This window comes from Lactiplantibacillus plantarum (assembly GCF_014131735.1).
Taxonomy (GTDB): Bacteria; Bacillota; Bacilli; order Lactobacillales; family Lactobacillaceae; genus Lactiplantibacillus; species Lactiplantibacillus plantarum.
The window spans coordinates 2,595,216-2,652,886 of sequence record NZ_CP039121.1 but is presented as its reverse complement, the minus strand read 5'-3'; the positions used below and the strand labels follow the sequence as shown (position 1 = coordinate 2,652,886).

Annotated in this window: 50 protein-coding genes (1 of these 50 only partly in view); 44 read left to right on the top strand and 6 right to left on the bottom strand. The window is 44.2% G+C overall.

The features are described 5' to 3' along the window. Positions 1–136: 136 nt before the first annotated feature. Together E5260_RS12490 and E5260_RS12485 are read left to right on the top strand one after the other, a co-directional pair. On the top strand, positions 137–1,234 hold the full coding sequence (locus E5260_RS12490; protein ID WP_003640988.1) for a glycosyltransferase family 4 protein: 1,098 nt from the start codon (positions 137–139) through the stop codon (positions 1,232–1,234). Positions 1,235–1,558: 324 nt separating this feature from the next. Further along, a complete protein-coding gene (locus E5260_RS12485) occupies positions 1,559–2,461 on the top strand; it encodes a phosphate ABC transporter substrate-binding protein (protein WP_003640990.1) in 903 nt (300 codons plus the stop codon). Positions 2,462–2,651: 190 nt separating this feature from the next. Here the strand turns inward: E5260_RS12485 and E5260_RS12480 are convergent, their stop codons facing one another. Beyond that, positions 2,652–3,299, bottom strand: a complete 648-nt coding sequence (locus E5260_RS12480; RefSeq protein WP_003640991.1) for a YigZ family protein — start codon at positions 3,297–3,299, stop codon at positions 2,652–2,654. Between the two features lie 66 nt (positions 3,300–3,365). Here E5260_RS12480 and E5260_RS12475 point away from each other — a divergent pair, with 66 nt between their 5' ends. The 20 genes from E5260_RS12475 (at position 3,366) to galU (ending at position 23,574) form a co-directional block, all read left to right on the top strand. Further along, complete coding sequence (locus E5260_RS12475) at positions 3,366–4,718, top strand: DEAD/DEAH box helicase (protein ID WP_024971450.1); 1,353 nt, start codon at positions 3,366–3,368, stop codon at positions 4,716–4,718. Further along, a complete protein-coding gene (locus E5260_RS12470) occupies positions 4,678–5,352 on the top strand; it encodes a ComF family protein (protein WP_021355936.1) in 675 nt (224 codons plus the stop codon). The genes E5260_RS12475 and E5260_RS12470 overlap by 41 nt, the downstream gene beginning before the upstream one ends. Positions 5,353–5,485: 133 nt before the next feature. Next, the gene (hpf, locus tag E5260_RS12465) at positions 5,486–6,052 is read left to right on the top strand and encodes a ribosome hibernation-promoting factor, HPF/YfiA family (RefSeq protein WP_003637821.1); all 567 of its coding nucleotides are present in this window, start codon (positions 5,486–5,488) and stop codon (positions 6,050–6,052) included. A 386-nt stretch (positions 6,053–6,438) separates the two neighbouring features. Next, entirely contained in the window at positions 6,439–8,802 is a 2,364-nt protein-coding gene (gene secA, locus E5260_RS12460; protein WP_003640994.1) for a preprotein translocase subunit SecA, read from the top strand. A 105-nt stretch (positions 8,803–8,907) separates the two neighbouring features. Next, positions 8,908–10,024 (top strand): peptide chain release factor 2 gene (gene prfB / locus E5260_RS12455; RefSeq protein WP_096641376.1). Its coding sequence is split into 2 segments (ribosomal slippage): positions 8,908–8,979 and positions 8,981–10,024, totalling 1,116 coding nucleotides; the frame shifts between segments, so codons are not numbered across the junction. A gap of 182 nt (positions 10,025–10,206) precedes the next feature. Continuing rightward, on the top strand, positions 10,207–11,382 hold the full coding sequence (locus E5260_RS12450) for a membrane protein (RefSeq protein ID WP_003640996.1): 1,176 nt from the start codon (positions 10,207–10,209) through the stop codon (positions 11,380–11,382). Next, positions 11,382–12,110, top strand: coding sequence for a response regulator transcription factor (locus E5260_RS12445; RefSeq protein WP_003640997.1), 729 nt, complete (start codon positions 11,382–11,384; stop codon positions 12,108–12,110). The genes E5260_RS12450 and E5260_RS12445 overlap by 1 nt, the downstream gene beginning before the upstream one ends. Next, a complete protein-coding gene (gene pnpS / locus E5260_RS12440) occupies positions 12,103–13,506 on the top strand; it encodes a two-component system histidine kinase PnpS (RefSeq protein ID WP_003640998.1) in 1,404 nt (467 codons plus the stop codon). The genes E5260_RS12445 and pnpS overlap by 8 nt, the downstream gene beginning before the upstream one ends. A 344-nt stretch (positions 13,507–13,850) precedes the next feature. Further along, a complete protein-coding gene (locus E5260_RS12435) occupies positions 13,851–14,726 on the top strand; it encodes a phosphate ABC transporter substrate-binding protein PstS family protein (protein ID WP_011101150.1) in 876 nt (291 codons plus the stop codon). A gap of 10 nt (positions 14,727–14,736) precedes the next feature. Further along, entirely contained in the window at positions 14,737–15,666 is a 930-nt protein-coding gene (pstC, locus tag E5260_RS12430; protein ID WP_003641000.1) for a phosphate ABC transporter permease subunit PstC, read from the top strand. Next, positions 15,656–16,540 carry a phosphate ABC transporter permease PstA gene (pstA, locus tag E5260_RS12425; protein ID WP_003641001.1) on the top strand — a complete coding sequence of 295 codons (885 nt, stop codon included), beginning with the start codon at positions 15,656–15,658 and terminating at the stop codon, positions 16,538–16,540. Before pstC ends, pstA begins: the two co-directional genes overlap by 11 nt. A 14-nt stretch (positions 16,541–16,554) precedes the next feature. Beyond that, positions 16,555–17,364, top strand: coding sequence for a phosphate ABC transporter ATP-binding protein PstB (gene pstB / locus E5260_RS12420; RefSeq protein ID WP_003641002.1), 810 nt, complete (start codon positions 16,555–16,557; stop codon positions 17,362–17,364). A gap of 11 nt (positions 17,365–17,375) precedes the next feature. Then, a complete protein-coding gene (gene pstB, locus E5260_RS12415) occupies positions 17,376–18,131 on the top strand; it encodes a phosphate ABC transporter ATP-binding protein PstB (RefSeq protein WP_003641003.1) in 756 nt (251 codons plus the stop codon). A 12-nt stretch (positions 18,132–18,143) separates the two neighbouring features. Next, positions 18,144–18,818 carry a phosphate signaling complex protein PhoU gene (gene phoU, locus E5260_RS12410; protein WP_003641004.1) on the top strand — a complete coding sequence of 225 codons (675 nt, stop codon included), beginning with the start codon at positions 18,144–18,146 and terminating at the stop codon, positions 18,816–18,818. Between the two features lie 99 nt (positions 18,819–18,917). Next, positions 18,918–19,229: a PspC domain-containing protein gene (locus E5260_RS12405; protein WP_003641005.1), complete on the top strand. Its 312-nt coding sequence runs from the start codon at positions 18,918–18,920 to the stop codon at positions 19,227–19,229. A gap of 21 nt (positions 19,230–19,250) precedes the next feature. Then, the gene (locus tag E5260_RS12400; RefSeq protein WP_003641006.1) at positions 19,251–19,616 is read left to right on the top strand and encodes a phage holin family protein; all 366 of its coding nucleotides are present in this window, start codon (positions 19,251–19,253) and stop codon (positions 19,614–19,616) included. A gap of 145 nt (positions 19,617–19,761) precedes the next feature. Further along, complete coding sequence (hprK, locus tag E5260_RS12395) at positions 19,762–20,709, top strand: HPr(Ser) kinase/phosphatase (RefSeq protein WP_003643956.1); 948 nt, start codon at positions 19,762–19,764, stop codon at positions 20,707–20,709. An 18-nt stretch (positions 20,710–20,727) separates the two neighbouring features. Further along, on the top strand, positions 20,728–21,576 hold the full coding sequence (gene lgt, locus E5260_RS12390; RefSeq protein ID WP_003641008.1) for a prolipoprotein diacylglyceryl transferase: 849 nt from the start codon (positions 20,728–20,730) through the stop codon (positions 21,574–21,576). A 17-nt stretch (positions 21,577–21,593) separates the two neighbouring features. Beyond that, complete coding sequence (locus E5260_RS12385; RefSeq protein WP_003641009.1) at positions 21,594–22,610, top strand: NAD(P)H-dependent glycerol-3-phosphate dehydrogenase; 1,017 nt, start codon at positions 21,594–21,596, stop codon at positions 22,608–22,610. Positions 22,611–22,653: 43 nt separating this feature from the next. Beyond that, a complete protein-coding gene (gene galU, locus E5260_RS12380; protein WP_003641010.1) occupies positions 22,654–23,574 on the top strand; it encodes a UTP--glucose-1-phosphate uridylyltransferase GalU in 921 nt (306 codons plus the stop codon). Positions 23,575–23,671: 97 nt separating this feature from the next. On the opposite strand, the gene E5260_RS12375 is transcribed toward galU, so the two are convergent. Continuing rightward, the gene (locus tag E5260_RS12375) at positions 23,672–24,352 is read right to left on the bottom strand and encodes an EAL domain-containing protein (RefSeq protein ID WP_003641011.1); all 681 of its coding nucleotides are present in this window, start codon (positions 24,350–24,352) and stop codon (positions 23,672–23,674) included. Positions 24,353–24,744: 392 nt separating this feature from the next. On the opposite strand from E5260_RS12375, the gene E5260_RS12370 reads away from it, so the two are divergent. The 8 genes from E5260_RS12370 (at position 24,745) to trxB (ending at position 35,638) form a co-directional block, all read left to right on the top strand. Further along, a complete protein-coding gene (locus E5260_RS12370) occupies positions 24,745–26,157 on the top strand; it encodes an FAD-dependent oxidoreductase (protein WP_003641013.1) in 1,413 nt (470 codons plus the stop codon). After that, entirely contained in the window at positions 26,138–27,301 is a 1,164-nt protein-coding gene (locus E5260_RS12365) for a glycosyl hydrolase family 8 (RefSeq protein WP_003641014.1), read from the top strand. The genes E5260_RS12370 and E5260_RS12365 overlap by 20 nt, the downstream gene beginning before the upstream one ends. Before the next feature lie 17 nt (positions 27,302–27,318). Continuing rightward, entirely contained in the window at positions 27,319–28,815 is a 1,497-nt protein-coding gene (gene wsfD, locus E5260_RS12360) for a glycan biosynthesis hexose transferase WsfD (protein WP_003641015.1), read from the top strand. Then, positions 28,808–30,382: a hypothetical protein gene (locus tag E5260_RS12355; protein WP_003641016.1), complete on the top strand. Its 1,575-nt coding sequence runs from the start codon at positions 28,808–28,810 to the stop codon at positions 30,380–30,382. The genes wsfD and E5260_RS12355 overlap by 8 nt, the downstream gene beginning before the upstream one ends. 38 nt (positions 30,383–30,420) lie before the next feature. Beyond that, entirely contained in the window at positions 30,421–31,674 is a 1,254-nt protein-coding gene (locus tag E5260_RS12350) for a glycosyltransferase family 2 protein (protein WP_044429357.1), read from the top strand. After that, on the top strand, positions 31,613–33,757 hold the full coding sequence (locus E5260_RS12345; RefSeq protein ID WP_080004356.1) for a cellulose biosynthesis cyclic di-GMP-binding regulatory protein BcsB: 2,145 nt from the start codon (positions 31,613–31,615) through the stop codon (positions 33,755–33,757). The genes E5260_RS12350 and E5260_RS12345 overlap by 62 nt, the downstream gene beginning before the upstream one ends. Then, positions 33,750–34,607 carry a hypothetical protein gene (locus tag E5260_RS12340; protein WP_003641019.1) on the top strand — a complete coding sequence of 286 codons (858 nt, stop codon included), beginning with the start codon at positions 33,750–33,752 and terminating at the stop codon, positions 34,605–34,607. The genes E5260_RS12345 and E5260_RS12340 overlap by 8 nt, the downstream gene beginning before the upstream one ends. A 92-nt stretch (positions 34,608–34,699) precedes the next feature. Then, entirely contained in the window at positions 34,700–35,638 is a 939-nt protein-coding gene (trxB, locus tag E5260_RS12335) for a thioredoxin-disulfide reductase (protein ID WP_003641020.1), read from the top strand. A 105-nt stretch (positions 35,639–35,743) separates the two neighbouring features. Here trxB and E5260_RS12330 read toward each other — a convergent pair whose 3' ends face one another. Both E5260_RS12330 and E5260_RS12325 read right to left on the bottom strand, forming a co-directional pair. Next, positions 35,744–36,376, bottom strand: a complete 633-nt coding sequence (locus E5260_RS12330) for a DUF421 domain-containing protein (RefSeq protein WP_003641021.1) — start codon at positions 36,374–36,376, stop codon at positions 35,744–35,746. Beyond that, on the bottom strand, positions 36,377–36,829 hold the full coding sequence (locus E5260_RS12325) for a DUF3290 domain-containing protein (protein WP_003646084.1): 453 nt from the start codon (positions 36,827–36,829) through the stop codon (positions 36,377–36,379). A 218-nt stretch (positions 36,830–37,047) separates the two neighbouring features. On the opposite strand from E5260_RS12325, the gene E5260_RS12320 reads away from it, so the two are divergent. Then, entirely contained in the window at positions 37,048–38,775 is a 1,728-nt protein-coding gene (locus E5260_RS12320; protein ID WP_003646085.1) for a phospho-sugar mutase, read from the top strand. Between the two features lie 123 nt (positions 38,776–38,898). Here the strand turns inward: E5260_RS12320 and E5260_RS12315 are convergent, their stop codons facing one another. Next, positions 38,899–39,609 (bottom strand): EAL domain-containing protein, encoded by a 711-nt coding sequence (locus E5260_RS12315; protein WP_003643965.1) that lies wholly within the window; start codon positions 39,607–39,609, stop codon positions 38,899–38,901. 153 nt (positions 39,610–39,762) lie between these two features. On the opposite strand from E5260_RS12315, the gene E5260_RS12310 reads away from it, so the two are divergent. Continuing rightward, on the top strand, positions 39,763–41,121 hold the full coding sequence (locus tag E5260_RS12310; protein WP_003646086.1) for an FAD-dependent oxidoreductase: 1,359 nt from the start codon (positions 39,763–39,765) through the stop codon (positions 41,119–41,121). A gap of 445 nt (positions 41,122–41,566) precedes the next feature. Here the strand turns inward: E5260_RS12310 and E5260_RS12305 are convergent, their stop codons facing one another. Continuing rightward, a complete protein-coding gene (locus E5260_RS12305; protein ID WP_003641026.1) occupies positions 41,567–42,124 on the bottom strand; it encodes a M15 family metallopeptidase in 558 nt (185 codons plus the stop codon). 169 nt (positions 42,125–42,293) lie between these two features. Here E5260_RS12305 and E5260_RS12300 point away from each other — a divergent pair, with 169 nt between their 5' ends. The 12 genes from E5260_RS12300 to E5260_RS12245 all read left to right on the top strand — a co-directional run. Next, positions 42,294–43,490 (top strand): MFS transporter, encoded by a 1,197-nt coding sequence (locus E5260_RS12300; protein ID WP_003641027.1) that lies wholly within the window; start codon positions 42,294–42,296, stop codon positions 43,488–43,490. Positions 43,491–43,595: 105 nt separating this feature from the next. After that, complete coding sequence (locus tag E5260_RS12295; protein ID WP_003641028.1) at positions 43,596–44,243, top strand: HD domain-containing protein; 648 nt, start codon at positions 43,596–43,598, stop codon at positions 44,241–44,243. 148 nt (positions 44,244–44,391) lie between these two features. Beyond that, positions 44,392–46,395 carry an excinuclease ABC subunit UvrB gene (gene uvrB / locus E5260_RS12290; protein WP_003641029.1) on the top strand — a complete coding sequence of 668 codons (2,004 nt, stop codon included), beginning with the start codon at positions 44,392–44,394 and terminating at the stop codon, positions 46,393–46,395. A gap of 34 nt (positions 46,396–46,429) precedes the next feature. After that, positions 46,430–49,285, top strand: a complete 2,856-nt coding sequence (gene uvrA / locus E5260_RS12285; protein ID WP_003641030.1) for an excinuclease ABC subunit UvrA — start codon at positions 46,430–46,432, stop codon at positions 49,283–49,285. 60 nt (positions 49,286–49,345) lie between these two features. Continuing rightward, positions 49,346–49,822, top strand: coding sequence for an S-ribosylhomocysteine lyase (locus E5260_RS12280; RefSeq protein WP_003641031.1), 477 nt, complete (start codon positions 49,346–49,348; stop codon positions 49,820–49,822). Between the two features lie 336 nt (positions 49,823–50,158). Beyond that, on the top strand, positions 50,159–51,394 hold the full coding sequence (locus E5260_RS12275; RefSeq protein WP_003641033.1) for an argininosuccinate synthase: 1,236 nt from the start codon (positions 50,159–50,161) through the stop codon (positions 51,392–51,394). Then, the gene (gene argH, locus E5260_RS12270; protein WP_003641034.1) at positions 51,394–52,797 is read left to right on the top strand and encodes an argininosuccinate lyase; all 1,404 of its coding nucleotides are present in this window, start codon (positions 51,394–51,396) and stop codon (positions 52,795–52,797) included. Before E5260_RS12275 ends, argH begins: the two co-directional genes overlap by 1 nt. Before the next feature lie 201 nt (positions 52,798–52,998). Beyond that, positions 52,999–53,535: an HdeD family acid-resistance protein gene (locus tag E5260_RS12265; RefSeq protein WP_003641035.1), complete on the top strand. Its 537-nt coding sequence runs from the start codon at positions 52,999–53,001 to the stop codon at positions 53,533–53,535. A 198-nt stretch (positions 53,536–53,733) separates the two neighbouring features. Further along, positions 53,734–54,618 (top strand): RNase adapter RapZ, encoded by an 885-nt coding sequence (gene rapZ, locus E5260_RS12260; RefSeq protein WP_003641036.1) that lies wholly within the window; start codon positions 53,734–53,736, stop codon positions 54,616–54,618. After that, entirely contained in the window at positions 54,615–55,616 is a 1,002-nt protein-coding gene (locus E5260_RS12255; RefSeq protein WP_003641037.1) for a gluconeogenesis factor YvcK family protein, read from the top strand. Before rapZ ends, E5260_RS12255 begins: the two co-directional genes overlap by 4 nt. A gap of 12 nt (positions 55,617–55,628) precedes the next feature. Further along, the gene (gene whiA / locus E5260_RS12250) at positions 55,629–56,561 is read left to right on the top strand and encodes a DNA-binding protein WhiA (RefSeq protein WP_003641038.1); all 933 of its coding nucleotides are present in this window, start codon (positions 55,629–55,631) and stop codon (positions 56,559–56,561) included. 424 nt (positions 56,562–56,985) lie between these two features. Then, on the top strand, positions 56,986–57,671 hold the beginning of the coding sequence (locus tag E5260_RS12245; protein WP_003641039.1) for a peptide ABC transporter substrate-binding protein. 967 nt of this gene lie beyond the right edge of the window; the window shows 686 of its 1,653 coding nt (coding positions 1–686); it begins with the start codon at positions 56,986–56,988; its stop codon lies beyond the right edge, outside the window.

Here is a 57,671-nt window from a genome sequence, read left to right as displayed (position 1 = left end):
GATACTTAATCAGCCCAGTGACCGGCAAATGTGAACGAATTGTGTTGCCTTTACTAAGTTTTAGTGAAGCGAGTTGTCAAGCGTCACTGGGATTTGTATAATTATCGTAATAGAGTGAGAAGGGAGTTACGCACAAATGATCAGATTTGAAATCCTAGTAAGCCTAGTGGCGACCATGATACTTTCTGCGATCTTGACGCCGTTTGTGCGGAAACTTGCATTTAAAATTGGTGCCGTGGATAAACCAAATGTACGACGGGTCAATAAAATTCCAATGCCGACAATGGGAGGCTTGGCTATTTTTATCTCTTACACCGTTGGGACGACTGTGTTGTATCTCATGCACCAGTTTCCCAGTCGCATTTTTTTCGCACTACTCGGTGGTGAGCTGATCATTATTGCGACTGGTGTTATCGATGATATTTATGAGCTAAAACCACGGCAAAAAATGTTAGGGATTACGTTAGCCGCTTTGGAGGTCTACTTTATTGGTGGTATCCGAATGACGACCTTCACGTTCCCGTTGCTGGGGCTGATTCACTTTCAGTGGCTGAGTTTACCGGTGACTTTACTGTGGATACTGGCTATCACGAACGCGGTGAACTTAATTGATGGACTGGATGGGCTAGCTACCGGTGTTTCGATTATTTCGTTGAGTACCATGGGAATCATCGGGTTGTTCTTCTTGAATGCTAATATGTTCGTTTCGTTGTTGATTTTTACTTTAGTTGCGGCGATGATTGGCTTTCTTCCGTATAATTTCTTTCCAGCTAGAATTTATCTCGGTGATACCGGTTCGTTGTTTATCGGCTTTATGACGGCTGTGTTCTCATTATTTGGATTGAAAAATGTCACCTTAATCTCAGTTGGTATTCCGGTTATGATCCTGGGAGTGCCAATTACGGATACGGTGTATGCGATGATTCGACGGATCCTGAATAAGAAGCCCATTTCGCAAGCGGATAAGCATCATTTGCACCACCGCTTGATGCAATTAGGATTGACCCATCGACAGACTGTGATGGTAATTTATGGGATTGCACTTATTTTCTCATTTATTTCATTGCTCTATCCGATCTCATCTATTTGGGGTTCTGTGTTATTGACGATTGGTTTATTATTTGGGCTAGAGTTATTCGTTGAAGCAATCGGATTAGCTGGTGACAATCGGCAACCGCTACTGGATTGGATCAAACGGACCGTCGCGCGTTTGACCTCCAAGAGTAATCATTAAAAACCAAATAAATCATTGAAAATTATTAAAGTGTTACAGGCATCTACCGTGTGATTAGCGGTGATGCCTGTTTTTAGTTGGTCATCAGTTGGTTCATCAATCTTAACTTTACCAAAACTATACAAGCAATTTACACAATCGTCATTCACAATTTACAAACGATTAGTAATATTAAGCATGTTCCGAAGCAATCAATTACGTGTAACCGTCGGACGGTGATGTTGCTCCATCACTAGTCGTAGCACTCCTACCCAGTTTTGCTATGATGGTTGCCGGGTTGGTTGCTTAATTTTGATAGTCAATTGAAGAAGGGGAGTTTCAATTATGAAAAAAGCACTGACACTCGGCGCATTGGCAGTAACGATGACCATTTTACTAGCTGGTTGCGGCAGTAGCTCAGCCACAAGTACGAAGAGTACTAGTAGCAGTAGTGGTAGTTCCAAGACTACTAAGATCGTTGCAACTGGTTCAACCGCTTTACAACCATTAGTGGAACAGGCTGGACAGGCTTACCAGAACGAACATGCTAACGTGACCATTAACGTTCAGGGTGGTGGTTCAGGAGCAGGCTTAAGTCAGGTGGCGAAGGGTTCAGTCAATATTGGGAACTCTGATTTATTTGCACAGGAACAAAAGGGGTTAGACGCCAAAGGGTTAGTTGACCATAAAGTGGCTGTTGTGGGGATGGCACCCGTTATTAATAAGGATGCCGATGTCACTAATATTTCAAAAGAACAACTTATCAAGATTTTCCAAGGCAAGATCACTAACTGGAAAGATGTTGGCGGTAAGGACGAAAAGATTACCGTCGTTAACCGTGCTCAAGGTAGTGGGACCCGGGCGACGTTTGAAAAATGGGGATTAGACAACGCGAAGGTCGCAACTAGCCAAGAACAAGATTCGAATGGGACCGTTCAAAAAATTGTTAGCACCACGCCTGGTGCCATCAGTTACTTAGCATTCTCATACGTTAAGAGTGACGTTCAGGCGCTTTCTATTGATAACGTCAAACCAACCGAAGCTAACGTAGCGACGAACAAGTGGAAGATTTGGGCTTATGAACACATGTATACTAAGGGGCAACCAACTGGGGAGTTGAAGAACTTCTTAACTTACATGACTTCTAAAGCCGTTCAAGGTAGTTTAGTTGAGAAATTAGGATATATTCCATTGACTTCGATGAAGGTTGATCGTGGCCAATCTGGTGCAATCACTAATTTAAAATAAATAACAGACAAAAAGTCGAGCGATAGCTCGACTTTTTTTATGGGCCGCAATTAGTGCAACGCGGACTTTAACAATGAAAAAACAAATCATCGGCTCAAGTGCTGGGTGTTATTGTTAAGACGAGTTGGCTGTTTCGATTTTGACTGCCAATCAAAGTTTGTGAGGCTCCCAATTATATATAACCAGCAATCTAGTTGCCAGGCGTAGTGACCGGAATTTCTGTAAATTGTTCACCTTGCTCCGAAAAGGTAACTTGACCGCTCAAGAGGTTAGTGATGTCCTGCTGAATCGTTGCAATTTCGGATTGAGTGACTGCGATGATTTGTGTGACTTGAACACCGTAGTCGGTATTCAGGGTCGTTAGCTTATTTTGTTGTAAATAGTAGGTTAAAGCATCGACGTTACGATAGTCGAGCGTGATGGCGATGCGGGTTTGTAAGATTCGCTGAACCTTACCACTGACTTCAATTGCTTGCGCGGGGGTGCCATTATAAGCTCGGATCAGTCCACCGGCGCCAAGCTTGATACCACCAAAATAACGGGTCACGACCGCAAGCACGTCGTGTAGCTCGTTGGTCTTGAGCACTTCTAAGATTGGTGAGCCCGCAGTTCCGACTGGTTCACCGTCATCACTCATCCGCTGAATATGATCATCATCACCAAGCATGTAGGCGAAACAGTTGTGGTTGGCCTTAGGATTATCTGCTCGAACAGCGGCAATCTTAGCTTGAGCATCTACTTCGTCACTGATGCGGTATAGATGAGCGATGAAGCGAGACTTTTTGATGGTTTGTTCAAATACCGTGTCTTGGGTGATGGTGTAGTAGGGTTTAGTCAAATTAATCGGTTCCTTTCGTGAATAAATCGTTAAATGGCGTACTTGATAACTAAGGAGGTGCGCACAATGGAAGCACAAGTCTTATACGGTCGTCAGCTCGCATTATCTGCAAATGAGGCTGCCGCAGTACCTGCTGGCACGCAGATACTGCCAGCCATGCAGGTTGATGAACATCAAATTATCTGTCAGCGTTGCGGCAGTCACTTGGACCGACTGCGAGCCCAATTACCCAATCAGCAATATTACTGTTATCAATGTTTAAATTTAGGTCGAGTGAGTACACTAGTTAAACTCTATCATATGCCAGAACCGAATGCTTTTGCAACGGTCCCGGTTTGCACGTGGCAAGGAACCCTAACGCCCCAGCAAGCGGACTGCGCGCAATCAATCAAAGCTAACTTCATGGCGCATAAACGGCAATTATTATGGGCGGTGACGGGAGCTGGAAAAACTGAAATGCTGTTTCCAGGTATTGCGTGGGCGTTAGCGCATCAGTGGCGGGTCGCCATTGCTTCACCACGAGTCGATGTTTGCTTAGAGTTAGCACCCCGGCTCCAGGCGGCCTTTGCTGATGTTCAAATTGCTGTGCTATATGGCCGCAATCCCGCTCCCTATCAGTATACGCAGCTGACGATTTGTACGACGCATCAATTGCTACGTTTTCGTCAGGCGTTTGACGTATTGATCATTGATGAAGTTGACGCGTTTCCGTTTGCTGCCAATCCCCGTTTGGCGTTTGCAGTGAATCAGGCAGCTAAGGTGGAGGGGGCCATTCTTTATTTGACCGCGACGCCCAGCCAAAGTTTGTTGTCCCAAGTTCATCGTGGTGAGCTTGCAATCAGTTATTTACCATTGCGGTTTCACCAACATTTATTACCGGCAATTAAGGTTAAGCTACAGCCAAATTGGGCTCGGCTCTTGCAACAAGGAAAATTACCACGAGACCTTATCCGGCAACTCCAACAGTATCAACAACAGCACCAGCGCTTTTTACTATTTGTTCCGCGCATCCAACAATTAGCGCCAGTGTTTGCGGTACTCCAACACTATTTTCCCCATATGACCGGAGAGACGGTGTACTCAGCCGATCCTGAGCGACTGACTAAGGTTCAACAAATGCGGAACCAGCAGTTTCAATACTTAGTTACGACGACGATATTGGAACGAGGGGTGACGTTTCCGGGAATCGATGTGATTGTGCTTGGTGCGGACGACGAAGTGTTTTCTACGGCTGCCCTCGTCCAGATTGCAGGACGGGTCGGACGCAGCAGTGAGCGTCCGACTGGCCTCGTCTGGTTTATTTGTCACAGTCATAGCCGCAATATCAAACGCGCTCAGCGCCAGATTCGGGTGATCAATCGAAAGGGGCGACAATTACGTGCTAGCATGCCTACTGTGTCACAACATTATCACGACTAAGTTTACGTTGCCCTGGATTCTTAGCTGGCAGCCGGTTATGCGGCCGGTCGTCTGCTCGGTTTGTTGGCGGCAATTTGTACGCATCGATCGGGCAACGGCATGTTCCAAATGTGGACGTGCTCAAAAGCGACCGCAACCGTGTACAGATTGTCAGTGGTGGCCTGAAATCGGTCCCTTTCATAACGAGGCGTTGTTCGAATATAATGATGCGATGCATGATTATTTTCAACGCTATAAATTTCAGGGTGATTATCAATTACGCCAAGTCTTTGCGAAGATCATGCAACAAGCAGTGGTACAACGGTGTGCTGAGATATGCTTAGTGGTACCTGTCACGCCCACAACATTGCAAACACGGGGCTTTAATCAAGTTGCCGGCTGGTTAGCCGCACCCCTCGCGCCCGGGTTAATGACCCAGGCAACAGCGAAGTCAGTGCCACAATCTAAGAAAGACCGGCAAGCGCGGTTGAGAACACCACAACCATTCAAGATGGCTCCTAATACGATTTTGGCCGGCCGGCGGGTATTATTAGTAGATGACATCTATACTACCGGCCGAACGATGCGCCACGCGGCAACGCTACTTTTGGAAAACGGTGCCAAGAGCGTGACGGGGCTAACGCTAGCACGTTAATTTCGAGGGAAAGTGGTATTTGGATTGTTTATTATAGCGCTTTCTATTATAATGAATTTAAGCAAAGTAATTAAAGAGTGGTCCTTTAATTACTTTGGGTACACAGCAATGTGTGTGAAGGGAGAGAAGATCTATGCTAAATTTTAATATTCGCGGTGAAAATATCGAAGTGACCCAAGCAATTCGGGACTACGTTCAAAAACGGGTGGGTAAGTTACAGAAGTACTTTGACAATAATGTTGACTCAATTGCCCATGTCAACTTAAAAGTTCACCCAGACAAGACGGCTAAAGTCGAAGTCACCATTCCACTTCCCTATTTAGTTCTCCGGGCAGAAGAAACTTCTCCTGATATGTATGCTAGTGTTGATTTGGTTACTGACAAGTTGGAACGCCAAATCCGCAAGTATAAAACTAAGGTTAACCGCAAATCCCGTGAAAAGGGTTATAAAGCGATTGATTTTGCAGCGACTGATGAAACAGTTGCCGCTGCCGACAATGATCAGGACGATAAGTTAGACGTTGTACGTACGAAGCGAGTGGCTTTAAAGCCAATGGATAATGAAGAAGCGATTCTGCAAATGGATATGCTCGGCCATGACTTCTTTATCTACGAAGACGCGGAAACGGACGCAATTAACATCGTCTATCGGCGTAACGATGGTCGTTACGGTTTGATTGAAACCGACGACAATCACTAATTTTAAAAGCGCAACTTATGAGGACTGGTCAGTTGACCAGTTCTTTATTTTTATCCCGGAACGCCCGTATAACATATTGTGATCATGAGAGTGACTTAGCCCGCGTTAGTAAGCTGAAGTTCGACTCACGGCACGTTTTTGCCAGCGACTCAAGACAGTTAAGCAAATATTGATAGAATTAAAGAACACGGGTCAGTGATTGTTGGGCTGTGGTTAAAGACTAATATTTAGTTAAGGATGTAAATAAAACGGTCGACGGTATCGGTTACATAGGGGCCTGTGGTTTTCATTGCTAGTAAATAATGGTAAAATGACAGATGGTATTTTATTTTGAAATGGACAATTGAAATTAAAATTAAGATTAATTATTTGGAGAGGATACGTAAATGGCCAACATTTTAAAACGCTGGGTTGAAAGCGACAAGCGGACTATTCGGCGTCTGGATAAGATTGCTAATAAAGTTGAAGCTTATGCCGACGAATACGGCAAGTTAAGTGATGCTGACTTGCAAGCGAAGACCCCAGAATTTCGTGAACGGTACAAGGAGGGCGAATCGCTCGACGATTTGCTGCCCGAAGCATTTGCAACGGCGCGTGAAGGTGCGAAGCGGGTACTTGGTTTATACCCATTCCACGTTCAAATCCTCGGTGGAATTGTTTTGCATCAAGGTGACATTGCTGAAATGAAGACTGGTGAAGGGAAGACCTTAACGGCCACTATGCCAGTTTATTTGAATGCCATCTCTGGTAAGGGTGTTCACGTTGTAACAGTTAATGAATACTTATCAGCGCGTGATGCGACTGAAATGGGTGAACTGTATAACTGGTTAGGGATGAGCGTCGGAATCAACGGGGCTGAAAAGTCGCCTGAAGAAAAACGTGCCGCTTATAACGCCGATATTACTTATTCGACGAACGGTGAAATTGGGTTCGATTACTTACGTGATAACATGGTGGTCTACCGTGAAGACATGGTGCAACGACCACTTAATTTTGCCATCATTGATGAAGTTGACTCAATCTTAATTGATGAAGCCCGGACACCGTTGATCATTTCTGGTCAATCAGAAGGTACAACGGGAATGTATAAGCGGGCTGACCGTTTTGCTAAGACGTTGACGAAGGATGAAGATTACAAGGTTGACTTGGAATCTAAGACGGTCGCATTATTAGACGAAGGGATTCGGAAGGCTGAAAAATACTTTGGCTTGGAAAACCTTTACGATACTGATAATACGGCGTTGAACCATTACTTGGATGAAGCTTTGCGTGCGAACTACATCATGTTGAAAGATAAAGACTACGTGATTTCAGACGGTCAGGCGTTGATCGTTGATTCCTTTACGGGGCGGATCATGGATGGTCGGCGCTTCTCAGACGGGTTACACCAAGCAATTGAAGCTAAGGAACACGTTGAGATTCAAGAAGAAACCAAGACGATGGCGAATATCACGTACCAAAACTTATTCCGGATGTACAAAAAGTTATCTGGGATGACTGGGACGGCCAAGACGGAACAAGAAGAATTCCGCGAAATCTATAACATGGAAGTTATTACGATTCCAACAAACCGCCCGATGATTCGTGATGACCGTTCAGATTTGCTTTACCCAACGTTACAAAGCAAATTCAACGCGGTCGTTAAAGAAATCAAACAACTCCATGAAAAGGGCCAACCAATGTTAATTGGGACCGTTGCCGTGGAAACGTCAGAATACTTGTCGCATCGCTTGGATGAGGAAAACATTCCGCACGTGGTCTTGAACGCCAAGAACCATGCGAAGGAAGCTGACATTGTTGCAAACGCCGGTCAACGTGGTGCGGTTACCATTGCCACCAACATGGCTGGTCGGGGGACCGATATCAAGTTGGGACCTGGTGTCAAAGAAGTCGGGGGGCTCGCCGTTATTGGGACTGAACGTCATGAGTCCCGCCGGATTGATAACCAATTGCGGGGCCGTGCTGGTCGACAAGGTGATCCTGGTATGTCACAATTCTACCTCTCACTTGAAGACGATTTGATGCTACGGTTCGGTTCAGAACGAATCAAGAACTTCCTGCAACGGATGAATGTTGAAGATGATGATGCGGTTATTCAATCACGGATGATTACTCGACAGGTTGAGTCCGCTCAAAAACGGGTTGAAGGGAACAACTATGACTCCCGGAAGAACGTTTTACAATATGATGATGTTATGCGGGCTCAACGTGAAGTGATTTATGGCGAGCGGCAACAAGTCATTATGGAAGAAAAATCTTTGAAGCCCGTTATCATGCCAATGATCAAGCGGACCGTTGAACGGACCGTTCAGTTACACATGCAAGGCGATGCCAAGGACTGGGATTTAGATGCAGTTGTTGACTTTGCCCAAGCTGCTATAGTGAAGGAAGATTCAATTAGTGTGGCTGACTTGAAAGGTAAGTCGCCAGCAGAGGTTGAAGCTTACTTGATGGACCGGGTCGATAAGATTTATGCGGACAAGGCTAAACAGCTTTACGATGCGGGTCAGATGCTAGAATTTGAAAAAGTCGTTATTCTGCGAGTGGTCGATTCTCATTGGACGGATCACATTGATGCGATGGATCAATTACGGCAATCGATCGGTTTACGGGGCTATGGTCAATTGAATCCGTTAGTTGAATATCAACGAGACGGTTACCAGATGTTTGAAGAAATGGTTGCGGATATTGATTATGATACGACGCGACTCTTCATGAAGTCTGAAATTCGCCAAAATATTCAACGTTAAAATTTAACGTTAGTGCTAGCGAGTCTAAGACTAAGGTCTTAGGCTCGTTTTACAGTTAAACCAGATATTAAATAATTAATAAATAAGTTGAAAGAAGGGTCCTTTGTGGAATTAAGTGAATATAAACACCTGATTGAAGAAATGCAAAGTGCTGTCGACGACTTTAGGGGGTCGCTTTGACTTAGATGCTTTGAACGAAAGCATTCAAGAAAATGAAGCTCGAATGGCCGAACCCGGTTTTTGGGACGACCAGGCTGCCGCCCAGAAAGTCATCGATGAGAATAACGTGTTGAAAGGAAAGTATGATACGTTTAAGCAATTAGCTGATGAAGTCGGTGACTTGGCAGTCGCTTATGAGTTACTGAGTGAGGAACCCGATGCTGAGATGCAGGCTGAGTTTGAAACGGACTTTCAGCACGCTGAACATGATTTACAACAGTACCGGCTCAACTTACTTTTGGACGGTCCGTACGACCGCAATAACGCTATTTTAGAAATCCATCCTGGAGCTGGTGGGACCGAATCCCAAGATTGGGGTGCGATGCTACTAAGAATGTACACGCGCTGGGCTGCGAGTCACAATTTCAAAGTCGAGACTGTTGACTACCAAGCTGGTGATGAGGCAGGCATTAAGAGTGTGACTTTATTAATTAGCGGCCACAATGCTTACGGTTATTTGCGGTCAGAAAAAGGGGTTCATCGTCTTGTTCGGATTTCGCCGTTCGATGCGGCTGGTCGGCGCCACACATCTTTTGCGAGTGTTGATGTGATGCCTGAGTTAGATGATACCGTGGATGTTGATATTCGACCTGAAGATTTGAAGATTGACGTTTATCGAGCCAGTGGGGCCGGTGGACAACATGTCAACAAGACTTCTTCAGCGGTTCGGATTACCCACGTGCCAACGGGAATTGTCGTTGCCAGTCAAGCGCAACGGTCACAATTACAGAACCGACAAACAGCATTGAACATGTTACGAGCGAAGTTGTACGAACGTGAAGAAGAGAAGAAGGCTAAGGAACGGGCGGCCATCCAAGGTGAGCAAATGGACATTGGGTGGGGCTCACAAATTCGCTCCTACGTTTTTCATCCGTATACGATGGTCAAGGATCACCGGACTAATTATGAATCACATGATGGGCAGGCTGTCATGGATGGTGATCTTGATCCGTTTATGGATGCTTACTTACAATGGAAATTAGCCCAGCGTAATCCGCAATAGATTGCACAAATACTAAGGTGACCTATCATTGCGCAGGTCGTCTTAGTATTTTTTGGCTACTAGTCTTATAATATAGAGATATTAAAGCGGTAATAGCAGGACTGACGGAATTGAAACGGCGTTGGTCTCCTTGGGCAAAAATGCTATACTAACTTCAGAGTTTAACGTTAGGGGTCACGCACATGCAGGTATTAAAGATTTTTGAATTGTTTCTTTTACAACCGCTAGTTTGGTTAGGATTGCTGCGTAGTTATTTAACCGCTAAACGGCGGGTGAAGAGTGAACGGCAGCATTTTCAGAGTGCTATCAACCCACAATTAGTTGAAGTCCACCACTTTTTAGTGGATGGCTGTTTACTAGGAGTTCTAATGACAATTATTAGCTTGGCATTGGGATTAGTGGTGGCCCCCATCTGGGTGGTTATATACGAAGTAGTGGCGGCCATTAGCTTGATCATTATTCCTGGTGCACTGGTACCAGTGACCGCTTTTGGCCTCAGCTGGTTAGTTTATTGGATTATGAGCCCGGAATTAACGACGGTGGGGGGCGCTTTACAACGGCACGGTGTTGCCATGACCAGTATGAGTGGCAATTTGGTGGTGAACGGACTATTGTTATTAGCCATCGTGCTGGCGGCTACGGCGGTCTTGTTACGACACTATGATTATGAGGGCCGTTCACCGCAACTACAGCCCGACCAACGTGGAAAGCGACTTGTTCGTTACCAGTGGCAACAATTGTTGGTCTTACCAGTTGGGGTACTGGTCCCCGGTGATTGGTTACACGCAACTATCAGTTGGTGGCCTGTGTTTATGGTTGGCGAGCGATCCTTCAGCATTTTATTGTTGCCTTTATTAGTTGGGACGAGTGTTCGCGTTTATAAGCAGCTGCCACAAATTGCATGGCGGCAGTTAGCGGCCCGCTATGGTTGGGTAACACTCGCGAGTGTTTTAGTTGCAATCATTGCCCGTTTTGCAGTGCTCAGCCCGCAGTGGTTGCTAGCATTGATGGGATTAATCGTTGTGCTAACTTGGGGAATCTTAGCACAGCACCGTTATCATGATCGACACCAACAGTTTCGATATTCTGATACTGAACAAGGTGTGCGGGTGATTGGGTTACGCCCCCACACGCCCGCGGATAAATTAAATCTCGATTTAGGAGATATTATCTTGGAATGTAACCGGCAACCAGTTAATACGGAAGCTGAATTTTACGCGGCCCTACTGAAAAGTCCGACGTATGTTCACCTCAAAGTGCGCAATCGGCAACAGGAATTAATTATTACCGAAACGGCGATCTATAATGGCGCCCCACACGAGTTAGGAATTGTGTTATTCACTGATCAGGAGGATTAATGACCATGGATAAGATTTTAGTGGTAGACGACGAACCAGCTATCGTCACGTTATTATCATATAACTTGAAGCAGGCGGGGTACGAAGTTGTGACGGCGACGGATGGTGCGGACGCGTTGTCATTAGGCCTGGCCCAATCATTTACATGTATTTTGTTAGATTTGATGTTGCCGAAACTCGATGGAATGGAAGTAACAAAAAAGTTACGACAAGAAAAGGTTCAGACGCCTATTATTATTGTGACGGCTAAAAATGATGAGTTTGATAAAGTGTTCGGCTTGGAATTAGGTGCGGACGATTATATAACCAAGCCGTTTTCACCCCGCGAAGTGCTCGCTCGGATCAAAGCAGTTATTCGGCGGACAACGCCGGACGAGCCCGTGACACCACCGGCACCCATGCCGCCTGCTAATCGTGCGGTAATGCTTGTTGGTGATTTACAGATTGATCAAAACAAATACCGAGTCGCGCGCAACGGGAAAAATATCAGCTTGACACCAAAGGAATTTGAATTACTTGTGTATTTTGTTGAACGAGAAGGTCGGGTTCTCAGTCGTGATGCGATTTTAAATCACGTCTGGGGCTACGACTATGCTAGTGAGACGCGGATCGTTGATATTCACATCTCACATTTACGTGAAAAGATTGAAGCAGATCCCAAGCAGCCACGGTTGATCAGGACGGTCCGGGGTTTTGGCTACGAATTTGTGGGTGACGGCCATGCATAATCGCTGGCAACAGACGACACGGTTATTGCTCATGGAAAATGTGTTACTGGTTCTGATCGTGTTGGTCGTGTTGCAGCACTTTTCGCCAATTAAGTGGTCCTGGCGCCTAGTCGGTTGTTTAGTTGGTGCTTGGCTGGTTTTGGCAGTAATCGAGGGCTTGATCGCTTGGCGGCAACAAAGTGAACGGCAGCGCACGATCGACCGTATGGAAGCTAAGCTTCGTCAGATGAGTAGCCAGCAATTTCCACCACATATCTTATTGCCACAATCGGACCCCTTATACAGCCTAGCACAAGCGGTCAACCAGTTAGAGAGTTATCAAAAAAGTCAGACGCGCCGTGCGGAACTGCAAGAAAAAGAGTTAATGATGATTATGCGGTACTTGCCTGTGGGAGTGATGGTCATTGACCACCGGCGACAGGTTCAACTGTCTAATCCGGCGATGAGTGAACTATTGCAAGTCTCGGTTAATACGGTGGCCCACATTTATACCAAGGATATTCAGCTGTACGCGTTGACTAAATTGATTGAAGATACGATTACTAGTGGCAAAAATCAACGGGCAACGATTACGCTGACCCCAGCGCCTAACACGCAGGTTGTCGAGGCTTCAACCGTTTATATCCAAGGCAATCGTTCACAATTTCAAATTGTCCTGATGTTGTATGATATCACTGAAGTCTATATGATTGAACAAATGCAGGATGATTTTGTCAGCAACGCTAGCCACGAGTTGAAGACGCCGATTACAGCCATTTCCGGTTTCACTGAAACGTTGTTAAGTGGTGCCAAGGATGATCCGGACACGCTTGACCAATTCTTGCATATTATTGCGGATGAAAGTCAACGGTTGATTGATCTCATTCAGGATGTTCTGTCGCTATCGCGAATTCGTGCTCAGAATACGACGATGTTAACCTTAGCTCCGCTTGCTGTTCGACCATTGATCGAACAGGAACTGGCTGTAGTTCAGCAGGCAATCGAACGTCAGCACTTAACGATCAATAACCAAGTCGATGCTGATCTAATGATAACGAGCGATTCACAGAAGTTGAGTCAGATCATCAAAAATCTGTTAACGAATGCAATCAAGTATAATCGACCTCATGGTAGCGTGACGATTGCCACCATGGTCAGTCATCAAACGTGGTCGCTGATAGTTAAAGATACGGGCATTGGTATCAGTGCCGATGATCAACAGCGTATTTTTGAACGCTTCTATCGGGCGAGTCCGTCACGTTCACAGCAACTTGTGAGTGGGACTGGACTCGGATTAGCGATTGTTCAAGAATTGGTCAACGCAATGCACGGAACAATCGACGTTGTCAGTCAACGGGGCGTTGGGACAACTATGACAGTTACATTGCCACTAGCTGCGAGTGCTTCCGAGCAGTAGTAAGGCGTTAAGCATACGGACAGTTCTGATTGTAACTGGTGGTCTATCAAATGATGACGTGGTGACGGTATGAGTTGTATTGCTGAGTCAAAAGATGTCATTAGTTGAGAATTGAATGTGTCGTAATTAAGCCAGACGAATTGATAACGATTTTTAAGGTAAATGTAAACCTTGAAAATCGTTTTTTTGTGCACTTTTTTAATTTTCCTTTCATAATTGGGGGCTAAAAGCCGGTAATAATTAAAAATATATCGACGTTTACACAATCTTTACAAAACTCATATAAAGCATTTACACAAACTTTGTATTATTGAATATGAACAATGGGTAGGAGGTATATAGTTATGAGAAAAAGTCGGGTCATCCAATTAATCGTGTTAATCGCGATCATTGGACTAGTTGGATTAGGGTACACACATCGTGATCGAACTAGTGCCAGTGAATCAATTACCGCGGTTGGATCAACGGCCTTACAGCCACTGGTTGAAGCAGCCGGTGAACAATACAGCAGCAACCATACCGGTGTGTTTATCAATGTGCAGGGTGGTGGCTCTGGAACGGGACTCAGTCAAATTCAGGCGGGGGCCGTGGCAATCGGTAATTCTGATATTTTTGCCGAAGAACAGTCTGGCATTACAGCGAGCAAGTTAATTGATCACCGGGTAGCCGTCGTCGGTATTGCCCCCATCGTTAATAAAAAGGCGGGCATTACCAATTTGACGCAGCAGCAACTCATTCAGATTTTTACTGGCAAGGTCACGAATTGGCGTGAAGTTGGTGGACGTAATTTACCGATTACGTTAATTAACCGTGCTCAAGGCTCCGGAACCCGGAAGACATTTGAGCGATACGCCTTAAAGGGTAATCAGAGTGTTGATTCCCAAGAACAAGATTCGTCAGGATTAGCTCGGTCAATTGTTGCTAGTACACCTGGCGCAATTAGTTATGTGGCTTTTTCTTACTTAGACAACTCAGTCCAGACCGTCAATGTTGATGGTATTCGGCCAACCGAAAAAAATGTGCGGAATAATCGCTGGTACATCTGGTCCTACGAACATTTATATACGGGGAAGCACCCCAATCAGTTAACCAAAAAATTTATTGATTACATTTTATCAACCGCTGTTCAGCAGAAGTTAGTCAAGCAGTTAGGTTATATTTCGGTCCATGACATGCAAGTACAGCGGAATGCGGCCGGTAAAGTTTCAGTTATGAAATGAGGGAGAGCGCATGGATAAAATTCGAGAAAGCTTATTAAAAAAATCAGTTGCTAGTAAAATTGAACGGCGTGGTAAGGCCATTAGTCTAGTTTGTCTAGCGCTAATTGTCGGGATTGTCTTTTTGATTTTCTACTTTGTTGCATCACGGGGGTTAGCAACCTTTTTTCAAAATCACATTAATCTATGGCAATTTCTGAGTGGGACGCAGTGGAACCCCGGAACAGTCGGAACGAATGGACAACCAGCTGTGGGGGCACTACCGATGATTGTTGGATCGTTTTTGATTACGATTCTTTCGGCCTTCATTGCCACACCGTTTGCTATCGGGACGGCGGTCTTTATGACCGAAATTTCACCACGGCGGGGGGCGAAGATTCTCCGGCCAGTTACGGAACTATTAGTTGGTATTCCATCCGTAGTGTATGGATTTATCGGGCTACAAGTTGTCGTACCGTTTGTTCGTAATACGTTTGGGGGTAGTGGCTACGGGATTCTTTCTGGGACCTTTGTGCTATTTGTCATGATCTTACCGACCGTGACGTCAATGACGGCGGATGCGCTGAATTCGGTACCCCGTTATTACCGAGAAGCCTCGCTAGCTCTAGGGGCGACGCGCTGGCAAACAATTTATAAAGTCGTCCTGCGGGCAGCCATTCCTGGCATGCTGACTGCCGTCGTATTTGGGATGGCCCGCGCCTTTGGGGAAGCTCTGGCGGTCCAAATGGTGATTGGGAACGCGACGTTGTTGCCGCATAACCTAGTTTCACCAGCCGCAACTTTGACAAGTATCTTGACGATGGGAATCGGGAACACTGTCATGGGTTCATTACAAAATAATGCATTGTGGTCATTAGCCATGATCCTGTTATTGATGTCCTTAGTCTTTAACTTAGTCATTCGCTACATTGGTCGAAAGGGGAAATTAAACCATGAACGCTAAACGCATCGATAAAATTGCCACTGGCGTGCTATACGGCGTCGCAGCCTTTGTGGTCATCATCTTAGTTGCCCTATTGGGATACATTCTGATCCAAGGGGTGCCCAAAATTTCGTGGCATTTTTTAACGTCGCCGGCCCTGGCTTTTGAAGCGGGTGGTGGGATTGGCATTCAGTTGTTTAACTCCTTCTACTTACTATTTTTAGCGTTATTGATTTCATTACCGATTTCACTGGGTGCGGGGATCTATCTAAATGAATATGCGCCGCAAAATACGGTGACTGGCCTGATTCGGACGACCATTGAAATTCTGAGTTCATTGCCATCCGTAGTCGTGGGGCTGTTCGGATACTTGTTCTTTGTAGTGCAGTTCAAGTTAGGCTTCTCGATTCTTTCCGGGGCGTTTGCGCTGACCGTGTTTAACTTACCGATTTTAACCCGGAGTATTGAGGAAGCACTCGCCAATATCTCAGATAATCAACGGGAGGCCGGCTACGCGTTAGGGCTATCACGTTGGGAGACAGTGACGAAGATCGTAGTTCCCGCTGCCTTACCAAGCATTTTAACGGGGGTCGTCTTGAGTGCCGGGCGGATCTTTGGTGAAGCCGCAGCTTTAATCTACACTGCGGGTCAAAGTGCACCAGCCTTGGACTTTGGTAACTGGAATCCATTTGATATCAGTAGTCCACTCAGTCCACTACGTCCAGCCGAAACGTTGGCCGTTCATATTTGGAAGATCAACTCAGAAGGAATTATGCCGGACGCGAAAGCCGTTTCGGCGGGAGCTTCAGCCGTATTAATTATTGCGGTATTGCTCTTTAACTTCTTAGCTCGTTGGCTTGGCAAACGCTTGTACAAACACTTAACCGCTGAATAAAGGAGGCCGTTTTGATGGCAGATAACACAATGACGACGACACAACGTAACATCATGGCGTTTGATCCTAAAGATCATGAAATCGCGCTTTCAACTGAGGATTTACACGTCTTTTATGGTAAATCCGAGGCTATTTCAGAGGGCGATTTACAGTTTGAACGTTATAAGATTAGTGCGTTGATTGGCCCATCCGGTTCCGGAAAGTCAACCTACTTGCGTTCGCTAAACCGAATGAATGACCGTATTGCAACGGTTAAGGGCAAAATTATGTATCGCGGCTTAGATATTAACAGTAATGATATTGATGTCTATGAGATGCGCCGGCACATTGGCATGGTGTTTCAACGGCCTAATCCGTTTGCCAAATCAATCTATGAGAATATTGCTTTTGCACTCCGCCAGCGCGGAATGAACAAGAAACAAGACTTGGATGAAATTGTTGAACGGTCTTTACGGCAAGCGGCGATGTGGGACCAAGTTAAAGATGACTTAAATAAAAGTGCGTTAGCTCTGTCTGGCGGGCAGCAACAACGACTCTGTATTGCTCGGGCAATTGCAATCAAGCCAGACATTTTACTGCTCGATGAACCAGCGAGTGCTTTGGATCCAGTATCGACAAGTCAAATTGAAGATACTTTGTTAGAACTAAAGCAGAATTATACCATTATTATTGTGACGCATAATATGCAACAAGCATCTCGAATTAGCGACTATACCGCGTTCTTTAACCTCGGCAAAGTCCTAGAATACTCAGAGACCGGTGAGATTTTTACCAATCCTCAGGTTGATCTGACGAATGACTATATTTCCGGAAACTTTGGATAGGAGGACCGTTCATGAGTACAATTTTAACGACCGAGAACTTATCATTATTTTATGGTAAAAAAGAGGCCCTCAAAGGAATTAACATTGATTTTGATGATAAAGGAATCACGGCTTTGATTGGGCCCTCTGGCTGTGGTAAATCCACCTTTTTACGTTGCTTGAACCGGATGAACGATCTGATTCCTAATGTAACGATCACGGGTGAGGTGAACTTCAATGGTCACAATATTTATGCGCCCACGACCGATACGGTTCAATTGCGTAAAGAAATCGGCATGGTGTTTCAACAGCCGAATCCCTTTCCATTCTCAATTTATGAGAATGTCATTTACGGGTTACGGTTGGCAGGAGTCCATGATAAAGAACGCTTAGACGCGGCGGTAGAAAAAAGTCTGAAGCAGGCTGCAATTTGGGATGAAGTTAAGGACCGGTTGCATGCCAATGCGCTATCATTGTCTGGTGGGCAACAACAACGGGTTTGTATCGCACGCGTCCTAGCCGTCGAACCTGATATTATCCTTTTAGACGAGGCCACTAGTGCACTTGATCCGATATCGAGTCGGATGATTGAAGAAACCCTATTGAATTTGCGCCAGGATTACACTATCATAACTGTTACGCATAACATGCAACAGGCGTCACGAATTTCTGACCGAACGGCGTTTTTCCTGAATGGTGAATTAATTGAGGTCAACGACACGAAACAGATTTTCATGAATCCAGTTAAACAGGAAACCAATGACTATATTTCAGGACGATTTGGTTAGGAGGAAAAAAACATGCGACGACTTTTTGATGATGAACTAAACGATATTGATGCAAACTTCACTGAAATGGGAATGATGGTTAGCGAGACGATTGAAAAGGCAGTCAAGGCGTTTATCGACCATGACCGCGACCTCGCACAAGAAATCATTGATAATGATGCTAAAATCAACCAACGGGAAGTTGAACTAGAACAGAAATCATTTGAGATGATTGCGTTATACCAACCCGTCACTTCTGATTTGCGAGAAATTGTCACCATTTTGAAAGCCGTCTCTGAATTGGAACGGATGGCCGATTATGCACGTAATATTGCTCACGCTACGATTCGGGTCAAAGGAAATGTGCGCGTCCCTGAAATTGAAGCAGCGTTATCAGAAATGGGGAATCGCGTGCGAAAGATGGTCGAAGAGATGTTGGCAGCTTACGTCAAAAGTGATGATCAGGAAGCACGCCGGGTCGCAGCTAAAGACGCAAAAGTCGGGGAGATGTATGATCGTATTAATGAGAAGGGGATCTCCAAGATGGAGCGCCATCCTGAGACGGTCATCGGTTCCACGGATTACCTGAATGTTGCAACTTACCTAATGCGCATCGGGGCGTTAGTAACTAATATTGGTGAGTGGATCGTGTATTTGAATACTGGTGAGATTATCGAATTGAATCCAGAAAGTTCTAATTTAGTGTAACTAATCATAAATAATTGCTTAAAGCCGGTCGTCTAGTTTGCAACCGGCTTTTACAATTAGTAAGATATGGTTAGATAAACTGATAAGGAGCGTCTAACGATGAAATCAAATACAAAACAAAAGTTAACTAAATCTAATAATCGCGTTTTCGCCGGCGTCCTCGGGGGCATTGCTGAATATTTGAACTGGAATGCAACGATTCTACGAGTACTCTACGTTATTTTAACCTTGGTTACCCATGGCTTTGGTGTTTTGGTATACTTAGTATTAATGACAATTATCCCAAGTAAACCAGACAATACGGGTTTCTTCGAACAGATGCGGCAAAGTACCGGTACTCAAGCTAAACCGCAAGCGCATGGGCGCAAAGAGATTCATAACGTTCATGAAGAGGATGATCCGCGTCACTAAGATTAATGGAGTGATTATACAGTGGGCTTTTGGAAACGAATTTTAATCAATACAATCTTATTTATTGCGATTGCTGGCTTTTTTCAGAGCAGTTTTCACGTTGCAAGTGTGTGGATGGCTTTAATTGCCAGTTTTGTGCTTGCAATTTTAAACGCCGCTATTAAGCCGTTTTTGCTGTTATTATCGTTACCGATTACGTTATTGACACTCGGGCTATTCAGTATTGTCATCAATGGTTTTATGCTTCAGATGACATCCTACGTTGTGGGTAAGGCCAATTTCGGCTTTTCGAGTTTTGGCATGGCGATGGTTGTTTCGATTCTCATGTCAATTGCTAACGTGATTGTTTCCAACTTTTTCGCGAAAGACGGCGTTGATGGTGAATAAAGCGCTTTAAAGTGCTAAGATTAGAAGATAGAAATAATCCGTTTTCAGTCATAAAAGTGTGGCCGCTTGAAAGGGTAGCGTAATGGCGCGACTGGACAACGCGGGCCACACTTTTTTATTAGTGGAACAATTAGGAGGGATTCTTTTGGCAGGAAGTGTAACCGTTGCCGATTTGGTGAAAAATACGCGCCTGGATGTGTATCATGGCGCTGACTTATTAGAAAAGAAAGATATTACAACGAGCGACATTTCACGTCCGGGGCTGGCGTTGACCGGTTACTTCAACTACTATCCTCGTGAACGAGTGCAATTGCTAGGTAAAACTGAAACCGCTTATTCGAAAAATATGAGTCATGATGAACGACTGATGATTTTTCGTAAGATGTGTCAGTTAACCACACCCGCGTTCGTCATTTCAACGGGGTTACCCGTTCCAGAAGAACTCGTGCAAGCCGGTGAGGAAAATGGCGTGCCGATTTTAGGAACGAAAATGACATCATCACGGATTCTAAGTAATATGACGAATTACTTGGAAGGTAAATTAGCTGAACGACAATCTGTCCACGGGGTATTAGTTGACATCTATGGATTAGGTGTGCTGATTACTGGTGATTCCGGTGTTGGGAAGAGTGAAACGGCCCTGGAATTAGTCAAACGGGGGCATCGTTTGATTGCTGATGACCGGGTCGATGTCTATCAACAGGATGAACAAACGCTTGTCGGTGAAGCACCCGCAATCTTGAATCACTTATTGGAGATTCGAGGTATCGGAATTATTGATGTTATGAATCTTTTTGGCGCTGGGGCTGTTCGTCAAGATACCGACATTGACCTTATCGTGCACCTTGAGAATTGGACGCCTGATAAGCAATTTGATAGACTAGGAAATGGAGAACAGAACCGGAAATTCTTTGATGTTGAAGTTCCTGAAATCTCGATTCCAGTTAAGACTGGACGTAACCTAGCAATCATTATCGAAGCAGCGGCCATGAACTTTCGGGCCGAGAGCATGGGCTACGATGCGACCAAGGTCTTTGACGATAACTTGAACAAGTTGATCAAAACGAATTCCGTGCATGATTCTCACAAGTAATAAGGAGATGGCAGTAGCGTGAATACCGTTTTAGGGGCACTTAACCCAATTGCACTGCGGTTAGGACCAATTCAGGTCCATTGGTACGGCGTCATTATTGCTAGTGCCGTCGTCATTGCGGTTGCACTAGCAGTACGTGAAGGTCAGCGACGGGGTGTTCGGCCCGATGACATTTACGATATGATTTTATGGGCACTTCCGTTTACTTTAATTGCGGCGCGGACTTACTATGTGATTTTCCAGTGGTCATATTATCGTCAGAATCCCGGTGAAATCATCCGTATCTGGGATGGTGGAATTGCCATCTATGGTGGCTTGATTGGCGCCGGAATTGTGGTCATTTTATTCTGTCGGTCACGCTTTATCCCAACTTGGCTAATGCTTGATATTGCCGCACCAACGGTGATCATGGGCCAAGGTATTGGTCGCTGGGGTAACTTTATGAATCAGGAGGCTTTTGGTCGAGTGACTAGTCTGAGTTTCTTACAAGGCTTGCACTTACCTGATTGGCTGATTAACCAGATGTATATCCGTGGCGCGTATCGGCAACCAACATTCTTGTATGAGTCGGTATGGGATCTATTAGGATTTGCCTTACTGATGCTCACGCGTCATCGCACACATTGGTATAAGCAGGGTGATGTCTTCTTGACTTATGTTGCTTGGTACGCCTTTGGTCGCTTCTTCACAGAAGGGATGCGGACTGACTCGCTCATGTTATTTAACGTTATTCGGGTCTCACAAGCGTTGTCAGTGGTACTGTTCTTTGGTAGCATTGGCTTAATGATCTGGCGCCGGCGTCACAATCCGAATAATCGTTGGTATTTAGCTGGTTCTGGTCAAAAGGTTGTCGCAGAAAATAAGTAGATTAGAGGGTTATTTGAATGATGAAAAAAATTGCCGTTTTAGGTGCTGGCTCATGGGGTAGCATTTTGGCAAATCTGTTGGATGAAAATGGCCACTCAGTGCGGCTCTGGTCGTACTCACCGGCCCAAGTCACAGAATTAAATGAGCAACACACGAATGAGCGATACGTTCCTGATTTTAAATATTCAGAAACGTTGACTGCTTATTCTAATCTAACACAGGCGATTGATGGTGCGGATGTAATCTTGTTTGTCGTACCAACCAAAGCGATTCGCGAAGTGGCCCAACAAGTGACTGCCGTGCTTGCCAAGACCCATCAGCGGCCGATTATTGTGCATGCTAGCAAGGGACTCGAACAAGAGACACACAAGCGGCTGTCGCAAGTTTTGGCAGAAGAAATTCCCGCCGAATTACGACAAGCGATCGTTGTCTTATCGGGCCCTAGTCATGCTGAAGAAGTGGCCCGCCACGATATTACGTTGATTACGGCGGCTAGCGCCGATGAATCTGCAGCCGAATTAGTACAGCAACTCTTCATGAATGACTATTTCCGCATTTACACGAATACCGACGTGGTTGGTGTTGAACTAGGTGCGGCGCTCAAAAATATCATTGCCCTGGGTGCTGGTGCGCTACACGGCCTGGGCTATGGTGATGACGCCAAGGCAGCCTTAATGACTCGTGGTTTAGCTGAAATCAGTCGGCTCGGAGTGGCGTTGGGCGCAGAGCCGTTGACATTTATCGGTTTATCCGGTGTTGGCGATTTAATTGTTACGGCAACTAGTGTCCATTCGCGTAACTGGCGCGCTGGTAATGAGTTAGGTGCTGGTCAGGACCTCAAGACGGTGATTGATACCATGGGCATGGTTATTGAAGGTATCCCGTCAACTAAAGCCGCTTACGAGCTTGCACAGCAACAAAATATCGAAATGCCCATCACTGAAGCGATTTATGATGTATTATATAAGAGTGCCGACATTAAGGAAGTCATTCCACAATTGATGCGGCGCGAGGGGAAACCTGAGATTCAGTAGGAATTTCCAAACTAATTTCACTATTTTTAGGAGGATTTATCACATGTCAAAAGTTAGAAAAGCCGTTATCCCAGCGGCCGGATTAGGAACACGGTTTTTGCCTGCTACTAAGGCGATGCCTAAAGAAATGTTACCAATCGTTGATAAACCAACGATTCAGTTCATTGTTGACGAAGCTCGTAAATCGGGGATCGAAGACATTGTTATCGTCACGGGTAAGAGCAAGCGTAGTATTGAAGATTACTATGATTCTAACCCAGAATTAGAGGATAACTTACGGGCTAAGCACAAGGAAGAAATGCTCAAGCTGGTTCAAGAAACCACAGACATTAACTTGTACTTTATCCGGCAATCACATCCACGTGGTTTGGGCGATGCCGTTTTAACGGCTAAAGCTTTCGTTGGTGACGAACCTTTCGTCGTCATGCTTGGTGATGATTTAATGGAAGACAAAGTACCGTTAACCAAACAGTTAATGAATAGCTATGACAAGACACATGCGTCAACGTTAGCTGTTATGAAGGTTCCTCATGAGGAAGTTTCTAAGTATGGGGTCATCAATCCTGAAAGTGAAAAGGAACCGGGCCTATACAACGTTAATAACTTTGTTGAAAAGCCATCACCTGAAGATGCGCCTAGTGATCTTGCTATCATTGGTCGTTACTTATTAACACCAGAAATTTTTGATGTTCTTGAAAACCAAAAACCTGGTAAGGGTGACGAAATTCAATTGACGGATGCCATTGATACGTTGAACAAGACTCAGCGGGTCTTTGCCCATGAATTTAAGGGGACTCGGCACGATGTTGGCTACAAGTTTGGCTACTTGAAGACGACGATCGAATACGGGTTAACTCATCCGGATGTTAAGGCTGACTTGCGGACTTACATCAAGGATCTTGGTGCTAAGTTATCTAAAGAAGATAGCGCCGCTCCTAAAACAACGAAGAAACCAACTAAATAATACTTGATTAATTAAAACAACCGTGAAATCTATTAAGATTTCACGGTTGTTTTTAGTTAACTGCTGAATAATTGCGATTCACTAATTAAGCTGGCACCTAGTGGTCGGCTTTTAATTTGAATAAATGGGGCTTGCCATAATAATAACCTTGGCGTAGTGAAATATTTAAGTCATTCGCCATTTGATCTTCGGCATCGTTTTCAACACCCTCTAGAATTAACCGGATATCATGTTGTACCGCAATGTCGCGCCAGAATTTTAATTGAATGGGAATCTCGTTTTCACGATCTTCGGCCCGAAAGTTTTGCATGGCGAATTTGATTTCTTCGGCCGATTCGAGTAGCGGTTTAATGTGGTCGTAAACGTTGATTCCCGTGCCAACGTCATCAATGCTAAATTGTAGGCCGTTAGCCTTGTACTTATCAATTTGTTGTTGCATCGCCGCCAGTGTAAACGTATCTTCACCGGGTTCTTCTGTGACTTCGACGATAACATGAACCGGGAATAGCTTTTTCTGAGCATCAATGACTGCGGCAGCAATATCATCATTTAGAAATTGCTTGCGATTAAAGTTAATTGATACTGACCCGATTTTTAATGCAAGCTCACTAGCCGTAGCCTTTAGTAAGCTGACTTGTACATCGATCGGAATATTATCGAAGCTTTCTGGTAAGGTCCACCGGTCCTGATCAGTCTCACGATAGCGAATCAGCATCTCGTAGCCAATCAGTGAATTATTAAATTTATCTAACTGGGGCTGAATAAAATAGCGGTACATAAGGGAACTCCTTAGACTTGAATTAACACGATTTGATGCTTCCTAATACATACTATACCAAAAAATGAATAAGTGAAACTGTTTGACACCATCTTTTTTTTGCATGGTATCGATTATCAATTGGGCTAATGATGATTGTGCTAAACTGCTTGGTGAACAAGGTAATTTTCTGAAAATGAGTAAAAAGTCAATTAGTGGTTACCTGGCAAAGCTGGTATGGACGATATTGTGAGAATAACTGCTTGCCAGCGTATCGCTGATTGGTTTTTAAAAGTAGTTATGTTTCATCATGACCTGTATTTATATTAACTAGAGTTATGTATTTGCGCAGTAAAGCGGTTATAATATACCTATGGTTAAATAAATAAAATTATAATTGGGAGCAAAATGAAATGAAGATTGTAATTGTTGGATGTACGCATGCGGGGACCGCTGCGGCTGCACAAATTCTGAAGGATCATCCGGAGGCTACGGTCACGATTTATGAGCGTGATGACAATATTTCATTCTTATCATGTGGGATCTACCTTTATCTCGGGGGAAAGGTCAATCACTTGGAGGATATGTTCTATTCGTCACCAGAAACGTTAGCCAAGTTGGGGGCAATGGTTAGAACCAAACATAACGTGTTAAAAATTGACGCCCAGTCGAAGACCTTACAAGTGGTTGACATGACTACTGGAAAAGTGTTTGGCGATACTTATGATAAATTGATTATGACGACTGGTTCAAATGTTGCGGTCCCGCCGATTTTTGGAATCGATGAGTCTAAGGTCCTATTATGCAAGACCTACAGCCAAGCACAGGAAATTTACCAAACAGCCCAAGACAATCAGCGGATCGCAATCATTGGGGCGGGTTATATTGGAACCGAATTATCTGAAAGTTATGCGAATACACATCATGAAGTAACGTTATTCCAATCGCATGATCAAATTTTGAATAATTACATTAGTAAAGAAATTTCAGACCAAGCAGTTCAGCTATTAAAAGATCATGGCGTGAACGTGCTATTGAATCACCAAGTAACTGCCTTTACTGGTAATGATGATGGTGAACTTGTCATTGAAACCAATCAAGGCGATTTTAATGCTGATTTAGCAATTGTCGGAACTGGGTTTGTTCCCAATACGGAACTGTTACGCGGTCAAGTTGAGATGGATAAGCACGGTGCCATTATCATCAATGATTACGTTCAGACCTCTGACCCAGATATTTACGCTGCTGGTGATTCTTGTGTCGTTAACTTCAATCCAACTGGACGTTCGGCTTATACGCCATTAGCAACCAATGCGGTTCGGCAGGGTGCGTTAGCGGGGGCCAATGTTTTTGGTAACCAGCAACGATATATGGGGACTCAAGCGACATCGGCCATGCAACTCTTCGATCACACGCTGGCAACCACGGGGTTAACACTGGCAATGGCGAAATTGAATCATATTCCAGCTGAACGGGTGACTTATGAGGGCAACTGGCGACCAGCTTACATGCCAAGTACGGCGAAACTGATGATTGAATTAATTTATAATCCGGAAAATCGTAAAATTCTCGGTGCTCAGTTCTTAAGTGCGCATGAAGTGGCACAGTCTGCTAATGCGTTATCAATCGCGATTCAAAATGGAAACACCATCGATGATCTAGCATTTGTGGATATGTTATTCTCACCTAATTTTGATGAACCCTTCAATTATCTGAACCTCGTCGCCCAACAAGCGATTGAACAAGAACGCCAGGCAGGCCGCAATCACCCACGAATTACGGCCTATGGCGATTGGGCCAAGCAAAATGACAAGGATTTACAATAGACGTCCAGGACGTCTGCGTTACCTTGGGTGGCTGGTCGTGTTAGTGATGCTGACTGCAGTTGTCAGTGGGTGTCGGAAACAAACTACGGTTAGTACACCACGACATGCGCCAAGTGGATTTGTAACGACGACGGCCTATGCGACTAAGGTGTCAAAGCAACGGCGGGTAAAACTAGCTGCATTTATTAAACGAGGACTTTTGACGAAGCAAGGGCTTTATACGAACTATTTAGATACGCGTAAACGGACGACTGCAACGGCCACTGGTCATGAAATGTTGAGTGAGTCATCGGGGATGTGGCTACAGTACCTGGTTACGACTCGCCAATGGGCACAATTTCGGCAATTCTATCGCCAGACGAAAGCGACCTTTAATGAAAACGGGTTGTTCAGTTATCGTTATGATCCACGTACCAAGAAGCGGTATGCGGTCAACGCTACGTTGGACGATTTACGGATAATCCGTGCGCTACTTACTTATGATCAAGCACATCATACTAATCATTATCGCCAGAAAGCCACGCAACGTTATCAGAATCTGGTCAATACAACAATCAAGGATGGGCACCTGGTCGATTATTACGATGTTCATGCGCGTAAGGCAACTACGACGGGCAGTTTAGCTTACTTTGATTTACGAACACTTAAGTATTTTGAACAAGATACTAAGAAGGGCCGGAGTGCGTATAAGAAGCAATTGATTGTCCTTAAGGGCGGTTATTTAGGTGATGTTTTTCCCTTGTATGCAAAAAGTTACCAATGGACCACTAGCCAATATAGTGATGGTAACCTGAATACATCAGAGGCTTTGGAAACCTTATTGCATTTAGCAGAAGTTGGTCACCTAAAAGCGACTAGTCGGCGATGGCTGATTCAACGGGTCACCCACCGTGATTTAGCAAACGGTTATACGACAAGGGGCACGGTGAGTGTTGGTGGTGAATCAGCGGCCAACTATGCGTTAGCGGCGTCGATCTTTGCGACGCTGGGTGATGAAAAGCATTATCAAGTTGCGATGAATAATGTTTGGCGATTGCAGGTACAGCAAGACAGTTCGCCGATTAACGGTGGTATTGGGGATGTCAAAACCAAGCAAGTGTATTCATATAGTAATTTGACGGCGCTAAACGCAGCGTTTAATTAGAGATTGAGGTAATCTTTGTGACTAAGTTAAAACAACAATTTTGGCGCGCAACGCGGCTGTTTCAACAGCTAATGCCACCCCCACTACTCGCAACTTTACTTTGTGCTGGTTTGGCTGCTTATGTGGCATTTGTACCGCCCATTAACGGACTGGCTGATAATGGCGATTTTTATCGGGCGATGTATACCAATGGTATTTATAAGTTGCTGGGAACGCACTACAACTATTTTGATTTTGTAACGCAGAAATTTGGCTTGATGAAGTACTACAACGACTATCGATCGGTGAACTTTTCATCTCAGCCCTTATTTGTGAAAGTGGCTATCGGTCTCAATAAATTATTTTATAGTAAGACGGTATTTGATATCCGGTTTATGGGTATTGTGAATGTGATTCCTTATCTGGGTGGCATTTATTTATTGACGGATGCTTTGACGTATCCTGCCAAGCGTTTTCGAAATTATCTGATTGCGGGATTAGTCGTTCTAGTATTTGGTGATTCTTCATTTACATTGTATTTAAATTCTTTTTTTGCTGAGCCCCAAATGTTAGGACTAACTTTAATCTCATTTTCAGCCGTCTTACTGCTAGCGCGACAACGATATCGGCGGCGGTGGCCACTCGTTGCATTGTATTTTGTTTGTACAGTTCTATTGATAACTAACAAGTCACAAAACGCCCCGCTAGCATTGAGCTTTGTGGTCGTGACGATTGGGTTACTATTTTTGCCACACTTTAACGCAATGCGTGTGTACTTGCTTGCGGGAATGGTCATGATCTTGATCACGGGTGGACTGACCTATAAATTGATCGGTCAAGACTTTGTGGATATCAATACCTATCAGACTTTTTCGCACGGCATCTTGACCCAAACCGATGATCCTAGTAAGGATCTTGCTCAGAATGGGATTGATGAGCAGTATGCCTTAATGCAGTCACAAGACTACTACGCTAAACAGTTTGCGACGATTCAAGCTTCTGGTTCTTATGTTAAGAAAAACTTGGTTTCTAAGCTGGGAGTTGGTTGGGTATTAAAGTATTATGCGACTCATCTGAAGCAGTTTGGCAAATTGATGGATCTTGCCGCCGCCGATGTCATGATTACTCAAGTTAAAGCGGTTGGGGATTACACCCAAGCGTCAGGAGCACCCGCAGGAAAACAACTAACATTCTTTACAACGTATAGTCAGATTGCCGGGGCTTTTTTTCCACAAAAGTTTGCCTTTAATTGTCTTCTAGTAGTTGCGTTAGTGATGGTTTATCTGGTTGGTTTTTATAATGATTTGCGTCAGCAGCGAATCGAAGGCGTCTTGCGGTTTTTCTTAGTATTAGGTTTTTTGTCGATTTTTATTTTTGTGCCAATTATTTCAATCATTGGTGATGGTGATGCAGACTTAGCAAAACATTTATTTATGGTTCCGGTTAGCATTGATCTAATTGTCTTGCTGTTTATTTCGGATACCTTAAATCACCGTTTGTGGCATGCCTATCGAGAGGAGGACCAAGATGCATAAGCGGTTATGGCAGTTGGTAATCATGGGTGTCATTATACTTTGTAGCTGGTTATTGCCGACAGAGATCCACGCTCAAACATCAGCAACACACGTTATGCTGGTTTATGATTCGCGGAATGTGGCCAATAATGATCAAACCAAAATCGCGATGATTCAACGAATCCTGACCGGTCTACACATTAGCATCAAAACGGTGGCGGCCGAAGATTATCATGCTGGCGAACTACGACACTATCAAGGCGTTATTACGCTAATTAACTGGCCGCAGACTAAGCTCAACAATGCAGCGTTTATCAAGGATCGTAAGCAGTTCAGCGGTACGAAGCTGCATATTGGCACAAATCTGACCGCTATTGAGGCCCAACAATTGAATGCCCAACCGGTCAAAGTTTACCAACAACAGTTCTTTCTTCAGAGCAATGATCAACAAGTTCGCCAATTATTACCATTTATGAGCAGTATGACGGCACTCACAAAGTTACCCGCTAAGGCCAAAACAATCGGCTATTTGAGGGCACAATCATCGCTAAAACATGAATATCCTTATGGAACCATCGTTGGTCGATACGGTTATCTACCTTATCTTTCAACTGGAGGTTATAGTTTAGTGTTAGCTACTCAGACAATGGCAACATTATTCGGTACCCGTAGTCATTATCAACCATTGTTAACGATTACTAAGGTAACGCCGTATTCTAATCTTAATTTGTTGAATAAACTCAGTGCGACCTTATATCAACAAGGGATTCCATTTGCGGTTAGCACAACAACGGTTGGCACTAATGGCAAATTCAAAGCGTATCAACGCTTTGCCAAAGTTTTACGGTTAATCGAAAACCGTGGTGGGGTTATTTTCTTAAAAACACCTGTCGTTGGTGGTGTTACGGCAAGTAGCGGTCCTGGACTGAGCAAGTTGATGGACAGTTACGTCATTCAGTTAGCACAGAATCAGGTTTATCCAGTTGGAATTAGTGCTTCCGCTTATTGGAACCAGGACAGGGTCTACCGCCAGAACGCTTTAACTAAGGCGAATCAGGTTCTCTTATTACCCGATCCTAAGGTGACGACTTATGCCCATCAAGATAATCAAGGAACGGTATTTGATCAGGCCTTTTATGGGGTTAGTGCTAAATCCTTTGAAACGCTGAAATCTGGTGATCAGCTCAGTAAGTTAGCGCTGAATTTTGCCATTCCCACCGCACTTACAATGACTATGCCAGATAGTGAAACGAGTTTACACAATTTGACTAGACAACTCAGCCGAATGAACTATCAGTGGTTTGACCCTGCACAACAAATGACAACGACGATGCTCAAGAGTGGAACAGCGACGATCAGTTATCGGCGTGGAACGTATTTGTTAAACGGTGCGCCCATACAAGTGACTGATAATGCGCCAGCGACGACAACCTTGGCTGCAGTAAAACCAGCAGAAAGTTGGATGAATCGGTTCTTTAAAACTCAGGGGAGTGTGTTATTGATTTTCTTTTCGGTGACATTGGGAATTTTTGTTTTGTTTATTGTGATTGGTCGGCGGGTTTATTTGAATATGTTTAAACCTAAGTAGGGGACGGCATCGTTGCTATCATAACGGGAGGAATTAATATTAGTATTTTAGATTATTTTCTATTCTTGGCTGTATTGTCGATTTGGGGCATTCTAGTCGTGAACGTTGTCTTAACGATTGCGGGCTATGTGAATTATTTACAAAAGGTGCGACGTCCTGAACCTCAGTTACCGGTAAAGGTACCCTTTGTCTCAATTATGGTGCCCGCGCATAACGAGGGCATTGTAATCGTCAAAACGTTACAGTCGTTATTGAATTTTGATTATCCCAAGGATCGTTATGAAATTATTATTATTAATGATAATTCGGATGATAATTCTGCTGAATTACTGGCGGAAGTGCAGTCATTGTATCCACATCGAAACTTGAAAGTGATCAATACTGATAAGACTAATGGTGGTAAGGGAAAGTCGAATGCGCTTAATATTGGCCTTAAACAGGCACGTGGTTCGTTGATTTCGATTTATGATGCGGATAATACACCTCAAAGAACGGCATTACGGTATTTGGTGGCTGAGTTAATGAGTGATCAACGGCTAGCGGCAGTGATTGGTAAATTTCGTACGCGGAACAAGAATGCATCAATACTGACGCGCTTTATCAATATTGAGACGCTATCATTTCAGTGGATGGCTCAGGCGGGCCGGGAAAAGTTGTTTAAATTATGCACGATCCCGGGGACCAATTATGTTATTCGGCGAGATATTCTTGAGAAAATTGGTGGTTGGGATGTTAAAGCACTGGCGGAAGATACGGAAATCAGTTTTCGCGTTTATCGAATGGGATATCGGATTCGCTTTCAACCCCTAGCCGTTACCTGGGAACAAGAACCCCAAACTTTAGATGTGTGGTTTCATCAACGGACACGGTGGGTCAAAGGCAATATTTATGTCATTTTAAAAAACGCACGGCTACTTTTCACTAAAACGGGGCGGCCAATTCGATTTGACTTGTTGTACTTTCTATCGATTTACTTTTTATTAATGACGTCGCTGATTTTGTCAGATAGTATGTTCGTCCTTTCAGTAGCTGGAATCGCACACTCCGACTTGGTAGGGTTCAGCAATATACTATGGCTAATGGCCATCATCACATTTGTAATCAGTACGTTCGTGACAATTACAACGGAAAAAGGGGAAATGACGATTGCCAATTTAATGATTATTGTTTTTATGTACTTAGTCTATAGTCAGATGTGGCTGGCAGTGGCTGCACATGGAATGGTGGGGTATGTTCGTGAACAAGTTTTTCATCAACAAGCAAAGTGGTATAAAACCAAACGGTATCAGTAAGTGGTTCTTCTGGTTAATAGGCATGCTCGCTTTATTAATTGGGATGAGTAGTAATCTAAGCTGTCCTATCAGTGGGCAGGCAGCGAATAATCTACAAACTTATACGCAACCTTTTCAAAACTCAACAACGACACTGTCTGGTGATGCAGTTGAGGCCAATATGTATTTTATTAAAATGGATTATTGGCAAGTCAAAAAAGTGACGATTAATCTAAATTTCCAAATTTCGCAGTTGGCCAATCGGGAGACATCTGACATTACGTTGTCGTTGAACGGAACGAAGTTTTACTCATTCCGGCCCAAAAAGGAGACTGGACTCCAAACTAGGGCTATCGAAGTCCCACTGCGGTTAATTCAAGGTGAAAATCAGTTAAAGATCAGTGGGCAGATCCTGAATAAAAAAGGCCAGCAAAGTTCTCAATTGGTGCAGACACCTGCCAACTGGTTGACGATTTACAATGGGGCGAATGCTAACTTTGAGTATCGCTTGCAACCCCCAACAACGGCTATTAAATCTTTTTATGCGCATTTTTCTGGGACTGATACCATCGCGAATGCTAATTCAGTCATAACGCTGCCACATCAAGCATCAAACGCAGAGTTGTCAGCTGGCATGTATGCGTTAACGGGTGAGGCGCGGACCATTACCACAGAGAATACACAGATTCCGGTAACAACGGCAGATACCGCGGTGGCTAAACAGGCTGATTATCAGTTGGTCATTGCGACTTATCAGCATTTGCCTAAAGTGTTTCAGCAGCAACTTGATCGTCAGCGACTGCGAGAACATGCAGTTATCAAGACATATACGCATGATGGTAAACATTATTTAATTGTGAGTGCCTTCAATACCAAATTATTGCAGAAGGCAAGCCGGTTTATTGCTAATCAGGAATTAATGCAGGAAACAGTAGCAGATACGAAATACATCAGTAACAGCACACAGACGTTTACCTCTGAGCTACAATACGGTGGCAAAAAGCAATTGACGACCAGCGATGATTATTTGACTGGCGCTAAACATCAGTCAAGTACTTATTTTGTTAGTCTCCCTGTTGATCGGACCAATGCTGATGGTTCGAAAATCCGGATTCATTTTCGCTATGCTAAGAACCTGGATTTTAAACGATCGCTTGTAACGGTTTATGTAAATGATTCCGCTTTAGGTAGTAAAAGACTCACAGCAGCGCGTGCCAATAATGATGAGTTGACCGTTAGTCTGCCGAAAGGAAAAGCGCTAGGGCATAGTTTCACGATTCGTGTCGCCTTTGATCTTGAGATGAGTGGGGCGGCTCAAAGTGATAATGCCCAAACACCGTGGGCGCTGATTAAGGCTGATTCTGAAGCGACGATTAAGTCAAAGCCAGTCGCAGCTTTATTATTTACGAATTATCCATATTTGTTTTTGAAGAATGCGACCTTTAACCACATTGCAGTTGTTCGACCACGAACGCTGACTAGTGACGATTTTCAAACGCTAACTAATATATTTAATCTTATTGGAACTTATGCGCAAAGTAATACTGGCAATATTCAGTTTTATACCCATCAGCCTAGTAAAACGGTACTCAAAAATAGCAACGTAATTGCGTTTGGGACGCCAGCTCAAAACGCGTTTATTCGGTCTCTGAATTCTAAGCTGTATTTTAAATATAATCGACATTTTACTGGGTTCCTGTCAAATGAGAAACTTAGTATTGAGAAAACGTATGGTCAAAATATTGGCACTGCCCAGCTGTTACGCTCACCGTATAATCAGCGAGCGGGATTGCTAGTTGTAACCGCCGCGAAGAGTAGTGATGTCTACCGGGCGTCTACTCAAATCAATTTTCAACGGAACATTGCCCAGTATCAAGGTGATGCGATTGTCGTCGATCACGATAATAATCATTATAATTATCGTTTTAAGAAGCATAAGACAGTTAATGATGGCGTGAACGCCAAAACAGTTATTCAGAAGAATTCTAAGCTAGTGATTTATTTAGGTATTGCGTTGCTAATCGTGGTGATCATTTTACTGGCAGGATTCCTGATTATGCGTAAAAGTGGTTTGTTAGAGCGAAAGGGGCAGCACCATGAATGATGATCAACGAACATCTATTTTTGCTGACGTTTATTTGTTATTATTTTTAGCGCTTATTAGCACGATGGCCGTACTGATGGCGTTAACCCCTAATATCACACTTAATACGATCTATTTAGGTGTAACGATCATTATGATTTTGATGACTTATTTTTTCGGTGTGGTCACTGGTCTAATGGCTAACTTACTATTTATCTTTGCTCAGGCAATCGTCATGATTTATATTAATTCAACGCATCACGCCGTAATTCCAATGATGATGATTTTTTGGTTGATTATGCCGTTGCTTTTGTCAGCTACTTTTTATGGCATGACCCGGCAATTAATACAATTGCAAGCGGCCAATGCCAAGCTACGAGCAGATATTATGAAACGAGGGGCCTTTGACGAACAAACCAATTTGCGAACAACTGTCGCATATATTCAAGATGCACAAGTGTTTATCGAAACGAATCGACGGTTTCAATTACCGGTTACCACGGTTATTATTCGGGTGCGATACTATAATGAAATTCGACGGATGATGAGTGAACAACAATACCGTGATTTATTGCGGTTGGTCTCGGATACGATTACATCGGCAACGCGAGATAACGATATTACCTATTCCCTTGATCAGAATAATCCAACGTGGGCCATCTTGTTATTTTCAGACCAACCAGGCGCTCAAATTGCAGCGAACCGCATTAAATCTAATTTTGAAAAAAATTTACAACGCTCAACCAGCCTAAATTCATTAGAAATCTTATTGGTGGTTGGTATCGCGAGTTGGGATGCGGAAAAGATGAAGAGCCCGTATGATTTTATGAATACTGGCATTAAAGAAACTGAGTATGATGTGGCGCGTTGATTTCGGTTGTGTACAAACAAGATAGTCGACAAATGTAAATTTTGGGGGTATATTAAGCGTCATAGGAATTTAAGTGGAAGGGGTCTTTAGAAATGGCAAAGAGTTACGACGTGATTATTATTGGTGCGGGGCCTGCCGGCATGACAGCCGCCCTCTATGCTTCACGAGCCAATCTATCAGTGCTACTATTAGATCGCGGAATCTATGGTGGACAAATGAATAATACCGCCGCAATTGAAAATTATCCGGGCTTCAAATCTGTTTTGGGGCCGGATTTGGCTAAAGACATGTATGAATCAGCGACCCAGTTTGGTGCTGAATACGCGTATGGTAGCGTCGAATCCGTTGAAGATCGTGGCGATGTTAAAATTGTGACGACGGATAGCGATACGTTTGAGACTAAGGCCCTTGTCATTGGGACTGGTTCTGAATATCGTAAGCTGGGTGTTACTGGCGAGGATACGTATGGTGGCCGCGGTGTCTCATACTGCGCAGTTTGTGATGGAGCGTTTTTCCGTAACAAGCATGTAGTTGTCGTTGGTGGCGGTGACTCAGCGATTGAGGAAGGCACTTACCTGACACAGCTTGCTGATAAGGTGACGGTTATTCATCGTCGTGACCAATTGCGGGCACAACAAATCTTACAAGATCGGGCTTTTGCTAATCCAAAGATGGAATTTGTTTGGAATAGCAACGTGACGGAAATCATCGGTGATGATAAGAAGGTCACGGGAGTTAAGGTTAATAATAATAAGACTGGTGAAGACAGTGAGATTGCGGTCGATGGTGTCTTTATCTATGTTGGTATTAACCCAATTACGAAGCCATTCAGTAATCTTGGGATTACTGACGAAAACGGCTGGATCGAAACTAATGACCACATGGAAACCAAGGTCCCTGGTATTTTTGCAGTCGGTGATGTTCGTAAGAAAGATTTACGCCAAGTTGCGACGGCGGTTGGTGAAGGCGGAACTGCCGGTCAAGGCGTTTACACTTATATCACTGCTTTAGGCGACAAAGTTAACAATTAAATAAAATTAAAAAATGCGTAGCTGATTTAATTGAGATCAGCCACGCATTTTTTATTGGTAAATATAGCGTTAGTCATTGTTTGACGATGACCAAAGGTTCGCGAATTAGTGTTGATAGGGAAATAGAAGCAATTGCTTGTTAGTATACGTTGCCAGGTAAATATCACTGACAGTATAGTGCTGGGCCTGCAATTGGGTCAGTAACCAGGCTTCATCATGATTACTAGTTTCAAGCGCATCGAGGTTGACCTGACCATCGACGATTATTGGATACTTGACGGCGTCGTCGCCCACTTGGGTAATCGTCAGTTGGCCGTTTTGTTCAAGTACGGCCCGTTTGACGTAGCGAATATCCGTGATACCTTCCGTACGCAAGCGAAACATCAGATCGTTAGCACTCATCCCATTTTTGAGGGCCGTGCTGACGAGTAATTGCCCATTTTTAATCAATAGCTGTGGCTGTCCATCAATCAAACGTTTCACGTAGCGATTGTGATGTGTTAGGAATCGCAGGACCAGCACTAGCAGTGTCCAGATGAGAAGCACTAAAATGTATTGTAAAACAGTAACGCTGGTACTATAAATCATGCCCCCAACGATTGCACCGAGAACGTAGTTTTGAACTTGGTCGAGGGCGCTGATTGGCGCAAGGTTACTTTTACCAGATAGATTGATTTGTAGAATGATGGTCAATAGCCCGAGGGCCAGTTTGATCGTCACATCCCAGTATGAAAACATTTATTGCCCCTCCTTAACATAATTGATTGTTGATTGAATCGGTGTGGCTTTAGTCAGGGTATAACTGTTTCCATCCGTATTGATCGTCACGTTATAGATATGGTCATGGACTTTAATGAGCATCCCACTGCTGACAGAACTTGTATTAGACCAGACCGCGGTTTTACGAACCCCTTTTTCTTTGGCGACACGCTGCATAATTTGTGTCACTTGTGATTTTTGGTTGAAACTATTTTTGATTGTCTGCCATTCATTAAATTGAATGCCGACGAGCAGCAATAATAATAAAACCATGATAATGAATAAGTCGCGGTATTTTAGGTCTGTTTTATGGCGGTACCATAACCAGCTGAGTATGGCGATTATTAATATAATGATGCCGATGGCTGCGAGTTGGACAAGAGTATGATTGTTATTTTGATGGACTAAGTAGTTGTATGAATAAAAAGTCATGATGGCCTCCTTATAAGATTTATTATAGCAAGTTTTGATAGTGACTGAACTAACTAGCACTTCAGAATTTATGGGTATTCGCACTGATGCGGGCCCACTACGCATTTAAAATGCATTAATTAATGGATTTTCTTAGTAAATTTTACTTTGTAAAGTGTGTCAATGTTGTATACTATTTTTGTAAGCACTAACAAATATCGGAATTGGAGATGGTTTTTGTGAGTTGGCAGGATACTTATAATACCTGGAAAAACCAAGCGACACTTGAAACTAGTTTAAAACAAGAATTGACGGGCATGGCTGGCGATGACGCCGCCTTAGAAGACGCCTTTTATGAACCAATGGAATTCGGAACCGCGGGGATGCGGGGGGTACTTGGACCTGGTATCAACCGGATGAATATTTATACGGTTCGTCAAGCAACGGAAGGGTTAGCACGCTTCATGGATACCTTGCCTGCTGAGGTTAAGGAACGCGGGGTAGCAATCAGTTTTGATTCCCGCCATCATTCAGAAGATTTTGCGCATGAATCTGCGCGAGTATTGGGCCAACATGGTATCAAGTCATACGTTTTTGAAAGCTTGCGGCCAACCCCAGAACTTTCATTTACCGTTCGGCATCTGCATACTTACGCAGGGATCATGATTACGGCGAGCCATAATCCGAAGCAATATAATGGCTACAAGATTTATGGCGAAGATGGTGGTCAAATGCCACCTAAGGAATCTGATCTTATCACATCATATATTCGTAAAGTTGACGATGTCTTTGCGATTGCCGTCGCTGATGAACAACAATTATTAGCTGATAAGACGGAAACCATTATTGGGGATGATGTCGATCAGGACTACTTAGCTAAGGTCAAAGAAGTGACGATCAATCAAAAACTAGTGGATGAAGTCGGTAAGGACATGAAGTTAGTCTTCACACCATTACATGGGACTGGCCGGATGCTTGGCGAAAAGGCTTTGAAGAATGCCGGGTTTAAAAACTTCAGTGTTGTTAAGGAACAAGCTGTGGCTGACCCTGAATTCTCGACGGTTAAATTCCCTAATCCTGAATTTCCTGAAGCCTTTAAGATGGCCATTGATTTGGGTAAAAAAGAAGGTGCGGATGTCTTGATTGCGGTTGATCCTGATGCTGACCGGTTAGGGACAGCTGTTCGTCAACCTAATGGTGAGTATGTTCTGTTGACGGGTAATCAAATTGCCGCTGTCTTGTTACACTACATCTTGCAAGCAAACAAGGATGCCGGGACGTTACCGACCAATGCGGCCGCAGTTAAGTCAATTGTTTCAAGTGAATTTGCTACTAAAGTAGCGGCTTCATATGGTGTCACGATGATCAATGTCTTGACCGGTTTCAAGTATATTGCTGAACAAATCGAACATTTTGAAGCCACTGGCGAACATACCTATATGTTTGGTTTTGAAGAAAGTTACGGTTACTTAATCAAACCATTTGTTCATGACAAGGATGCGATTCAAACCACAGTGCTTTTAGCCGAAGTAGCGGCTTATTATAAGCAACAAGGTAAGAACCTTTATGATGGATTACAAGACTTGTTTAAGGAATACGGTTACTTCCGCGAACAAACCACGTCCGAAGAATTTGATGGCGTTGGCGGCAGCGATAAGATTGCGGCTCTGATGACTAAGTTCCGAAGCGAAGCACCAACTGCCTTTGCCGGCTACGATGTCACTGGGACTGAAGACTTCCAGAGTCAAACGGAAAGCTTTGCTGATGGCCACACGGCACCAATTGCTTTGCCAAAGGCGAATGTCTTGAAGTATCATTTAAATGATGGCACTTGGATCGCCATTCGGCCATCTGGTACGGAACCAAAGATCAAGTTCTACATTGGAACGCTAGGTAGTACGTTAGAAGAAGCTAATGATAAGTTAGCGAAATTTGAAGATGCCATTCAAGCGTTTATTAAAGAATAAATTGGTTATTTAGTCAGAAGTTGTACGGCCCAGCTGACTAGCCATGCTAAGTGATAAATAACGCCTTACGAAATTTTAAGTTAATTTCGTAAGGCGTTATTTAGTTGTTGTTCATATTAGAAATTAATTCATTGTCGGATATTCAAAGTTGACGGGGTCACCGGGTAGGCGTAATAATTGCGGTTTGCCATAGTAATAGCCTTGTCGAAGATTAATATCGAAGTGACTACTCAAGCGATCATCTTCGGCGTCTTCAATCCCCTCTAAGATTAAACGCAATCCGTATTCACTACTGATGGCCCGCCAAAAATGGAGCTTTTGCTGAATCTTAGGATCTTTGATATCACTGCGGAAGTTTTGCAACGCAAATTTTAATTCAGAAGCTAATGGCAAAATTTCTTGGATACTCTTGAAATCGTTAATTCCGGTACCAACATCATCAAGTGAAATTTGCATACCATGTTCGATGAACCCCCGTAAGTGTGGGATTAACATGGTATCTGGATAATCCTTAGGACTACGTTCCTCAGTTAGCTCAACGACTAATTTAGCAGGATAGAGCTGAACCTGACTTTGAATAATGGCCTTCGCAACCGTTGTATCCATCAATTGTTCGCGACTGATGTTGACTGCACAATAACGAACTTTTAGTCCAAGAATTTTAGTTGTTGCAATGAGCAGATCAGAGGTAACTTGTGAACTAATTGCGGCAAAGGATTCAGGCAGACGCCAGCCGTCTGGGGTTAGTTGTTTGATTAGTAGTTCGTATCCGTAAACTGTATTGTTGAGTAAGTTAAGTTGAGGTTGTACAAAATAGCGGTAAATTGGTTCCATAAGTACCATCGCCTTTTATAATAAGTTTAAAATCATTGAATCGTTTTAATATCAACCGAATCGCTGTATACTCTAAGTATACGTCAACTTAAATAAATGTTTAACTTAATCCAAGTTAAATTTTAACTTTTAATGAAAGCTGTGGTCGAAACAATGAAAGTTGCCATTATTGGCTGTACACATGCGGGGATTGCCGCCATGAAACAAATCTTGAAATATTATCCGGGCACTGAAATTACCGTCTATGAACGGCACGCGGATATTTCATATATGTCTTGTGGGACTTATCTACACTTAGGGGGTACCATCCATAATTTGGATCAAGCGTTGTACGCTAATCCTAGTGAATTTAGTGAACAAGGTGTGCAGATGCGGATGCAGTATGATGTGATCAATGTGAATGCTGATAAGCATACAATTTTGGCTCAAAATTTACAGACAAAAGAATTACAAACGGATCACTATGATAAGTTAGTCATGGCGACGGGTTCAATCACTGCAATCCCGGCTATTCCGGGCGTAGAGAATCCTAAGGTCATGCTTTGCAAAACATGTGAACAGGCCCAGCAACTCTACGAAGCAGCTAAACATGCACACCATATTGCAATCGTTGGTGGTGGCTATTCGGGGGTGGAACTTGCTGAGGGGTACGTGAAGTCTGGACACACTGTGACGTTGTTTCAACGGGGCCCCCACTTAATTAATGAGTATCTTGATCCACAAATTTCTGAGAAGATCGAAGACTTGTTAACGACGAAAGGCATCCAAGTTAGAACCAATGCACAAGTGACGGCTTTTAGTGATACGGCTGATAATCGACTACGAGTTGCAACCGCTGATAGTGAAGAAATATTTGATATGGCTGTTATTTGTCCGGGGGTGATTCCACAATCAGAGTTATTGGCGGGACAGGTCAACCGAACGAAGCAGGGGGCCATTGTAACGGACCGTTATATGGGAACCTCCAACCCGGATATATTTGCGGCTGGCGATGTGACGGAAGTTAACTTTAATCCTACGAAGGAACACGCCTATATGCCATTAGTCTCACATGCAATTCGGCAAGGTGCACTGGCAGGAATTAATATCTTTGATAAACGCTTAGGTGCAATTGGTACGCAAGCGACGACTGGGATGTTGATTTTTGATCAGACCGTGGCTTGTGCAGGTCTGACCTTAACGGCGGCCAAAGCAGCTAACTTCGATGCCCAAGCAGCTTTTTATGAAGGCAATTATCGGCCGGACTTTATGCCTACCACGGCGAAAGTCATGATTGAGTTGGTTTATGATCAACAAACGCGGAAGGTTTTGGGTGGTCAACTAATGAGTGCTCATGAAGTTTCACAATCAGCAAATACGTTGTCCGTAGTGATTCATAATGGTAATACGATTGATGAATTAGCCTTCATGGATATGCTATTCTCACCCAACTTTGATGAACCGTTTAATTACTTGAATTTAGTAGCGCAGGCTGCAGTAGATCAGGAACATGGCTATCGTCGGAATAATTAAGTTTTTGCACTAATTATGTTCAGAAGGTGCTGGTTGTTAAAATCAAGAACAGCCAGCTTAGACCCGCTGGAATAAGTTCAGATTAGCGTAAACTTGTTTGGGGAGTGTGTCTGATACCGTTCTTCAGGTATTGCTGCCAATCGCTGGGATGGTATTCAAAACGAATGTGCTATGTTAACGTTTGTTCCAAGTCTAACGGAGTAGATGGTTCAGCGACAGATTAGCTTGGGTTAAGCGGCCGTTCATCTGCCACTCGAGTGGTTTCCTGGAAGTCAGACGAGGACGCGCATATGCTGACGGGCAACAATCCAACTAACTAGCATGTTTTAATAATAAGTGCTGGTGAATCCATAAAAATAATGAGCCAAATAAGGTGACCGCCAAACAGTGGGTTTCATAACCTGACTGTTTGGCGGCCACCTTTATATTATTTGAAAGCGATTGGTCAAGCATAGTCGTTGGGATCGGCGGCTAGGGGTTGGTAAGCGTCCATTTCGGTGTCGCGGTAGTCCCACCATTCGTTAACGTAGCCGACAAAGCCCGCGGCGGTCATGGCGGTGTCCAGCAGCTGATAATTTTTTTCTTGAAGTGCGGTTCGAGGAGCGTCACGGTGAGCAGCTGCCGTGAAGTCATCGAAGGCAGTTGGCATTGTTAACTCACTACCATCAGGATGGGCCAGGGTCAAATCTAAGGTGACGCCTTTTTGGTGGCTGAAATTAGGATTAGGCTGGGCAACAAATTCTGGATCAGGATACACTTCAAATAAACGGCGCTGGGCGCTGACGGGCCGATAAGCATCCCAGACTTTGAGTCGATAACCTTGTTGTTTAACCAGGGCGCTTGCCTTGGCGAGTTTGTGGGCCGTGCCAGTGCGAACAATGGCCGTGGTAAAGTCGTAAATCACTTGATGAGTAAAGTTATTAGTGGTGGCATAACGCAGGTCAACGATGATTTCGGAGTCTAAGTGTTGAATATTGGTGAAACCAGTTAAAGCTTGATCCATAGTAGGTCCTCCTTAGAATTTAGTTATGCTTATTGTATCTGATTGGCCGATATTTTACCGACTAAAAGGGTTGCAAATGGTGTCAAACTTTCTGCTAGCTTTCAATCCGGGTCCCTGATATGATGGAAAGCGGTGTAAATTTAACAATTGATTGAAGAGGTGAGGTCGCATGGATCGACAAACACGACGCGCAATTTTAATTTTAGTTTTTAGTGAGTTTTTAGTTTGTTTAGGGATTAGTTTAGTTATTCCAGTCATGCCGTTTATTAAAAATGAACTGCATTTAACGGCTACCGATATGGGAATAATGAATGCGCTATTCGCATTGGCACAATTTGTGGCCTCACCCATTATTGGCCGGGTTTCAGACAAAGTTGGTCGCAAGCCCGTATTAACGGTAGGGCTAGTCTTATATATGGTCTCGGAAGTACTATTTGCGCTAACCAACCAGCTGTGGGTCTTTAATATTTCCCGGATTGTTGGTGGCTTATCAGCAGCGATGGTCGTTCCGACGGCGATGGCGTTAGCATCCGATATTACGACCAAACGACAGCGAGCTAAAGTAATTGGCTGGTTATCGGCGGCCTTTAGTGGTGGCTTGATTTTAGGCCCCGGTATCGGTGGGGTATTGGCTGGTATTAGTTATAAGACGCCGTTCTGGGTTGCTGGTGCATTGGGATTACTCAGTGCCATTGTGCTCGTCATTCTGTTGCCTGCGGATCGTCAGATTGATCCTGATCGCGAAGCAATTACGGCCACGACAACGACGACCAATCATCCGATGACGCGGGCATTTTGGACCGTCCCGATTATTATATTATTTACGATGATTTTAGTATCTTCCTTTGGCTTACAGGGGTTTGAGAGCATTTATAGTATTTACGTGAATGAAGTCTTTCACTTTAGTCTGAGCAACATTGCGTTGGTCTTGACTTTAAATGGTTTGATTTCGCTCTTCCTACAGGTGGCACTATTTGATACCTTTGTCCAGCGTTGGGGCGAACGGCGGGTCATTCGGGTGTGCTTTGCAGCTGCGGCGCTCTGCACTATCTGGATTACGCAGGCTCATTCGAAAGTTGCTGTCATGGTTGCAACGCTCGTTATTTTTTCGGCATTCGATCTTTTGCGGCCCGCTATTACGACCCTATTAACGAAAGCAAGTGAGGCCAACCAGGGGCTAATCAATGGGCTTAACATGTCCTTAACGAGTGTTGGCAATATCGTTGGCCCAATCATGTCGGGGATGTTACTAGATATGAATTATCACTATCCATATCTAGTGGTGGCCGGATTCTTGATTGTCTCTTATTTAATGGCGTTTATGTTACGATTACCGAACCAGGTTCATTCACATCAGCAAGTTTAATATTGCATAATAGTTAAGCTAATCAGCGAAAGCGCTCCGGGTTTGCGTCCCCGGGGCGCTTTTGTTACACTTAGGCCAAATTAGATTGAAGGATGGTGGGCTGCAATGGGAATGCATCAATATTTTCAGAGCTTAAGTAATTTAGAAACGATTCAACGGGCCCCGGGTTTTTTCAAGTATCAGAATCATTCAGTTGCGGCGCATTCATTCAAAGTTGCCGAAGTTGCCCAATTTTTAGGTGATGTGGAAGAAAATGCCGGACAAATTGTTGATTGGCGAGCCCTCTATGAGAAGGCGCTGAATCACGACTATAATGAGCGTTTTATCGGGGATATTAAGACGCCTGTCAAGTACGCAACGCCGACGCTACGGACGATGCTGGCGGATGTTGAGCATAAATTATCACAAAATTTTGTGCAAAATGAGATTCCGGCTGAGTTTCAGGCAGCTTATTCACGGCGTCTATCAGAAGGCAAGGATGAAACGCTAGAAGGCCAGATATTGTCGGTAGCCGATAAAATTGACCTATTGTATGAGTCGTTTGGTGAAATTCAAAAGGGTAATCCAGAACCAGTTTTTAGGGATATTTATCAAGAAAGTTTAAAAACAATTGTCGCGTTTAAAAAGATGACTAGTGTTCAATATTTCTTAAAAGCAGTGCTGCCAGAGATGTTAGCGGAACCGTTCACGCATCAGGATCAATTACAGGCGCTGACGACCCAGATTTTAACGGCCGGGCCGCAATCCGATTAATGGCGAAAGTATGTTCGATGTGCTAAAATTAAATGCGATTTGAATGTGATAGGGAAGCGCGGGCTTGCCTATTTTTTATGGTGCGACAGTAAGATTTAGTTATCAATAGATGATATGAACGGGTGACCGTTTAAAAGGAGGACTACGTTTGATTGATCGGGTAGATAATAATCATTTTGACTTAGTTTCAGATTACCAACCAACGGGCGATCAACCCCAAGCGATCCAGCAATTAACTGCTGGCATTGAATCGGGAGAAAAAGAGCAGATCTTGTTGGGGGCGACCGGGACCGGGAAGACCTTTACAATTTCGAACGTGATTGCAAAGGTGAATAAGCCAACGTTAATCTTGTCACATAACAAGACGTTAGCGGGTCAATTATACGGGGAGTTTAAGAAGTTTTTCCCGAACAATGCCGTTGAATATTTTGTGAGTTATTACGATTATTATCAGCCGGAAGCGTACGTGCCTTCGAGTGATACCTATATCGAAAAGGACTCGGCAATCAACGATGAAATCGATAAGTTACGGCACTCTGCGACCAGCTCATTATTGGAACGCAACGATGTGATCGTCGTGGCATCGGTCTCCAGTATTTTCGGTTTAGGGGATCCTCACGAGTACCAAGATCACGTAGTCTCACTGCGAGTCGGCATGGAGATCGACCGCAATGATCTGTTGCGTAAACTTGTTGATATTCAATTTGATCGTAACGATATTGATTTCCAGCGGGGGCGTTTTCGGGTCCATGGTGATGTCGTAGAAATCTTTCCGGCTTCACGGGATGACCACGCATTGCGCGTTGAATTCTTTGGCGATGAGATTGATCGAATCCGTGAGATTGACGCCTTAACCGGTGAAATTGTAGCTGATCGTGAACATGTTGCGATCTTCCCAGCGACCCACTTTATGACGAATGATGCGATTATGGAACACGCCATCAAGGGCATTGAAGATGAGTTGGATGGCCGCCTGAAAGAATTGACAGCCGATGGCAAATTGTTAGAGGCGCAACGACTCAAGCAGCGGACGACCTATGATGTCGAAATGCTCAAAGAAATGGGCTACACTAGTGGTATCGAGAACTATTCACGTTTTATGGATGGCCGTAAACCTGGCGAACCACCGTATACGTTACTGGACTTCTTCCCGAAGGACTTTTTGCTCGTGGTCGATGAGTCACACGTGACGATGCCCCAAGTTCGGGGAATGTATAATGGGGACCGAGCACGTAAACAAATGCTAGTCGATTATGGCTTCCGTTTGCCAAGTGCGTTGGACAACCGGCCATTGAAACTTGAAGAAGTTGAACAGCATATTAATCAAGTGGTTTATATGTCCGCAACGCCGGGCCCTTACGAAATGGATCGGACCAAGCATGTCGTCCAGCAAATTATTCGACCAACTGGTTTATTGGATCCTACGATTGAGGTTCGACCGATTATGGGTCAGATCGATGACTTAGTGGGTGAAATCAATAAGCGCATTGAGGTCAACGAACGGGTCTTTATCACCACGTTAACTAAGAAGATGGCGGAAGATTTGACCGACTACTTTAAGGATTTAGGCATCAAGGTACGGTACTTGCACAGTGATATTAAGACGTTGGAACGAACGCAGATCATCCGCGACCTGCGTCTGGGCAAGTTCGATGTGTTGGTCGGGATCAACTTGTTGCGGGAAGGAATTGACGTTCCCGAAGTTTCACTAGTTGCGATTTTGGATGCGGATAAGGAAGGTTTCCTTCGTAACGAGCGTTCGTTGATCCAAACGATTGGTCGGGCGGCTCGTAATGAGCACGGTTCAGTGATTATGTACGCTGACACCACGACTGATTCGATGCAGGCCGCGATGGATGAGACTGCACGTCGTCGTGCCGTACAGATGAAGTACAATGAAGATCATCACATCACGCCACATACGATTAAGAAGGCCATTCCAGAGCTAATTGCTTCGACGAAGACCACTGAAGACGCGGGCAAGAAGGATGACTTCTTAGAAACCGACTTTGATGATATGACCCGTGAACAACAATTAGATATGATTAGTAAGTTGGAAGAACAGATGAAGACCGCCGCTAAGAAGCTCGACTTTGAACAAGCCGCAACGCTGCGTGATACGGTCATGGAATTGAAAGCACAAATTAGCTAGCAGGTTGCTGGCTTGAGATTGAGGAGGCCTTTTTTTGGCAAATGATAAGATTGTCATTCACGGTGCGCGAGCCCATAATTTAAAAGATATCGACGTTACCATCCCGCGCGACAAATTAGTCGTGATTACGGGGCTGTCTGGCTCAGGTAAGAGTTCGTTAGCGTTCGATACCTTGTACGCGGAAGGACAACGTCGCTACGTGGAAAGTTTGTCAGCGTACGCGCGTCAATTCTTAGGACAGATGCAAAAACCAGACGTTGATTCAATTGATGGGCTTAGTCCGGCTATTTCGATCGATCAGAAAACAACATCCAAAAACCCGCGCTCAACGGTCGGAACCGTTACAGAAATCAATGATTATTTACGGTTACTGTGGGCCCGAGTCGGTGAACCGATTTGCCCGAACGATGGGACACCGATTGCGAGTCAAACTGTTGAACAGATGGTTGATCGGATTCAGAAATTACCGGAACGAACGAAGTTGCAGATTTTATCACCAATTGTCCGCCAGAAAAAGGGCGAGCACAAAAAGATCTTTGAAAAGATCAAGCGTGAAGGTTTCGTGCGGGTCCGTGTTGATGGTGATATTCATGATATCAGTGAAACTTTTGAACTGAACAAGAATCAACAACACACGATTGAAATCGTCATTGATCGGATCGTTGTGAAGTCAGGTGACCGTTCTCGGTTATTTGATTCTTTTGAAGCGGCGTTGCGATTAAGTGGGGGCTATGCGATTGCGGATGTGATCGGTGGCGAACCCATTATGTTCTCAGAACATTATGCTTGTCCTATCTGTGGGTTTACTGTGGGAGAACTTGAATCACGATTATTCTCGTTTAACGCGCCTCAGGGAGCTTGTCCAGACTGTGAAGGTCTCGGAATCAAGCTAGAAGTCGATGAGGACCTTGTCGTACCTGATAAGTCGCTGACATTGGCTGAAGGTGCGTTAGCGCCTTGGAATCCAATCAGTTCACAGTATTATCCTGAAATGTTGAAGCAAGCTTGTGAACAGTTAGAAATTCCGATGGATGTGCCGTATGAAGACTTATCAAAAGCTGATCAACAAACGGTTTTGTATGGGTCTAACGGAAAGACGTTCCATTTCCACTACCAGAACGACTTTGGTGGTGTTCGCGATGTTGACGCTGTGTTTGAGGGCGTTATCAACAATGTTGACCGCCGCTACCACGAAACGAATAGTGATTTCACCCGCGATGTGATGCGAAAGTATATGACGGAACTCACTTGTCAGACTTGTCATGGGTTCCGCTTAAATCGCAAGGCCCTGTCTGTCAAAGTTGGTGGCGAACATATCGGGATGGTCTCTGACTTAGCCATTGGTAAGGAACTCGATTTCTTTAACGAGTTGAGCTTATCAGAACAAAGTCTCGTGATTGCTAAACCAATCTTGAAGGAAATCCGCGACCGGTTATCATTCTTGCAAAATGTGGGACTGGCGTACTTAACGCTCAGCCGTTCTGCACGGACGCTGTCTGGTGGGGAAGCCCAGCGAATCCGGTTAGCAACACAGATCGGATCGAACTTGTCCGGCGTGCTCTATATCTTGGATGAACCATCAATTGGATTGCATCAGCGGGATAACGACCGCTTGATTGGTTCACTTAAGAAGATGCGCGATCTGGGGAATACGTTGATCGTGGTCGAACATGATGAAGACACGATGCGGGCCGCTGACTATATCGTGGATATCGGCCCGGGTGCCGGTGAAAACGGTGGTGAGGTCATGGCGGCCGGAACGCCCAAGCAAGTGGCTCGCTCGCGGAAGTCACTGACCGGCCAATATCTATCGGGCAAACGGTTTATCCCACTACCTGAAACTCGGCGTCCGGGTAATGGTAAGAAGATTCGTATCACTGGTGCGGCCGAAAACAACCTCAAGCAAATTGACGTTGATTTTCCACTAGGCGAATTTGTCGTGGTAACGGGGGTTTCCGGTTCTGGTAAGTCGACCTTGGTTAACGATGTTTTGAAACGCGTATTGGCACAGAAGTTGAATCGTAATTCTGAAAAGCCTGGTAAGTATAAGAGTGTCAGTGGTATTAAGAATATTGAACGGTTAGTTAATATTGACCAAAGTCCAATCGGCCGAACACCACGCAGTAATCCGGCCACATATACTGGTGTCTTTGACAATATTCGTGATTTATTTGCACAAACGAATGAAGCTAAATTACGTGGTTACAAGAAGGGCCGCTTTAGTTTTAATACTAAGGGTGGTCGTTGTGAGGCTTGTCACGGTGACGGGATTCTAAAAATTGAAATGAATTTCTTGCCCGATGTCTTTGTACCTTGTGAAGTGTGTCATGGTAAGCAATACAATTCTGAAACGTTGGAAGTTGAATACAAAGGCAAAAATATTGCCGATGTTCTTCAAATGACCGCTTCAGAAGCTGTTAAGTTCTTTGAACCAATTCCAAAGATTCGACGGAAACTACAGACCTTGGTCGACGTTGGTTTGGGCTATGTTAAGTTAGGCCAACCCGCCACGACTTTATCAGGTGGAGAAGCCCAACGGATGAAGTTAGCTTCCGAATTGCACAAACAACAGTCGGGGAAGAATTTCTACATCTTGGACGAACCAACGACTGGGTTGCACAGTGAAGATATTCGGCGCTTGATTGGTGTCTTGGATCGGTTGGTGGATGCGGGTAATACCGTGTTAATCATCGAGCATAATTTGGATGTTGTGAAGTCGGCGGATTATTTGATTGACTTGGGCCCAGAAGGCGGTGACGGCGGCGGAACAATCGTTGCTACTGGGACACCAGAACAGGTCGCTGAAGTGGCTGAAAGTTATACTGGCCAATACTTGAAGCCCGTTCTAGAACGGGATCGAGCACGTGAAGCAACTGCACCTGCTAAATAACGGGCAATGTGCTACACTTGAGTTTGTAATGTAATTTTAATTTAGAGGAGTTGTTTGTACATGGCTAAAGTAGAAAGTTTTACATTAGATCATACCAAGGTTTTAGCACCTTACGTTCGTAAAATTACGGTGGAAAATGGGCCTAAGGGTGATGCCATCACTAATTTTGATTTGCGGTTAGTTCAACCTAACAAGACCGCTATTGATACGGCGGGCTTACACACGATTGAACATATGTTGGCTGGATTATTACGTGATCGGATGGATGGCGTGATTGACTGCTCACCATTCGGTTGTCGGACTGGTTTTCATTTGATTACTTGGGGTGAACATGACACCGTTGAAGTTGCTAAGGCATTGAAGTCCTCATTAGAATTCATTGCTGGCCCAGCTAAGTGGGAAGACGTACAAGGGACGACCATCGATAGCTGTGGGAATTACAAGGATCATTCTTTATTCTCAGCTAAGGAATGGGCCAAGTTGATTTTATCGCAAGGAATTTCATCGGATCCATTTGTACGCAAAGTCGTTGAATAGACCAAAATATAAAAAGTAATGGTGGTGCCGGCCACCAATTAAAAAGAGCCTAGCTTTTCATAACGAAAAGCTAGGCTCTTTTTGCTGTTTACTGACATTGTGCGAGCTTAGCGGTCCTGAATCGTGGGAAAACAATCTAAGATTAGATTAAGGTAGTGTTTCAAAAATAACAAAAAATATACTGATATTGGTGAATATCTGCATAAAAATTCTATATTTTAGTGAATATTGCGCAAATAATGAATATATTTAAAATATTATTGAATAAAGTTAAATTGGGTGGTACGATACTGTCATTGATAAAAGCAAAGATAAAAATTTCGGAGGTACAAATCAATGGTCAAACAAAATGATAAAATTATTCTCGCTTATTCTGGTGGTTTAGATACGTCGGTCGCAATTAGTTGGTTGAAGGATAAGGGCTATGATGTTGTGGCCTGCGGAATTGATGTTGGTGAAGGCAAGGACATGGATGCAATCAAAGAAAAGGCCCTAAAATTAGGGGCTGTTTCATCATATATGATTGATGCTAAGCAAGAATTTGCTGAAGAATATGCGTTAATTGCTTTACAAGGTCATACCTTGTATGAAGGTGAATACCCGCTGGTTTCAGCACTTTCACGTCCTTTAATTGCTAAGAAGTTAGTCACATTAGCCAAGCAAGAGCACGCTGTTGCAATTGCCCATGGCTGTACTGGGAAGGGTAATGATCAGGTTCGGTTTGAGGTTGCCATCCACGCTCTTGCACCGGATATCAAGATCGAAGCGCCTGTACGTGATTGGCACTGGTCACGGGAAGAAGAGATCGATTACGCTAAGGAACACAATATTCCCGTACCAATCAATTTGGACAGTCCTTACTCGATTGACGAAAACTTATGGGGCCGGGCTAATGAATGTGGCATTCTAGAAGATCCATGGCAGGGCGCGCCTGCCGATGCGTTTGACCGGACGAAGGCCTTAGCTGATACGCCGGATACGCCAACGACTTTGGAAATCACTTTTGAGGCTGGGGTGCCAGTTGCTTTAGATGGTGAATCACTTAACCTAGCTGATTTAATCATCAAGTTGGATCAGATTGCTGGTGAACATGGAATTGGTCGGATCGACCATATTGAAAACCGGTTGGTCGGTATCAAGTCACGGGAAGTTTACGAAGCACCAGCTGCAACGGTATTGCTCAAAGCACATAAAGATTTGGAAGATTTGACGTTTGAGCGTGAGTTAGCTCACTTCAAGCCAATCATTGAACAAAAGCTTGCGGATACGATCTACAACGGTCTTTGGTTCTCACCATTGATGGAAGCGATGGTTGCCTTCTTAAAGCAAACTCAGCAAGTCGTCAATGGGGTAGTTCGGGTACAACTCTTCAAGGGTAACGTTATTACTGAGGGGCGGAAGTCACCCAACTCACTATATGATACGAACTTGGCAACCTATACATCAGCGGATTCATTTGACCAACAAGCGGCAGTTGGTTTCATTAAGCTATGGGGCCTACCAACGCAAGTTAATGCCCAAGTCCAAGCGAAGGCTCAGGCTGAAGCTAAGACTGATAAGGCACACGCCTAATGAGTACCCAGAAGCTATGGGGTGGCCGGTTTACCGAAACGGGTGCTAAGTATGTTGATGACTTTGGGGCATCAATTAGCTTTGACCAGTTGCTTGCCGCAGAAGATATTGCTGGTTCACTGGCACACGTTAAAATGTTGAAGAAAACTGGTATTTTGCCCGCCGCTGATGTTGATCAAATTGTTGCTGGATTGGAAACCTTGGCTGAGCGTCAAAAACAAGGTAAGTTGGAATTTTCAACGGTCAACGAAGACATTCATATGAATATTGAGTCATTATTGACCGAAGAGATTGGGCCGGTCGCTGGGAAGTTGCACACGGCCCGGTCGCGGAATGACCAAGTTGCCACGGATTTCCACTTGTACTTGAAGCATCAATTACCACTAATATTGGACCGGCTACATGAACTGGAAACAGTATTGGTCGATAAAGCGAGTGAAAACGTGGAGACGGTCATGCCGGGGTACACGCATTTGCAACACGCCCAACCCATCTCGTACGCGCACTACCTGTTAGCTTATTACCAAATGTTCAAGCGGGACATGGAACGCTTCGAGTTTAACCTGAAGCATACCGATATTTCGCCATTGGGAGCCGCTGCACTTGCTGGAACGACTTTTCCAATCGACCGGGAATATAGTGCGAAACTATTAGGATTCAGTGAAGTCTATCATAATAGTTTGGATGCCGTTTCTGACCGGGACTTCGTGCTTGAGTTTCTCAGCAATGCTTCGATCCTGATGATGCATCTCTCACGGTTTTGTGAAGAAATTGTCAGCTGGAGCAGTTATGAATTCAAGTACATCAGTTTGAGCGATCAGTTTTCAACGGGTAGTTCGATTATGCCGCAAAAGAAGAACCCTGACATGGCCGAATTGATTCGGGGCAAGTCCGGCCGGGTTTACGGCAACTTGATGGGATTGCTAACTGTCATGAAAGGGATTCCGCTCGCTTACAATAAGGATCTGCAAGAAGACAAAGAAGGGGCGTTTGATACGGTCACGACCGTGTTAACGAGTCTCCACGTCTTCACCGGCATGTTGGCAACGCTGACCGTTAATGAAGATCGGATGGCTGATGCCACGACTAACGATTTCTCAAATGCGACCGAACTAGCCGATTACCTTGCAAACAAAGGAATCCCATTTCGGGAGGCCCATGCCATTGCGGGGAAGCTCGTCTTGGATGGCTTGAAAAAACAGCGGCCGTTGCAGGATATTCCACTCAAAGAATATCAGTCAATCTCACCGCTGATCCAAGAAGATGTCTACCATGATTTGAACGCAAAAGTTGCGGTGGAACGGCGGCATTCGCTAGGTGGTACTGGTTTTGATCAGATTAGACAAGAATTGCAACGGGCACAAACGCAATTGTCAGCCTATCAATCTGAAACCACTGATTAATTAATGCTTATCAATTTGACCATTGATATTATTTTTAAAGATGACCTCTAAGTGGCGGAGACTCGGCATTTAGAGGCCATTTTTAATGCTATTGACATTTTGAAAAAGCATTAAGCTAACATAAAGTCTATCAGAAAAATTGGAAACTCTTACATTAACTGGTAAGATGGAATTAATATCGGATATGGGAGATGTTGATGTATGTTTAATGATCATCGCTGGGGGTTTGATTGGACTGAATTCATGACGGGGATCGTTTTCTTGATCGCCGCTTACTTTGTCATCAAGCAACCACAAGCAGCACTTTTAAGTTTAGTCTTTTTATTTGCCATCGCCGCAATTATTAGCGGGGTCACCACAATCGGTGGGTACACAAAACTACGCCGTGAAACAGGGTTGCGGGCAAACTTTGCCCTTGTGTTTGCGATTATTGATATTTTAGTGGGGTTATTATTTTTATTCCACGCACCGACTGGGGTACTGGTACTCGGTTACGTCTTTGCCTTTTGGTTCTTGATCGATTCGATTGAACGGCTGACCGTAGTCTCACATCTACGCGTCTTTGGAACCGGGTATTTTGTTCTATCTTTAATCTTGGATATTATTAGTTTGGCATTGGGAATCTTATTAGTAATCAATCCAATGGTTGCTGTGATTAGTTTCAACGTACTGGTTAGTTTCTACTTTGCAGTTTTTGGCATCAACGCAATCTTGATTGCTTTTGCTCGGCGTAACTAGCTTGGCAGTATTGACTCGTTAGCGATACTTGGCGCTCACTATTGGTGGTGTCAGGGTGTTGTTAAGGGGTCTTTTTTTTTGCGCGTTAATGTAATACTGTTTGGAATCAAATGGCGGGTCGAAGTGGCACGTCAGTAGAAATGACACACCCGGTGTGTTATACTACCAACAATATGGACTAGAGGGGGCCAATACAGCATGGCAGAATCATTACAACTAGTAATTATTTCTGGGATGAGCGGTGCCGGTAAGACGGTTGCGGTTCAAAGCTTTGAAGACCTGGGCTATTTTTGCATTGACAATATGCCACCAGCGTTATTACCGAAGTTCTCAGAATTAGTTGAGGAGTCGGGTAAAATAAAGAAAGTAGCGTTAGTGATTGATTTACGCTCGCGGGCTTTTTACGACGAAATTATGGATATGTTGGCTAACTTAGACAACACGGACTTTGTGTCGACCCGGATTCTGTTTTTAGATGCTTCCAACGAAGAATTAGTGTCACGTTATAAAGAGACGCGGCGTTCCCATCCATTAGCCATGGAAGGTCGCGTCATGGATGGCGTGCGCAAAGAACGAGAATTATTGGCGCCATTGAAAGATCGGGCTTCATACGTCATTGATACGTCGACGTTGACACCACGTGAATTACGCGAATCGATTTTTGATAAATTCGAAACGGATCAGGATGAGACTTTTCATATTGAAATGCTATCATTCGGTTTTAAATACGGACTCCCGATTGATGCAGATATCGTTATGGATGTGCGCTTCTTGCCTAATCCATACTACATTCCTGAATTAAAGAAGCTGACGGGACTAGATAAACCTGTGGCGGATTACGTTATGCAGCAACCAGCTACGGAAGCTTTCTACCAGCAGTTCTTGAGTATGCTGGAAAGCATTATGCCCGGCTATGAAGCCGAGGGCAAGAGTAGTTTGACGATTGCGATTGGCTGTACGGGCGGTCAACACCGGTCCGTTGCCTTGACGCAACGTATCGGTGAAGCGCTGGCTAAGCACTACAAGGTGCACATCAGTCATCGTGATATTGAGAAACGAAAGGAAACTGTTAATCGCTCATGAGAAAATACACATTTAAGACCCAGCGGCCTAAAATTGTGGTGATTGGTGGAGGGACCGGTTTGCCGGTTGTTCTGAACGGCTTGCGTAAGCAGGCAGTCGATATTACCGCAGTGGTGACGGTGGCTGATGATGGTGGGTCATCCGGCATTATTCGCAATTACGTTAACGTGGTTCCACCTGGTGATATTCGTAATGTAATGGTGGCGTTGTCGAGTTGGCCGGATTTGTATAAAGATATTTTTCAGTATCGTTTCCAGGGTGATGATCAATTTTTTGCAGGTCATGCGATTGGTAATTTAATTATTGCGGCACTAACGGAAATGAAATCTGGGGTGTTTGACGCGGTGCAGGAATTATCAAATATGATGCAAGTAGATGGTCATGTTTACCCGGCAGCCAACGAGGCACTCACGCTACATGGTAAGTTTAGTGACGGTACCGAGTTAGTAGGTGAAGCCGAAATTACCGCGGCCCATAAGTCATTGGAACGCGTTTGGGTCACTGACAAGAATGGTAAGGAACCACAAGCAGTTCAACCAGTTATTGATGCGATTATGGCGGCAGATCAGATTGTTTTGGGGCCCGGTAGTTTGTTTACCAGTATTCTACCGAACCTAACGATTGGAAATATTGGTCGGGCCGTCTGTGAGTCTGATGCAGAAGTGGTTTATATTTGTAATATTATGACTCAAAAAGGTGAAACGGATAATTTCTCCGATGCTGATCATGTACGGGTCTTAAACCGCCATTTGGGGCAGAACTTTATTAATACGGTGTTAGTTAACACCGAAAAAGTGCCAGAAGATTACATGGATTTTCATAAGTTTAACGAAGTTTCAAAGCAAGTGAGTCATGACTTCCGGGGGTTACGTGAACAAAACTGTCGCGTAATCTCATCGAACTTCTTGAAACTCCGTGATAATGGGGCCTTTCATGATGGCGACCAAGTTGTCGCTGAATTAATGAATCTAGTCGGTCATTCCGACGTTTTCAGATAAGGGGGTCGTGGCATGTCATACGCCAGTGACGTTAAGAAAGAATTGACTAACCTCGCTGTCCATCGCGAGAATGCTAAGGCTGAATTAATGGCTTTGATTCGAATGAATGGGGCGATCAGCATTGCTAATCATCACTTCATTTTGAATATTCAGACGGAAAATCCGGCCATCGCGCGGCGTATTTACCGGCTACTCAAACAATTTTATGACGTCGATAGTGAATTGATTGTTCGGCGCAAAATGAAATTAAATAAGAATAATTTGTACATCGTACGATTGAAGACCGGTACGGACATGGTACTCGCTGATTTGGGTATCTTAAAGGATTATCAAATCGTTGAAGTGGCACCAACTGAAGTGTTAACGGATGATGCTGCGGTGCGTTCTTATTTGCGTGGCGCCTTTTTAGCGGGCGGTTCGGTTAATAATCCTGAAACTTCCCGGTATCATTTGGAAATTTACTCACTGTATGAGGAACATAATCATATGATCTCCGAGATGATGAATCAGTATGGCTTGAATTCACGAACGACTGATCGGCGTGGTGGTTTTATTACGTACATCAAGGAAGCGGAAAAAATTGCCGACTTCTTGTCATTGGTTGGTGCGACCAATGCCATGCTTAAGTTTGAAGATATTCGAATCATGCGGGACATGCGTAACTCGGTCAATCGGTTGGTTAACTGTGAGAACGCCAACATGGATAAGGTTGCCAATGCCTCTAGCAAACAGATTGAAAATATTTTATTGATCGATGCTACGGTGGGATTACAACAGTTACCACCAAAATTACAAGAAGTCGCTGTTGCCCGGTTGGAACATCGTGAAGTTAGCCTCAAGGAACTAGGAACCCTTGTTCCGGGCGGGCCGATTTCTAAGTCTGGAATCAATCATCGGCTGCGTAAAATCAATCAATTTGCGGAACAATTACAAAAAGATGCTTAGTTGTCGATAAGGATGGCTTAAGCATGAGTTTTGTTGAAAAGCTTGCTAACCATTTTAGATGGTGTTAGCGGCTTTTTTGGGTTGAAATGGATTGATTGTCGTTCGCCATACTCGAAAAGCACTTGACAAAAGTAAGTGCAACTATTTATACTGAACACATCTTATTGAAATCGGAGAGACGTAATTATGCAAAAATCAACAATGCAAATGATGATGTGCTGCCCATGTTGTGAATCAAACAACATGGCTATTTGCGTTGAATTACAAGCGTCTCTGCATCAAAAATAACGGGATTGAGCTCAAATCGTTAATTTTGAAACGCCTGCTTGGAATCTGACGAGATTCTGAACAGGCGTTTTTTGTTACAACCGATGGGAATAAGTAGATCAACACATCAAAATGGGAATGTAAAGGGGCGAGAAGTTTGAAGAAGCGATCAGTGTTAGCAGTGGTAATGAGCCTAGTATTAGTGACGGTGCTGGCTGCGTGTGGGAAGCACAATAGCCAGTCTTCTGGTAATGGCAAGTATGCAAGTAGTCAGGTTTTAAACTTGTCGTACCCTAGTTCATTGGATTCAATCGATATTTCCAATATGTCGGGATATGGCAGTACGGGTAATATTTTTGAAAGCTTATACCGGTTAGGAAAGAATGGTAGCATTACACCGGGATTAGCTAAGTCCACTAAGGTTTCAAAGGATGGCAAGACGTATACCTTTACGATTCGCAATGCGAAGTGGAGCGATGGTTCGAAGATAACCGCGCAAGACTTTGTCTATTCTTGGAAACGGACCGTCACCCCAGCAACTAAGTCACAGTATGCCTACCTCTTCTCAGGGGTGAAGAATGCGGATGAAATTGTCGCTGGGAAAAAGTCACCAAGTACATTGGGCGTCAAGGCGCAAGGCGAACATACTTTTATTGTGACTCTTGACAAGCCAATTACTTATTTTAAGAAGTTAATGACCTACCCGTTGTTTGGACCAATTAGTGAGAAAGCGGTCAAAAAATGGGGTAGCAAATATGCCACTAAGGCTCAGTACATGCTCTACAGTGGGCCGTTTAAGTTGACTGGCTGGACTGGAACTAATAATAGCTGGCAGTTTGTAAA

Excerpts from the sequence above, each read along its gene's own strand:
- E5260_RS12490 (WP_003640988.1), top strand. The coding sequence starts at position 137 with ATGATCAGATTTGAAATCCTAGTAAGCCTAGTGGCGACCATGATACTT.
- E5260_RS12485 (WP_003640990.1), top strand. The coding sequence starts at position 1,559 with ATGAAAAAAGCACTGACACTCGGCGCATTGGCAGTAACGATGACCATT.
- E5260_RS12475 (WP_024971450.1), top strand. The coding sequence starts at position 3,366 with ATGGAAGCACAAGTCTTATACGGTCGTCAGCTCGCATTATCTGCAAAT.
- hpf (WP_003637821.1), top strand. The coding sequence starts at position 5,486 with ATGCTAAATTTTAATATTCGCGGTGAAAATATCGAAGTGACCCAAGCA.
- secA (WP_003640994.1), top strand. The coding sequence starts at position 6,439 with ATGGCCAACATTTTAAAACGCTGGGTTGAAAGCGACAAGCGGACTATT.
- E5260_RS12450 (WP_003640996.1), top strand. The coding sequence starts at position 10,207 with ATGCAGGTATTAAAGATTTTTGAATTGTTTCTTTTACAACCGCTAGTT.
- E5260_RS12445 (WP_003640997.1), top strand. The coding sequence starts at position 11,382 with ATGACCATGGATAAGATTTTAGTGGTAGACGACGAACCAGCTATCGTC.
- pnpS (WP_003640998.1), top strand. The coding sequence starts at position 12,103 with ATGCATAATCGCTGGCAACAGACGACACGGTTATTGCTCATGGAAAAT.
- E5260_RS12435 (WP_011101150.1), top strand. The coding sequence starts at position 13,851 with ATGAGAAAAAGTCGGGTCATCCAATTAATCGTGTTAATCGCGATCATT.
- pstC (WP_003641000.1), top strand. The coding sequence starts at position 14,737 with ATGGATAAAATTCGAGAAAGCTTATTAAAAAAATCAGTTGCTAGTAAA.
- pstA (WP_003641001.1), top strand. The coding sequence starts at position 15,656 with ATGAACGCTAAACGCATCGATAAAATTGCCACTGGCGTGCTATACGGC.
- pstB (WP_003641002.1), top strand. The coding sequence starts at position 16,555 with ATGGCAGATAACACAATGACGACGACACAACGTAACATCATGGCGTTT.
- pstB (WP_003641003.1), top strand. The coding sequence starts at position 17,376 with ATGAGTACAATTTTAACGACCGAGAACTTATCATTATTTTATGGTAAA.
- phoU (WP_003641004.1), top strand. The coding sequence starts at position 18,144 with ATGCGACGACTTTTTGATGATGAACTAAACGATATTGATGCAAACTTC.
- E5260_RS12405 (WP_003641005.1), top strand. The coding sequence starts at position 18,918 with ATGAAATCAAATACAAAACAAAAGTTAACTAAATCTAATAATCGCGTT.
- E5260_RS12385 (WP_003641009.1), top strand. The coding sequence starts at position 21,594 with ATGATGAAAAAAATTGCCGTTTTAGGTGCTGGCTCATGGGGTAGCATT.
- galU (WP_003641010.1), top strand. The coding sequence starts at position 22,654 with ATGTCAAAAGTTAGAAAAGCCGTTATCCCAGCGGCCGGATTAGGAACA.
- E5260_RS12375 (WP_003641011.1), bottom strand. The coding sequence starts at position 24,352 with ATGTACCGCTATTTTATTCAGCCCCAGTTAGATAAATTTAATAATTCA.
- E5260_RS12370 (WP_003641013.1), top strand. The coding sequence starts at position 24,745 with ATGAAGATTGTAATTGTTGGATGTACGCATGCGGGGACCGCTGCGGCT.
- E5260_RS12365 (WP_003641014.1), top strand. The coding sequence starts at position 26,138 with ATGACAAGGATTTACAATAGACGTCCAGGACGTCTGCGTTACCTTGGG.
- E5260_RS12355 (WP_003641016.1), top strand. The coding sequence starts at position 28,808 with ATGCATAAGCGGTTATGGCAGTTGGTAATCATGGGTGTCATTATACTT.
- E5260_RS12345 (WP_080004356.1), top strand. The coding sequence starts at position 31,613 with ATGTTCGTGAACAAGTTTTTCATCAACAAGCAAAGTGGTATAAAACCA.
- E5260_RS12340 (WP_003641019.1), top strand. The coding sequence starts at position 33,750 with ATGAATGATGATCAACGAACATCTATTTTTGCTGACGTTTATTTGTTA.
- trxB (WP_003641020.1), top strand. The coding sequence starts at position 34,700 with ATGGCAAAGAGTTACGACGTGATTATTATTGGTGCGGGGCCTGCCGGC.
- E5260_RS12330 (WP_003641021.1), bottom strand. The coding sequence starts at position 36,376 with ATGTTTTCATACTGGGATGTGACGATCAAACTGGCCCTCGGGCTATTG.
- E5260_RS12325 (WP_003646084.1), bottom strand. The coding sequence starts at position 36,829 with ATGACTTTTTATTCATACAACTACTTAGTCCATCAAAATAACAATCAT.
- E5260_RS12315 (WP_003643965.1), bottom strand. The coding sequence starts at position 39,609 with ATGGAACCAATTTACCGCTATTTTGTACAACCTCAACTTAACTTACTC.
- E5260_RS12310 (WP_003646086.1), top strand. The coding sequence starts at position 39,763 with ATGAAAGTTGCCATTATTGGCTGTACACATGCGGGGATTGCCGCCATG.
- E5260_RS12305 (WP_003641026.1), bottom strand. The coding sequence starts at position 42,124 with ATGGATCAAGCTTTAACTGGTTTCACCAATATTCAACACTTAGACTCC.
- E5260_RS12300 (WP_003641027.1), top strand. The coding sequence starts at position 42,294 with ATGGATCGACAAACACGACGCGCAATTTTAATTTTAGTTTTTAGTGAG.
- E5260_RS12295 (WP_003641028.1), top strand. The coding sequence starts at position 43,596 with ATGGGAATGCATCAATATTTTCAGAGCTTAAGTAATTTAGAAACGATT.
- E5260_RS12280 (WP_003641031.1), top strand. The coding sequence starts at position 49,346 with ATGGCTAAAGTAGAAAGTTTTACATTAGATCATACCAAGGTTTTAGCA.
- E5260_RS12275 (WP_003641033.1), top strand. The coding sequence starts at position 50,159 with ATGGTCAAACAAAATGATAAAATTATTCTCGCTTATTCTGGTGGTTTA.
- argH (WP_003641034.1), top strand. The coding sequence starts at position 51,394 with ATGAGTACCCAGAAGCTATGGGGTGGCCGGTTTACCGAAACGGGTGCT.
- E5260_RS12265 (WP_003641035.1), top strand. The coding sequence starts at position 52,999 with ATGTTTAATGATCATCGCTGGGGGTTTGATTGGACTGAATTCATGACG.
- rapZ (WP_003641036.1), top strand. The coding sequence starts at position 53,734 with ATGGCAGAATCATTACAACTAGTAATTATTTCTGGGATGAGCGGTGCC.
- E5260_RS12255 (WP_003641037.1), top strand. The coding sequence starts at position 54,615 with ATGAGAAAATACACATTTAAGACCCAGCGGCCTAAAATTGTGGTGATT.
- whiA (WP_003641038.1), top strand. The coding sequence starts at position 55,629 with ATGTCATACGCCAGTGACGTTAAGAAAGAATTGACTAACCTCGCTGTC.